Origin of the sequence: Pseudomonas sp. SHLD1 (assembly GCF_028640935.1) — a bacterium.
GTDB classification, from domain to species: Bacteria; Pseudomonadota; Gammaproteobacteria; order Pseudomonadales; family Pseudomonadaceae; genus Chryseomonas; species Chryseomonas aestiva.
In genome coordinates, this window is sequence record NZ_JAQZAD010000031.1 from 54,254 (window position 1) to 109,763 (window position 55,510).

A 55,510-nucleotide genomic window follows, 5' to 3' on the forward strand; every position below is an offset into this window, starting at 1 on the left:
ACACCGAAGCGAACATGCCCAGGAGGCGAGCCGATTCCAGACAGCGGTGGATTCAGGCTCTCAAGGTGCGCCGATGTTAAAAGGTCTAGCTTTCAAAACGTATACAGCCGGGGCCGGGCAGTTTGGTTATTGCGCAAACGGTCATGCCTGTAGCACGAGCGGCAGGGCGGCCACGAAACCTTGTCAGGCAGACGGGGTATTGCCCACCCTCTACACTGGCCACTTTCGCGAGGTCCTGCCATGCCACCCCGTATCTATCTTGCTGGTCCCGAGGTCTTCCGGCCCGATGCCGTCGCCCAGGGCGAGGCGCTCAAGGCGCTGTGCGCCCGGCACGGCTGCACGGGCCTGTTTCCGCTGGACAACGCCGTTCCCCCGGCGCTGACCGAGCCACGCGAGCAGGCGGCCTGGATCTATCGGGCGAATCTGGCGCTGATCGAGCAGGCGAATGGCGTCCTGGCCAGCCTGGACTTCTTTCGCGGCGCCGAGCCTGACAGCGGCACCTGCTTCGAGGTGGGCTACGCGGTGGCCCTGGGCAAGCCGGTGGTGGGCTATGTGCCGGAGACGGGCAGCCTGGCTGAACGGATTCGCGCGCGCCATCCCGAGTGGGTAGGGGCGGGGCTGCTGGATAAGGACGGCTGGACGCTGGAGGAATTCGGCCTGCCGCTGAACCTGATGCTGGCGGTACCTGCCAGCATCGTCGTCGGTGGGCCGGAGGTGGCCCTGGCGGTATTGCGCGAACGGCTGGGCTAGCGAGGTGGGCGTGCGACCCTCACCCCGGCCCTCTCCCAAGGGGAGAAGGGGTGGTTGGCCAGGACGGTGGAAAAGGCTGCGCCGTTTTCCACGCTACGGGGCCTTGACCCGGGAAGGGGGGCGGGGTCAGCCGCGCGCCAGGGCCGCCAGTTCGTCCAGTCCGCTGTGGCCATCGGCATAGGCCGCGCGGAAGCTGTCGCGCTGTTGCCAGCGCGCCCAGAAGGCCGCCAGGTGCTCGAAGCGCTCGTCCAGCGGCGTCTGGTTGGTGGGGAACTTGGAGAAGGCGATGGCGGTGCACAGGGTGATGTCGGCGAAGGTCGGCGCCGCGCCGCCCAGCAGCCACTCGCGCCCATCGGCCAGGTGCCGATCCACCAGCGCCGCGTGCATCAGTGCTTCCTTGCGGCAATGTTCGCCCCATTGCGGATTGTGGGTCAGCTCCAGCTTGTGGCCGAGGCCTTCGTGCTGCACATGGAACATGGTCACGATGCGATAGAGCACATGGACGAAGATGCGGTCGTTCCACATGGCGTCCTGGCCCTGTTCCAGCGGCGTCTCGCCCATTACCTTGCGTCCGGGATAGCTGTTGTCCAGATAGCGGGCGATGGCCGCGCTCTCGGCCAGGTAACCACCCTCGGCGAATTCCAGGGTCGGGGTCTCGCCCCAGGGATTGCGCTTGAGGTGCTGCCACTGGCGTTGCTCGCCTTCGGGCGCCATCTTCAGGATGACCTCCTCGAATTGATCGGCGATGCCCTTTTCATGGATGAACAGCCGCAGCCGTTGCGGGTTGGGAAAGGCGGACGGCGAGGTGAAGAGGCGTAGCTTGGCCATGGAGGCTCCGGAAGGGACGGTGACGAAGCATGCGACTGCGGCCAGTCGTGCCGCGTTCGTACGAGGTGACCAAGGATGCCGGGCCAGGGCAGGGGCGAACAGCCAAGCCGCTGTATGCCCTCCATGCAGAGAGTCGATTGGTCAGGCCGGCGTTCAGCTCATGAGGCTGGCGACGATCCGTTCGCGCAGCCAGGCGTGGGCTGGATCGCGGTGCAGGCGTTCGGGCCAGAGCAGCAGCATGTCGAAGCCCGGGATGGCCAGGGGTGGCGGCTGGACCTGGAGGCCGGGATGGTTCAGCGCGATCTGGGCGGGCAGCAGGGCCACCAGATCGCTGACCAGCAGGGCACTGGCCAGGGTAGCGAAGTGGGGCACCGACAGCACCACCCGCCGTTCGCGGCCCTGTTCCGCCAGCAACCGGTCAGTGACGCTGGCGAAGCCGCCACCGCTCGGCGAGACCAGCGCCTGATCCAGTTGGCAGAAGGTTTCCAGGGACACGGGTTGCTGCAGCGCCGGATGGCCGCGCCGGCCCGCCAGCAGATAGTGTTCGGTGAACAGCAGGCGCTGGCGCAGACCCGCTGCGGCGGTATCGGCCACGTCCAGCGCCAGGTCCAGGCGATCCCCCTCCAGTTGTTCGGCGAGCAACGCCGGCGTCTTGTCCAGCAGCGCCAGGCGGATACCGGGCGCCTGCTGGCGCAGGTCAGCCAGCAGCGGGGTGAGCAGGGTGGTGGCACTGTGGTCGCTGGCGGCGATGCGCCAGGTTCGCTCGGCGCGAGCCGGTTCGAAGGGGGCGGCCGGTGCCAGGGCCTCGTCCAGGGCGGCCAGCGCCTGGCGCAAGGGCTCACGCAGCGCAGTAGCGCGCGCCGTGGGTCGCATGCCGCGCGGCCCGGGTAGCAGGAGGGGATCGTCCAGCAGGTGGCGCAGCCGGCCCAGCTGCAGGCTGACGGTGGGCTGCGCCAGATTCAGGCGGCGCGCGGCGCGGGTGACGTTGAGTTCCACCAGCAGGGCGTCGAGAGTCACCAGCAGATTGAGATCGAGGCGGCGCAAGCTATTGTGCATGGCAATGGCTACTGTTTCAGTAATTCATTTCCAGCATAGCTCTGCCGTCACCTAGCCTGGCCACCTTTCATTCGAGAGGTACGTGCAATGAAGGTCCTGCTGGTCTACGCCCATCCCGAACCCCGATCGCTCAACGGTGCGCTGCGCGACTTCGCCGTGGCCCATCTGCAGGCGGCCGGCCATGAGGTCCAGGTCTCCGATCTCTATGCCCTGCACTGGAAGGCCACCCTGGATGCGGCGGACGCGCCGCACCTGGCGCCTGGGGCGCGCTTCGATGCGGTCCTGGATTCCCGGCAGGCCTATGCCGCCGGCCAGCAACCGGCGGATATCGCCGCCGAGCAGGCCAAGTTGCTGTGGGCCGATGTGCTGATCCTGCAATTCCCGCTGTGGTGGTTTTCCTTGCCGGCCATCCTCAAGGGCTGGGTGGAACGCGTCTATGCCTGCGGCTTCGCCTATGGCGTCGGCGAGCACAGCGACACTCACTGGGGTGACCGTTATGGCGAAGGCACCCTGGCCGGCAAGCGCGCCATGCTGGTGGTGACCTGTGGCGGTTGGGCGTCGCATTACAGCGAGCGCGGCATCAATGGCGCGCTGGATGACATCCTCTTTCCCATCCAGCACGGCATCCTCTTCTATCCCGGTTTCAGCGTGCTACCGCCGTTCCCGGTCTATCGCACGAGCAAGGTGGACGCCGCCGGCTTCGAGCGACTGTGCCAGGCCTATGGGGCGCGGCTGGATGGACTGGCCACGGACATGCCCCTGGCGTTCCGGCGGCAGAATGGCGGGGATTACGAGATTCCGGCTCTGACCCTGAAGCCCGAACTGGCGCCGGGGCGGACAGATCTGGGGATTCATCGGCGAGAGGCGTGAGGGCTGGCGCGGCCTGGCTTCCATGGCTCGAGCTCATGCCGAGGTTGGCGCTGCGCGTAGCGAAGCCCAACAGCGGGGTTGGGCCTTGGGCAATGTTGGGCTTCGCTGGCGCTCAACCCAACCTACGAAAACCGTGCCCCGCGCCGTAGGTTGGTGCTGAGCGTAGCGAAGCCCGACAGCGGGGTTGGGCCTTGGGCAATGTTGGGCTTCGCTGGCGCTCAACCCAACCTACGAAAACCGTGCCCCGCGCCGTAGGTTGGTGCTGAGCGTAGCGAAGCCCAACAGGCGGGACTGGGCGGCGGGCAATGTCGGGCTTCGCTGGCGCTCAACCCGACCTACGCAAGCCAGGCTTCGGCCAACGGCGGGAGCGAGGCCCGGGCAAGCCGGGCACGAGCGATTTCAATTGGCTCTCTTGCTGTCCACCTGGTCCAGGCGGCCGCCGCGAAAGGTGAGGAAATACAGCATGCCGTTCCAGGGACCGTAGGCCCATTCCTCGACGAATTCCACCTGGCGATAGCCGTAGCCGTCGGTGACCTGGCGTTCGCCCAGGGGTGTGACGGTCAGCGGATCGCCGCACTTGCCGCGAACCTCGTGGGTGGTGGAGCCGGTCGAGACCAGGGCGCTGCCGCAACGCAGCGACGCGGCCTGGCTGGTGCCGGTGGCGAGCAGGAGCAGCAACAGCAGTACGCGCTGATTCATTGGCGCTGGAACTCGATGCGAGTGAGGCGGTTGGCTTCGAAGGTGAGGATGTAGTTGGCGCCGTTCTTCGGGCCGTAGACCCATTCCTCGATCACCGCCTCACGGCGTTCGTTGCGGCCCAGTTCGTAGCCCACCAGGTCGCGGTGGGCGGGTTCGCCGCATTTCTGCAGCACTTCGAAGGCGCGATCGCCCCGGCTGACCAGGGCGTTGCCGCACCTCATGGAATCGGCGGCGGCGCTGGTGGCGACCAGCAGGGTGAGGGCGGCGAGCAGGCAACGCATGGGGGTCTCCTGACCGGTCAGAGCACCCCGAGCTGCAACTGCGCGGCCGTGGGCGATTTACCGGATTGGGCTTGAGTGCTGACGTCCAGCAGATAGACCCGCTGGGCATCCAGTTTCGCCGTGTCCACCAGATAGGTCTTGATGGCACCCGCGCGCTGCTGGGCCAGGCTGCGCAGGAGGCCGTCGTTGCCGCTCCAGGCTTCGAGCACCGCCTGGCGCAGGCGCGCCGTGCGGGTGGCATCGTCAAGACTATCCCATTCCTGCGGGGGTTGCGCCTGCAGTCGCAGGCGGTACAGGCCTTCCAGCAGGGGCGCGCGCATGGCATCGGGCACCTGGAGCTGGCTGGGATCGGCCGGGACCTTGTCGCCGCGACGCTGCAGCAGGTTGAAGTACTGGGTCTGGAAGTCCTTTTCCAGCTGGCTGGCGGCCAGGGCGCGACCATCGCTGGCGGCGCCGGCGTGTCCCCTGACCTCCACCGTCAGCTGCGGGCGCTGGCGCAGGGCCGCGGCCAGCTTGTCCAGCTCGCCGCGGGCCTGGGTCGAGAGCGTGGTGCTGCCGGCGGCGAAGTCGATGGCGCTGAGATCCGCCTCGTGCCCGCCGACCAGTCCCGCCAGCATGCGGAAGGGCGCCTGGACGGCGCGGCTGAGCACATTGCGCAGGGTCTGCCAGACCACCGGCATGACGCTGAAGTTGGGATCGGCGAGATTGCCCGCCACCGGCAGGCGCAGGTCGATGCGACCGTGGCTGTCCTTGAGCAGGGCCACGGCCAGGCGCACCGGCAGGTCCACGGCGTCCTTGCTGTCCACCCGCTCGCCCAGTTCCAGCTGGTCGAGCACCACGTGGTTCTGCGCCTGCAGCTTGCCGTCGTCGATGCGGTATTGCAGGTCCAGGTCGAGTCGCCCCTTGCGCACCGCGTAGCCGGCGAACTTGCCGGTGTAGGGCGACAGGGTGGTGAGTTCGACCTGGCGGAAGTAGGCGGTCACGTCCAGCTGCTGCAAGGGATCGAGAGGGTCGAGGCGGCCCTTGATCTCCACCGGGGCGAAGCGATCGACCTTGCCGGCGAGGTGGATGTCGGCCGGCTTGGAGGCGGCGGTGTCCAGGGTGCCGATGCCGCCTTCCAGCGACTGGATGTTGGTGGCGAAGCCGGGCTTCAGGCTGTTGTCGGCGAAGTCGGCGCTGCCGTCCTTGATGCTCACGCCGCCGATGCGGATCTGCAGCGGTGGCGAGCTGTCCTTCGACGCGGTTTTCGGCTGGGGCACCAGCAGGGCGCTGAAGTTGTTGCTCAGGTCTTCGTTGATCACCAGGGTGCCATAGGGCTTTTCCAGGTCGATCCTGTCGATCACCAGCCGCTTGCCCAGTTCGAAGGCGATGCCCTGCACGTCCAGCCGCTGCCAGCGCATGAAATCCTGCTGGTGCAGGGTGTCGAGCACATGCACCTGGGTGACCTGGGCCGCGCCGCTGACGGTAAGGCCCAGGGGTTCGCCCGGGGCCAGGGCCACCTTGAGGTGGCTGGCCAGCTGGCCGCTGCGGATCTCCAGGCGCACATAGGGGCTGAGATAGGGCTGGGCCTGGCGCAGGTTGAGTTCGTCGATGCCGACGTCGAAGCTGCCCTGCAGGGGCGCCAGCGCCAGCTGGCCGCTGGCGGTGATGCGGCCGCGATCGCCCAGGGTGGTCTTGAGCTCCAGGCCAAAGGGCTTGCCGCTGGCGGTATCGAAGCCCTTGAGCGCCAGGTCCAGGCCGCTGAAATAGAGACTGGCCGGCTCCTGGGGCACGCGGTCCACCAGGTGCAGCTGGTTGTCGCTGAGCTCGGCGTCGTCGAGCTTCACGCGCCAGGCCGGACCACTGCTGGGGGCATCGCTGGTGGGGAAGAGCTTCTGCCAGTCGAGCGTGCCGTCCTGCTCGCGATTGCCCCAGGCATCCAGGCCGTTGCCGCGCAGGCGGGCGATGCTGACTTCGCGCTTTTGCAGATCCAGACCGATACCCTCGGCGGCCAGGCGCTTGAAGCTGGCCTTGGGTTCGGCATCCACCGCCTGCACGGCGACGTCGTCCAGCGCCAGGCGGCCCTGGCTGAGTTGCAGTTGCAGGGTCTTGCTCAGGTCCAGGCGGTAGTGGGCACTGGCTTCCAGGCGTCCCTTGCCCAGCGCCAGCGGCAACTGGTTGCGCACATAGGGCCACCAGGGTGTGAGGCTGACGCCCTTGAGGGTCAGGTCGCCTTCGCTGCGCAGCGGCAGGAGATCCAGGCTGCCCTTCCAGGTGAGTTGGCCGCCCTGGGCGGTGGTGGCGGTCATTGCCAGTTGGCCCGGGGTGTCGCCGCTACGGGTGCGAAAATCCTGCAGGGTGGCATCCAGGGGGGTGAAGGTGGCCTCCACCGGCTGGGCGCCCTGGGCATCGAGGAAATGCAGGCGGCCACCGACCAGGGCAATGCGCTCGATGTGCACCGGGAAGGGCTGGCCCGGCTCCGCATCCGCCGGTGTCGGCGAGGCGGTGGTGGGGTCGCTGCGCCAGAGCTTGGCCAGATTGACCTGGCCACCCTTGGCGATGCGCAGATCGACCTGGGGCTGGTCGAGGCGCACTTCGGTCAGGTGCAGGGTCCGTCGCCAGAGGCTGTCCCACTGCACATCGGCCGAGAAGCCTTCGGCAGCCACCACGGGGTGCTCCGCCGGACCGATCAGCAGCTTTTCGGCGTGCAACTGCAGGGTGAAGGGATTGAAGCTCAGGGCCTGCAGGCTGGCGGGCTGGGTGAGGCGCTCGGCCAGCGTCTGGTTGAGGTAGTGCAGGGCGAGGCGCGGTCCGGCCAGGAATCCGAGCAGACTGTAGAGGGCCAAGAGCACGAGCAGCACGAGGCTCGCTTTCACAATTCTGGGCATGCAGGCATCTAGGACGGCGAAGGTGCCCGGATTATGGCACGGCACCTTCGCCAACGAGGGCGCTGGCCGTCCCAAAAGCACTGCTGGCTAGGCGAGTCGTCAGGGACACGACTACAGGATCGGCAGCAGGATCGATCACATTTTCGCCAACCCGGACGAGCGGAGCGGGCGCACGACCGATCAGTGGTCAGGTGGACGGGAAGGCTTCTGGTAGAGGCGTCGAGGCCTTTGCCGAAGGCTCTACCACGGCACTTTGCCATGATCCATCCGTCGCCCCGGATTAAGTTTGACTTAAGGACCGCCGACTAGTCTCGCGAACAGGTTGCATTCTCAGGGAGGGGGCGGCGACGGGCTGAGCGGCTCGTGGCGTGACGACAGGACGGCAGCGGCAACCGTGAATCGAGAATCCGCGTCGCCGGGAGTAGCAGATGTCCAGTCCGATCCAGCTCCGTTCCATCCAGAAGAAGATCCAGTTCCTGCGCACCACCTTCAGCTATGTCGGCTGGTCGCTGTTCGGTCTGCTGCTGTGGGACGTGGCGGTCACGGTGGACGCCATGCTGTTCGTCGACGAGCGCTTCGACCTGCCGCTCACGCCCCTGACCCTGCTGTGCTCGGCGCTGGTGGTGCTGATCAGCTTTCGCAACAGCAGCGCCTATGCCCGCTGGTGGGAGGCCCGTACCCTGTGGGGCGCCATGGTCAACAGCTCGCGCAGCTTCGGTCGCCAGGTGCTGACCCTGATCGACGACCAGGGCAAGGCGCAGAACCGGGTCAAGGCGGTGCTGCTGCGTCGGCACATGGGCTATCTGCACGCCCTGCGCGCCCAGCTCAAGCGCCAGGACCCGGCCGCGGCGGCGGCGCCCTATCTGGCCCGCCACGAGCTGGCGCTGGCCGACGGCAGCCTCAACTTCGCCAACGACATCCTCGCCGGCACCGCCGAGCTGATCGCCAGCGAATACCGCCAGGGCCGGCTGGACAGCATCCGCCTGGCGCGGCTGGAAGAGACCCTGGTGGACATGTCCAACTGGCAGGGTGGCATGGAGCGCATCGCCAACACCCCCTTGCCCTATCCCTACGTCTGCTTTCCGCAGCTGTTCAGCTTCCTGTTCTGCATCGCCATGCCGCTGGGCCTGGTCTCGACCCTCGGCTGGTTCACCCCGTTGGTGTCGACCGTGGTCGGCTTCATGCTGCTGGCGCTGGAGCGCATCGGCAGCGATCTGCAGGCGCCCTTCGCCGACAGCCAGCACCAGATCACCATGGACAAGCTGTGCGCCACCATCGAGGCCAACCTGCTGTCGATGCTGCGGCCACGCAGCGAAGAGGGCAGCGCGGTGGCCCTGGCCCAGCCCGAGGTCGAAGTCGCGCCGAGCCGACGGGTGGCCTGACCGGCGGCGTTCCCCAGGGGCGGCGGGTCACCAGGCTGGAAAACGTGCGGAAAGTCCCGCGCCAGAGGCATTTCTTTGCTGAGGATACGGCACTAGCGCCGCTTCGCTCCGGTCACATTTTGCAATCTCCCCTGGCAGCGGTGGTTGGCTGGGACCCGGCGGTCATTCCCTGGGTCGCTGGCGGGCCGGGGCGAGAGGTGCCGTGGGGCCTGCGTCCCGCGACCTATATCTCGCTACGGATGCCCGCTCATGTCCGAAACCCGTTCCTCGACCGCCGGGGCCAGCGCCGAACCCTCTCGCCGCGCGCGCCATGCCCTGGATGCCCTGAATTTCACCCTGGCCGACGTCCGCGACGGCCTGGGGCCCTATCTCGCCATCTACCTGATCGCCGTGCGCGGTCCGGGGGAGGGCTGGAACGAGGCCACCGCCGGTTTCATCATGACCCTGGCCGGCATCGCCGGGCTGATCGCCCAGACGCCCGCCGGCGCCCTGATCGACCGCACCCGCCACAAGCGCCTCATGGTCGGCATCGCCGCCCTGGTGGTGACCGTCTGCAGCGTGCTGCTGCCCTTCGTCTCCAACTTCTATGTGGTGGCGGCCACCCAGTCGCTGGCCCATGCCGCGGCGGCCCTCTTCGCCCCGGCGCTGGCGGCCATCACCCTGGGCATCGTCGGCCCCAAGGCCTTCACCCGGCACATCGGTCGCAACGAAGGCTTCAACCACGCCGGCAACGCCGTCTCGGCGGCGCTGGCCGGTGGCCTGGCCTATTTCTTCGGCCCCACCGTGGTGTTCTGGCTGATGGCGCTGCTGGCGGCGGCCTCCATCGTCGCCATCGTCCGGGTGCCCCAGGACGAGATCGACGATGACCTGGCCCAGGGCCTTGGCGACGAAGTCGGCGCCCGCGATGCCAAGCCGGTATCGGCCTGGCAGGCGCTGCTGGCCAATCGCAAGTTGCAACTGCTGGCGCTGCTGGCTGCGATCTTCCACCTGGCCAATGCCGCCATGCTGACCTCGGTCGGCCAGCAGCTGACCCATATCGTCGGCAAGGACAGCGCCACCTCGCTGGTGGCCGTCTGCATCGTCGCCGCCCAGTGCGTGATGGTGCCGGTAGCCATCCTGGTGGGGCGCAAGGCCGACGTCTTCGGACGCAAGCCGATCTTTCTCTTCGCCTTCGCCGTGCTGGCGATCCGCGGCGTGCTCTACACCTTTTCCGACAGCCCCTACTACCTGGTGGCGGTGCAGCTGCTCGACGGCATCGGGGCCGGCATCTATGGCGCCCTGATGCCGGTGATCGTCGCCGACCTCACCCGCGGCAGCGGGCGCTTCAACGTCAGCCAGGGCGCCATCGCCACCGCCCAGGGCCTGGGCGCGGCGATCAGTGCCACCATCGCCGGGATCATCATCGTCCGCTTCGGCTACTCAGCGGCCTTCACCACCCTGGCGGCCATCGCCGCGGTGGGCTTCGTGCTCTATCTGCTGCTGATGCCGGAGACCCGCGACGAGCATGTCGCCGGGGACACGGCGCGTTCGAGCGGTTCGGTGGTGGGAGGCTGAAATGGCACGCCAGGATGAGTTCCTCGCCTTCGCCCACCTCGGCGATCTGCACCTGACCACCGCCGAGGCGGACAATGCCCGGGACCTGCGGACCCTCCTGCAGCGCCTGCGCGGGCGCACCGAACTGGATTTCGTCTATCTGCCCGGGGACAACGCCGACAACGGCACCGCGGAGCAGTACCGGTTGCTCAGGCGGTTGCTGGACGACTTTCCGCTGCCGGTAACGGTGATCACCGGCGACCACGACATGGAAGGTGGCGATCTCGGCCCCTTCTACGCCGAGCTGCAGGTGCCCCAGCTGCCTTATTCCAGGGAGGTCGGCGGGGTCCGTTGCCTGTTCCTGGACATGTGCGGACCGGGCACCGGCGGGCCGGATTTTCGTCTTGGCAGCGAACAGTTGCAGTGGCTGGAGCGGGAGCTGCACGAGGCGACCCGGCTGGAGCAGCGCTGCGTGGTCTTCATGCACAGCTATCCGGCGGACCTGCAGGGGCCCGGCGAGGCCGAGCGGGTGGCGCGGCTGCTGCACGAAGGCCCGGTGCGCCTGGTGGAGATCGGCCATACCCACTACAACGAACTGGCCCACGACGGCGGCGTGCTCTATGCCGCCTGCAGATCCACCGGCCAGATCGAGGAAGGCGGTGTAGGATTCGCGCTGGTCACCCTGGACGGTCCGGCGGTGAGCTGGCGCTTTCGCGAATTGCCCGACGGCTGGCCCTGGGTGCAGATCACCGCGCCCGGTGATGCCCGTCTCAACGGCGCCGGCGTGGCCGAGGTCCGCGAGTGCCGGGTCCTGGTGCTGGCCGAGAGCGAGATCAGGATCTGCGAGTGGCAGTGCGACGACGGTCCCTGGTGGCCCCTGCAGCCGCTGGGCGAGGGCCGCTATCGGGGGGACCGACCCGTGCCGGAGGGCGTCCGCCGGCTGCAGGTCCGGGTCCGGGATGCGCAAGGCGGCGAAGACCGTGACGAGATCGAGCTGAGCGGTCATCTGTGCCCCATCGCCGCCCCCGCCGACTGGGGCTCGGATCGCACCCGGCTGGGTGAATGGCAGGCCAGGGGCGTCCTGGGTACCCAGCTGGGGCCCAATCGCAATGGCCGCAAATGGTGAGGTCGGCCAGGCCGGTTTCGCGAATCGACTAGAAGGAACAGCGCTTTCATGGGGTCCATCATCACCACTCCCCACGTCCTGACGTGGGTCATCGCCGCCCTGGCCACCCTCGGGGTGGTCTCGCGGCCCTTCGGTCTGCCGGAGGCCCTGTTCGCCGTCGCCGGCGCCGCGCTGCTGGCGCTGTTCGGCCTGCTGCCGCTGGACGGTGTCTGGCACGGCGTCGCCAAGGGTACCGACGTCTATCTGTTCCTTATCGGCATGATGCTGCTGGCCGAGATCGCTCGAAAGGAAGGACTCTTCGACTGGGTCGCCGGCCATGCGGTGCGCGCGGCCAAGGGGTCGGCGCTGCGGCTGTTCGCGCTGGTCTATGGCGTCGGCATCCTGGTCACGGTGTTCCTTTCCAACGACGCCTGCGCCGTGGTGCTGACCCCGGCGGTCTACTACGCCACCCGCGCGGCGAAGGTGAAGAATCCGCTGCCCTATCTGTTCTCCTGCGCCTTCATCGCCAACGCGGCGAGCTTCGTGCTGCCGATCTCCAACCCGGCCAACCTGGTGGTCTTCGCCGAGCACATGCCCGAGCTGAGCCGCTGGCTGGCGCTGTTCACGGTGCCGTCGATCCTGGCCATCGCCGCGACCTTCCTCACCCTCTGGGCGACCCAGGCCGAGGTCCTGCGTGCCGAGCGGCTGTCCGAGGGGGGCGCGGTGGAGGCGCTGCCCACCACCGGACGCATCGCCGGCTGCGGCCTGATCCTGACCATCCTGGTCTTGCTCGGCGCCTCGGCGCTGGATCTGGAGCTGGGTCTGCCGACCTTTCTCGCCGGCTTCGCCACCTTTCTGGTGGTGGTGGCCTGCAAGCGTGGCGGCGGCCTGGAGTTGCTCAAGCACATTTCCTGGGGCGTGCTGCCGCTGGTGGCCGGGCTGTTCGTGCTGGTGGAAGCCCTGGAGACCACCGGGGTGCTGCAGGCGCTGGCCAATCAGCTGCAGGCCGCCGCCCAGGCGACGCCGGAGCGCGCCGCCTGGGGCGCCGGACTGCTGGTGGCCTTTGGCAGCAACCTGGTCAACAACCTGCCGGCCGGTCTGCTGGCCGGGGCGGCGGTGCAGACCGCCCATGTCTCGGAAAAGATCGCCGGCGCCGTGCTGATCGGCATCGACCTCGGGCCGAACCTGTCCATCACCGGCTCCCTGGCGACCCTGCTGTGGCTGGCCGCGCTGCGCCGTGAAGGGCTGTCGGTGAGCTTCTGGCAATTCCTCAAGCTGGGCGCCGTGGTGATGATTCCGGCGCTGCTGCTGGCGCTGGCTGCCCTGATCCATCTCTGACGGACGGTCTCCCGGCGTAGCGGCATTGTCGCTGCGCCTGGGGCACTATCGGGGTTCGTCCGCTACGGAGCATCGCCCATGGCCATCGGCCGCTACACCGGCTTCGCCCAGGCCCTGCACTGGCTGACCGTCGCCTTGCTGTGCCTGCTGTTGCCTTTCGTCTGGGTGGCGGAAAACTTTCCGCCCGGACCCGTGCGCACCCTCTGGTATCTGCTGCACGAATCCACCGGGATCTCGGTCTTCCTGCTGATCCTGATCCGTCTGACCTGGCGCTGGCGGCATCCGGCGCCGCCGGCCCATCCTCGTGACGGTCGTCTGCTGCAGCTGCTCGCCGCGCTTAACCATGGCCTGCTCTATGCCGTGCTGCTGCTGATGCCGGTGACCGGCTACCTGATGGCCGGGCAGGGACAGCCGGTACCGGTGTTCGGACTGTTTTCCCTGCCGGGTTTTCCCCGTCATGAAGCCCTCGGCATCCTCGCCAATCGCATCCATGTGGCGGGCCAGTTCGCCGTCTACGGGTTGGTGATCCTGCATGTGGCGGCGGTGGTCTGGCATGTGGCGATCCGCCGCGATGGCACCCTGGAGCGGATGTTGCCCGAGCAACGGCCTTAACGCCTCAGCTCCCTTCCACCCGCAGCCGATCACGCTCCAGCAGGGCCGGCAGGGTCTCGCGCAGGTGGTCCACCAGGGTGCGGATCTTGGCATCGAGAAAGCGCCGCGAGGGATAGAGCGCATGGATGTCCAGGGCATAGAGCCGATGCCCGGGCAGCACCCGCTGCAGGCGGCCACTGGCGAGACCGGCGACCGCGGCGTACAGCGGCAGGGCGCCGATGCCCAGGCCGCTGGCCACGGCTTCGGCCAGGGCATCGGCGGTGTTGACCTGGAAGGGCGGTCGATCCACCGCCACCTCGGCGCTTCCCTCCGGCCCTTCCAGCAACCAGCGATCCGGCGCCATGGCGCGATTGACCAGCCGCAGGCAGCGATGCCCGACCAGCTGTGCCGGAGTGGTCGGCCGGCCCTGGCGCTCCAGGTAGGCGGGCGCCGCGCAAAGTACGCTGTGGGTGCTGCCCAGATGCGCCGAATGGAAGGCCGAGTCCGGCAGACCGTCGGCCAGGATCAGCGACAGGTCGTAGCCTTCCTTGAGGATGTCGGTGAAGGTGTTGGTCAGTTGCAGATCCAGGTCGACCTCGGGATAGCGCTCGCCGTAGCTGGCCAGGCTCTGGATCAGATAGTGCTGGCCGAGGCCGGTCATGGTGTGGATGCGCAGCCGGCCACGCGGCACGGCCAGGGCGTGACGGGCCTCGGCATCGGCTTCGTCGAGGTCGGCGAGGATGCGCCGGCAGCGCACCAGGTAGCGTTCGCCGGCTTCCGTCAGGCGCAACTGGCGTGTGGTGCGGTGCAGCAGCCGGGTCTGCAGGTGCTGCTCCAGCTGGCTGACCGCCCGGGATACATAGGCGGTGGTGAGTTCCAGCTGGCGCGCGGCGGCGGTGAAGCTGCCGGTCTGGGCCACGCAGGCGAAGGCGCGCAGATTGAAGAGATGATCCATGGACGGGGCAGGGCCGGACAAAGGGCCATTGTGGGCCATTACCCGCTCGTTGGTTAAGGCTGTTTGCCGCCATGCCCGGCTTAATCCGGGCGGGCGGAGCTTTCTAGAATGGCCACCGAAACGCTGCGTCTCGCCCCTTCCGATCGCTCTCGTTGGCCAGCATGCCTCTCGCCTCACCGCCGCTCGCGCGGTCCGCCGCTGCCTTTTCCCGCACCCGCTGGCCGAGCCGCAACGCCTGGCGCCGCGCCGCTCGCGAATGGGACCGTACCGATGGCCAGACCTGGGCCTTCATCGCCAAGGCGCTGTTGGCCGCGGCCCTGGCCCTATGGCTGGCCTATCGCCTGGAACTGCCGCAACCGAGCACGGTGCTGGTCACCGTGTTCATCGTTCTGCAGCCGCAGAGTGGCCAGGTGCTGGCCAAGAGTTTCTATCGCATCCTGGGCAGTCTCTCCGGGCTCACCTTCACCGTCGCCGCCATTGCCCTGTTCGCCCAGGAGCGGGTGCTGCTGCTCGGCGCCCTGGTACTGTGGATCGGCTACTGCACCCGCGGCGCGGCGCGCTATCGCGACTTTCGCAGCTATGCCTTCCTGCTGGCCGGCTACACCGCCTGTCTGGTCGGGCTGCCGGCGGTGGCCCAGCCCCAGGGCGCCTTTCTGCAGGCGGTGTGGCGCCTGCTGGAGATCGCCCTGGGCATCTGCTGCGCCGGGGTGGTGAGCGTGGCGATCCTGCCGCAGACCACCCGTGGCGTCTTGCGCCGCACCCTGGCGCAGCGCCTGCGCGACTTCCTCGCCATGGCCCATGACGGCCTGCTCGGCCGTCTCGACGCCGAACGCTTCGTCGCGCTCAGTGCGCGTTTCGCCGCCGACTCCGTGGGCTTCGAGAGCCTGCGCAGCGCCAGTGTCTTCGAGGAGCCCTATCTGCGCCGACGCAGCGGACGCCTGGCCGCCCTGGGCAATCGCCTCATGCTGCTCAACACCCGCTTCCATGCCCTCCATCAACTGCTCGAACGCCTGGCCGCTCGGCCACCGGCCGTGCGCCAGGCGCTGGTGCCCGCGCTAGGGTTGATCGCCGCCGCCTTGGCGCCAGGCCTGGGCCGCCTGCCGGAAGAGCGTGACCTGCGCCGCCTCAGTGAGCGCCTGGCCGCGGAGCGCAAGACGCTGATGGTCGCGATCCGCAGTGGCCGCCAGCAGCTGATCCGGACCGCACCCGCCACCCAGGCCGACCGGCTCGACTACGACACCGCCGCCGAACTGCTCTATCGCTTCGCCGAGGATCTGCACCTGCTGCTTGGCGCCCAGCTGGCACTTGAGGCGCCGGCGAGCACGACACCCGCGCCCCGGGAAACCTTCACGCCCCTGGCCAGCCGCGCGGTGGCCTGGATGGCCGGGCTGCGTAGCGCCCTGGTGGTGCTGGGCGTGGGGCTGTTCTGGATCGAGACCGCCTGGCCGAGTGGTGCGGCCTGCACCCTGGCGGCGGCGCTGATCTCGGCGCTGGCCTCCACCTCGGCCGATCCGCGCCGCTATTGCCTGCAACTGGCCGGTGGCACCCTGGTCGGGGCGCTGGCCGGTGGCCTGCTGCACGTCCAGGTGCTGCCCTGGATCGATGGCTTCGCGCTGTTGCTGCTGGTCCTCGCGCCGGTGTTCGCCGCCGGTGCCTGGCTGATCACCCGACCACGCCTGGCCGGCTATGGCACCGGGCTGATGGTCTGGTTCTGTTCGGCGGCGCTGCCGGGCAATCTGCCGCGCTATGACGCCGACCTCTTCTGCAACACCTACCTGGCCTATCTGCTGGCCTGTGGCGTGGCGGTGGTGGCCGTCAGCGTCCTGCTGCCGCCGAGCCAGCCCTGGGTCTGGCGCCGGCTGGAGGATGCCCTGCGCGAGCGCCTGGTCCACGCCATAGGCGCGCCCCTGAGCGGCCTGAGTGGTCGCTTCGATTCCGGCCTGCGCGATCTGCTCAACCAGGTGCAGGTGCTCACCGTGGGCCAGCCGGTGGTGCAGCGGCAGCTGCTGCGCTGGACCTTTCTCAGTCTGGAGCTGGGCCACGCCGTCATCGAGCTGCGCCTCGAGCAGGCCGCGCTACCGCCCTTGCCCTGGTATCGCGAACAGCGCGCCTGGCGCCTGGCGATCCGCGCCCTAGGTCGGGCGCTGGTGCGACTGTTCCGCCAGCCCGGTGCCGCCAACCTGGCCCGCGCCCTGACCGCCGTGGACCACGCCATCACCCTCGCGCACCAGGCCCAGCGCCACCTGGAGCCCACGCCGGGCGACTTCGATCGCTCGCCGCTGCGGCGCATCGCCAGCTACCTGCACGTCATCCGCACCTCGCTGCTGGCGCCGGATTCGCCCCTGGCCGGGTACCTGCCGCCGGCCCGGCCACCGGCGCGTGACGAAGGCTAGGCAGCAGCCCGCCAAAATCCGACTAGGCTTACGGACGGGGAGGGCCACAGGCCCTCTGCCATGCGACTTTCGGCACAACCAGAACAAGGCCCGCCTGCCCATGCCCGTCCGCTTCGTCCGTCCGCTGCTCTGTTCCGCCAGTTTTCTCCTGACGCCCCTGGCGTCTGCCCTGGAAGCCCCCGGTGCCCCCGGCGCCGCACCCTTCTGGTCCTATTCCGGCAAGACCGGCATCGGCACCAGCTACGAAGCCTATCGCGACGGCGCCTACAGCGACCAGGCCAGCACCGGCCGCGTCTCGCGGGTGTGGTTTTCCCTGGCCCAGGGGGTGGTCACCGAGACCATGCAGGGACTCATCCACGAGGCGCAACTGCGCGAGATGCAGCTGGTGATCCGCGGGCCCGACTTCACCCATCTCGAGCGCGACGACACCGACAGCCGCATCGAATACCTCGCCACCGATGCCGCCGGCCGGCCCACCTCGCTGGCCTACCGGATCGTCAACCGCGACCGCCAGGGTCGCTACGAGATCGAAAAGCACGTCTTCACCGACCCGGACCAGGACACCCTGGTCATGCGCGTCATCTTTCGCAGCCAGGACCCGCGCATCCAGCCCTATCTCTATGTCGATCCGGCGCTGGCCAACAGTGGCAGCCACGACCGCGCCGCGGTGAAGGGCGGGGTGCTCTATGCCAGCGAAGGCGAGCACGCCCTGGTGGTCAAGGCCAGCCAGCCGCTGCAGACCCCCACCGTGGGTTTCGTCGGCAGCTCCGACGGCCTCGACGACCTGCGCCGCAACGGCAAGCTGACCCAGACCTACAGCAGCACCGGCGACCAGGCCGGCAACGTCGCCATGCTGGCCAGGCTGCCGCTCAAGGGCGCCGAGACCACCCTGGACGTGGTGGTGGGCTTCGGCGCCAATCCGCGCCAGGCCGAGGCGGCGGCGGATGCCACCCTGGCCCGCGGTTATCAAAAGGTGCTGGCCCACTACAACGGCGAGGGCGACGCCATCGGCTGGCAGGACTACCTGGCCAGCCTCGACCAGCTACCGCGTCTGCAGGCCCAGGCCGGCGACGGCGGCAAGCTGGTCAACGCCAGCGCCCTGGTGCTCAAGGCCCAGGAGGACAAGACCCACGCCGGCGCCCTGATCGCCTCGCTGTCCAATCCCTGGGGTGAAACGGTGCCGGCTGGCAAGGGCACCACCGGCTACAAGGCGGTCTGGCCACGGGACTTCTACCAGTGCGCCATGGCGCTGCTGGCGCTGGGTGACCGGCAGACGCCCAAGGTCGCCTTCAGCTACCTCAAGCAGGTGCAGGTGGATGCCAATACCGCGCACAAGCCGGCCGACAGCTCCGCCTTCATCCATCAGCAGAAACAGGGCGACGAGGTGCGGGCACCGGGCGCCACCGGCTGGTTCCTGCAGAAGACCCACGTCGACGGCACCATCGAGTGGGTCGGCGTGCAACTGGACCAGACCGCCATGCCGATCATGCTCGGCTATCGCCTCTGGCAGGGCGGCCTGCTGGGCGACGCCGAGATCGACCGCTGGTACCGCGAGATGCTCAGGCCCGCGGCGGACTTCCTCGCCCGCGACAGCCAGGTCAACCTGGGCTGGAACACCTGGCAGGTCAAGCCGCCGCAGACCCAGCAGGAACGCTGGGAGGAGCAGTGGGGCTATTCGCCATCCATCACCGCGGCGGTGATCGCCGGTCTCGCCACCGCCAGCGAACTGGCGCGCCATGCCGGCGACGAGGCCAATGCCAGCCGTTACCGCGAGACCGCCCGGCGCTATTCCGGCCAGGTGGAAAAGACCATGGCCACCACCCAGGGCAGCCTGGGCGCCGGCAACTACTACCTGCGCATCACCCAGAACGACGATCCCAACGACAAGGGCAAGCTGGTGGACAACAACAGTCGCCCGGGCCTGCCGGAGGACCAGGTGCTGGACGCCGGCTTCCTCGAACTGGTGCGCTACGGCGTGCGGCCGGCGAGCGATCCGCTGGTACAGAAGAGCCTGGCGGTGCTGGACGACGAAGGCCTGCCGGAGAATCTGCGGGTCAAGTACAGCTTCCAGTACCCCGGCATCACCGGCACCTTCCCCGGCTGGCGGCGCTACGGCAACGACGGCTATGGCGAGAGCGAAAGCTCCGGCATCAATTTCCCGGCCACCGAGCAGCCGGTAGCCAATTCCGGATTGCGCGGCCGGGTCTGGCCGATCTTCACCGGCGAACGCGGCCATTACGAGCTGGCGCGCCTGGTCCTGCAGGGCAAGCCGGACCCGGCGGCGCTGGGCAAGCTGCGTGACACCTACGTCCGCGGCCTGGAGCTGTTCGCCAATGCCGGCCTGATGCTGCCCGAGCAGGTCTGGGACGGCGTGGGCGACAACCGGCGCCACGGCTACACCCAGGGGCAGGGCACCGATTCGGCGACGCCGCTGGCCTGGTCCCATGCCGAATACGTCAAGCTGCTGCGTTCCCTGGCGGATGGCCAGGTATGGGATCACTACCCGGTGGTGGCGCGGACGTTGGCGCCCTGAGCAAGGTGAATGGCCAGGTCGCCAGTATCGTCAGGGCTCGCGACCCGGTAGCAGGTCTGGTCGATTTCGCTCCAGCCAATGCATGACGTGCTGGAGCAGGACCTCGGCCTGCTGCAAGGCCTCCTGCGCCATCGACTCGCTGACCAGATCGCCCGAGTAGTCGATGACATTGCGTTGCTTGCGCAAGGTATCCAGTACCACCATCGCCGATGTATCAAGACCCATGGTCCGGGGTAGCGACTGGATCATGGTCTGATGGTGGCCGGGACGGCTGGTTAGGGTCCGATAGCCATTGGCTTGAAGCGCTGCGTTCGCGCCTTGCATGATCGCCTTGTAGGCCAGGTCGAAGCGGCTTTCGCTGCTCAACGTTGGCAGACGCGCATCGGTCAAACTGCGTTGCGCGGCCTCTAGCAGGCGCTGGATGCCCGCAGGGTCAGGTGTGATCGCCTCAAGACTTTTGCCTAGCAAATTATCCAAGGTCATCTGTCCATCCTTGTGACAGTTGCCCAGCGGTGCCTATGACGAACACCTTGGGCTTCTTCAGCAGATCCGTGATGAAGGCCCCCCCTTCCATCAACAGCTTCTGCCATTCCTCTCGTCGGTATACCTTGGGATTGATCTCTCGGCCAAGCGTTTCCTGACAGGGATAGAGGGCGGCCACTACCTCACCGAAGGTCACAGTACCCAGGATCATGAGGTCTATATCGCTTCCGCTGTTTGCCTTACCACTCGCCATAGAGCCGAAGACGAAAGCTGTTTCTATCCTGTCTGCAATGGGGCTCAACGCTTCGGCTAGGATGTCGGTAAGGCCGCTAGTCTTGCGCAGAATGCTCGCCAGCTCTTCGAAGATGGGGCAGTCCCGGTTAGCGCGGTAGTGCTGTTGATTACCCACGCGCGTTTTCACGGCCAGACCGGCCGCGACCAGCTTGACGAGTTCGCGACTCAGGGTACCGGACTGGGTCTCGGTCAAGCGCGCGATTTCGCGTTGGTGATAGCTGCTCTCAGGATGGAGTAGAAGAAGCGCTAGGACTTTGCGGCGATAGTCGGGAAAGAGAACGGAGGCGAGTGACATCAGAAGTCCAGGTGCTGCCTTTTAGGCTGCAATTGAAGCCTAAAAGGCAGCAATCCTCCAGTACTAGCGGGCCTGTGCTGATCAGTTGGATGCCGAACCGACAAGCGGTAGATCTCTCCTATGCCCAGTGCCAGAGCCTCTATCACCTTGCCTCCCTCAGGGAACGCCTGTAACAAGACTTGTCTGATGGGCGTTCTCGCGCTTTCCTGAGGCAGCGGATCCTTCCGCTCGCCGCTGTTCTCCTCTCTTTCCGGTCTCTCTGCCCTCGGTCGCGTACCGCGCGGTAGCGTGCCCGGCTGTCGCGCTTTTCTCTCGCTCGCTCCGGCGACCGCTCCGGCGGTCTGGGGGCGGGTCTTTGCCGGTTCCTGTCAAGAAGGTCACGGATATGACTGACGTCGCTCTCCCCATCGCCCTCTACCTGGGCACCCTGGTGCTGCTGGCTTTCGCCCTGCGCCGCAGCCCGCTGCTCACCGAGGAGACCCTGGCGCGCTCCTCGCCGCTGGATGCCTTGCGCGGCATCCTCGCCACCGCCGTGGTCTGCCTGCATTTCGTGCTGACCTATCACCTCAAGGCCGAGGGCCAGTGGCGCGAACCCGACAGCGACCTGCTCTACAACATGGGTGTGGTGCCGGTCTCGCTGTTCTTCATGATCACCGGCTACCTGTTCTTCGGAAAGGTCTATCGGCGTACGCCGGACTGGGGCGAGCTGCTCCGTTCGCGGGTGTTGCGGGTAATGCCGCTGTATCTCTGCGTGGTGGCCGTGGTGGTGCTCTTCACCCTGATCCGCACCCACTTCGTCATCGCCGACGGCCAGCACTTCATGCTCGAACTGCTCAGCTGGGAGCTGTTTTCCGGCTTCAGTCTCAACGGCCTGGAAGAGAGCGGCTGGATGACCGCCGGCGCCCACTGGACGCTGCGCTACGAGGCGCTGTTCTATCTGGCCCTGCCGATCATCGCCGCGCTGTTCAATCGCCGTGGCTTCGGCCTGCCACTGCTGGTCTCGGCGCTGCTGGTGGGTGGCCTGGTCGCCGCCGGTTATCACTATCACGTGCTGGGCGCGCGCTTCGGTCTGCTGTTCCTGCTGGGTTTCCTGCCGGTGTTCGTCAAGGTCCATCGACCGGCGCTGCTGGCACGCTTGCGCACGCCCCTGGTGGCGGCACTGTCGCTGGCGCTGGTGGCTTACGCCATGACCCAGCCGGACTACAACCTCAAGCAGATGCTGGCGCTGGCGTTGCCCTTCGCCGCCATGGCCGCCGGCAACGACCTCTTCGGCCTGCTGCGCAGTCGTGGTCTCAAGGTGCTGGGCGAGATCAGCTACAGCCTCTATCTCACCCACGGCCTGCTGCTCTACGGACTCTTCACCCTGCTCAACCTGGGCTCGGTGGAGACCCTGGGCACGCTCGGCTTCATGGCGCTGCTGCCGCCGGTGCTGGTGCTCGCCTGCCTGCTGTCGATGCTCAGCTACCGCTGGATCGAGCGTCCGCTGATGCACCTGGGAAGGGCGCCACGGCCTCGGCACGTGCCGGCGTAAGCGCCGGCGCCGTCCCGGGATACTCCAGCAGAAAGGCCAGTGCCTGGGCGCAGGAGGCTTCCACCTTGAGCGCCAGCAGGTCGTCCGCGCGGGTACGCCCATAGCCCAGGGCGGCGATGGGCAAGCCGGCGCGGGCCGCGGCCTGGGCGAAGCGAAAGCCCGAATAGACCATCAGCGACGAGCCCACCACCAGCAGCGCATCGGCGCGGCCCAGGTGGGCGAAGGCACGCTCCACCCGCGCGCCGGGCACGTGTTCGCCAAAGAACACCACGTCCGGCTTAAGCAGGGCGCCGCAGCGCGGGCAGTCGGGCACCCGGAAACTCATGAAGTCCACGCCTTCCAGATCGGCATCGCCATCCGGCGCGGTAGCCGCGTCCAGCGCTAGCCAGTCGCCATTGAGTTCGCCCAGCCACTGCTGGAATTCCTGGCGCGGCAGACGCAGCTCGCAGCCCAGGCAGCGGATCTGGTCGAGGCGGCCGTGCAGGTCGATCACCGCCTCGCTGCCGGCGGCCTGGTGCAGGCGATCGACGTTCTGGGTCAGCAGCATCTCCACCTGGCCGCGCCGCTCCAGGGCCGCCAGGGCCTGGTGGGTGGCATTGGGCCGCGCCTGGCAGAAGCGCGGCCAGCCGATCAGGCTGCGTGCCCAGTAGCGACGGCGCAAGAGCTCGTCGCCGACGAAGGCCTGCAGGGTGACCGGCTGCGGGCGCTTCCAGGCGCCCTCGCGGTCGCGGTAGTCGGGAATGCCGGAATCGGTGCTGCAACCGGCACCGGTGAGCAGAAAGATCCGCTCGTGCCGGGCGATAAAGGACTGGAGCTCGGGCAGGGACATCGGACACCTGGAGTTGCGGACGATACCCCCAGCTTGGAAAGGGTTATGCCGGGAGGCAAGCCGCAGCTGACGAACGTCCTGTCCGCCAGGCGGCGCTTCGCCTCCTAGTACACCGGCACATAGATATAGATCTGCGAATCCTGCGCATCCACCCCGGTGAAGGCCTCGGTGTAGTGCTCGAAGCAGGCGCCCGGACGGGGTTGCAGGCTGCGCGCCGGCAGCAGCTCGGCGAACAGTCGGCCGAGGCTCTTGGCCACGCTGGGCGCCGTGCCCAGGTGCACGTAGCGGGCGTAGCGGCCTTCCGGCAATTCCTGGCGCACCATGCCAGCGGGCAGGGGGGCGCCCGGTGCGGTGGCCACCGCGGCCAGGTAGTGCATGGCGCCGGCCTGACGCCAGCTCAGGCCATACCATTCGGCGTCGCCTTCGCGACCGGTGATTTCCCCGGCACGGTCGGCGAAGCGCCGCCAGAGGGCGGCGATGTCTTCGCCCTGGCCAGGCTCGAACAGCAGACCGGTCACTTCCAGGGCGGGGTGGTCGACGATTTCCAGCGACATGGGACAGACTCTCTCGAAGATGCGATGAAGGCGGCCACCTTACTCCAGCGGCGCGCGGCGGTCAGCCGGGACAGGACAGGAACCGGCGGGACCCAGGGTCGCAGCGTACCCGAGCTGCCATCCCGGTTCACCGGGTGTTCTCCTGGCGGCCGCGAACTCGGCGCGCGTCCCTGCTGCGCCATCCAGGTGCCCGGCCGGGGTTCAGCGGTCCGCGGCGAGCGCCTGGGTCAGCGCCAGGCCCGCCAGGCGCGCGCTGGCCAGCAGTCGCTCCAGGCTCTGGCCATGCCGCGCGCTGGCGGAGAGCCCGGCCATGGTGGTGATGACGAAGTCGGCCAGCTCTTCCGCTCGCTCTGGCTGGCAGGCGGCGATACGGGTGCGGATGAGCGTCTGGGCCGCCTGGTGGTGCCGGTCGGCTGCCGCGCGGGCCTGGGGGTCGTCGGAATGGGTGCCCTCCAGCACCAGGCAGCCGGTCGAGCTGGGGTCGGCTACATAGCTGCGCGCCGCCTCTTCCAGCACCTGGGTGAGCGCTACCGCCAGGGACTGTTCGCCGTCCAGGATGTACTGCAGCAGCACGGCGCCTGTCGAGATGTAGCGCTCAAGTACCCGCTGGTACAGCTCGAGCTTGCTGCCGAAGGCCGCATAGAAGCTCGGCGGCCTGATCCCGAGCGCCTGGGTCAGGTCGGCGACGCTCAACCCGTCGTAGCCCTTTTCATGGAACAGACGCTGCGCCTGGACGAGGGCCTCGTCCGGATCGAAGCGGCGGGGCCGCCCACGCGGTGCGGGTTTATTTGTAGTGCTCATTACAAAAATACTTTGACAGCGGCTGGGAGAGGCTTATTGTAGCACTCACTACATTAATCAGGAGGCAGATCCATGAGCAATTTCGCAGGCAAGCAGGTGTTGGTGCTGGGCGGCAGTCGCGGCATAGGCGCCGCCATCGTGCGGCGCTTCGCCGCCGAAGGCGCCCGGGTGACCTTCACCTATGCCAGTTCCGGGGACGCCGCCCGGGCACTGGCCGCGGAAACCGGTAGCAGCGCCGAGCTGACCGACAGCGCCGACCGCGACGCGGTGATCGCCCGGGTGCGCGCCTGTGGGCCGCTGGACGTGCTGGTGGTGAATTCCGGCGTGGCGCTGTTCGGCGATGCCCTGGAACAGGATCCGGACGCCATCGACCGAATGTTCAGTATCAACATCCAGGCGCCCTATCATGCGGCGGTCGAGGCCGCGCGGCAGATGCCGGCAGGCGGGCGGATCATCGTCATCGGTTCGGTGAATGGCGATCGCATGCCGTTGCCCGGTTTGGCGGCCTATGCCGTGAGCAAGTCGGCCCTGCAGGGGCTCGCCCGCGGTCTGGCACGGGACTTCGGTCCGCGTGGCATCACCGTCAACGTGGTGCAGCCGGGGCCCATCGATACCGAGATGAATCCGGCAGATGGCCCCATGAAGGACCTGATGTACAGCTTCATGGCGATCAAGCGCCACGGCAGTGCCGACGAGGTGGCCGGCATGGTCGCCTGGCTGTCCGGCCCCGAGGCCGGCTTCGTCACCGGTGCCATGCACACCATCGACGGCGCCTTCGGCGCCTGATCGCGGCACGCGCCCCTGTCGCCCAGGGCCCAGGCGACAAGGGCGACAACCGGCTGCCCCGCCCGCACGCCTAGTGCGCCGGCCCCAATACCTCTTCGGCGATATCCAGCAGCGCCCGCAGCCTGTCCATGTGGCGCAGGTCCTGGTGATAGCCCACCCAGATATCCCGCGACGGAGGGCTGCCGAAGCGCTCGATGAGCTGCAGTCCTGCCGTCGCATCGCCGAGCGGGCGGGGCAGCACGGCAACCCCCAGTCCCCGTCGGCACATCTGCGCCTGAACGGTTCGACTGGTACTGGTGAAGGCGCGTTGCGCTCCCGGCAGCCGGTCGAGCAACCAGGCGACATCGGGAAAGTGCGCTTGCGCGCTGTTCATGAGGATCAGCCCGACCGCCGCCGTATCCTCCTGCACCGCCAGCGCCGTCTCGGCGGCGCCATAGAGGCCATAGGGCATCCTCAGGAAACGGCGCTGCACGATATCCGGTTCGCCGAAGGGCACCAGGCGAAAGGCCACGTCCGCATCGCGGCGCGAGAGATCCAGCAGTCGATAGCTGGCAATGACCTCGGGTACCACGGCAGGGTGCCGCCGGGTGAGGTCGGCCAGGACCGGCGCCAGGACATAGCCGGCAAACCAGTCCGCCGAAGAGATCCGCAGGATGCCCTCCAGGCGCTGGTGGTTACCTGCCAGACGCCGCTCCATGGCCAGGGCGGAGGCTTCCATGGACTCGGCCAGGGCGAATACGGCATCTCCCGAATTCGTCAGGATCAGGCCCTCGCGTGTGCGCCGTAGCAGCGCCTGTCCGGCTTCATCCTCGAGCGTTTTGATCCGGCGACCTACCGTCGGGTGGCTGATTCCCAAGGCTCGCGCGGCCGAGCCATAGGATCCGCCGCGGGCAACGGCCAGAAAGATCCGTACATCGCTCCATTCCATGGCGAACCTGCGTTCAAAAATGAACATTCAATATGCAGGAAAGGCAGTCCCCAAACAATATCGTAAGGGAGACCATGGCGGCTCATGTCTACTTCAGAGACTTTGGATTCAGCCAGGGATGTTCGCACTGGCTCCATGTAGGTGAGCGGCTATGAGCAGATTGCTGGATAGGGTTGCGATTGTAACGGGCGCCTCCAAGGGCATCGGCGCGGGTATTGCCCGGCAACTGGCGGCGGATGGCGCCAAGGTCGTCATCAGCTATGCGTCCGGCCAGGACGGGGCGGACGCCGTCCTCGCCGACATCGAGACAGCAGGGGGTACGGCGATCGCGCTACGCGCCGATGTCCGCCAGCGGGCCGACATGGACGCCCTGGTGAAAGCGGCCCTCGAACACTTCGGTCGCCTGGATATCCTGGTGAACAATGCCGGCGTCTATCAGTTCGCCAGGATCGAAGACACCACGGTGGACCTGTATCGGCTGCAATTCGACGTCAATGTGCTCGGACCCTTGCAGCTCATAGGCGCCGCCAGTCCCTATCTGGGCGCCGGCAGCAGCATCATCAACATCAGCTCGAATGTCACCAGCGTCCTGCCGGCGGAAAGCGCCGTCTACAGCGGCACCAAGGGCGCGCTCGATGCGATCACGGGGGTGCTCGCCCGCGAGCTGGGCCCTCGTGGTATCCGCGTGAATGCCGTCAGTCCTGGACTCATCGAAACCGAGGGCACCCGGACCGCCGGCGCCCTGGGCGCGGAATTCCAGGCCTGGAACGAGGCCCGCACCCCGCTCGGCCGTATCGGCCAGGTACGGGATATCGCCCCCATCGTCGCCTTTCTGGCGTCCGACGAGGCCCGCTGGGTGAGCGGCGAATTCATCTTCGGCTCCGGCGGCATGCGCTAGGCCAGGCGCTTGCCTTCGCCGCGCGCGCCGATCGCTGTCGCCGCTTGCTGACGCCCCTGCCAGCGATAGCCGCGAATTTCGAGAAATCGCTGCACCTACAGGTCGCGGGCCGGCAACGCCTGCGCGGATCAGGATGCAGCCCGATTGACGGTAAACGTTCATGAACTCATCCCTTCCCATGGTCCAGCCCGACAGCCGTCGCTGGTTCGCGCTGGGCGTGCTGCTGATCGGTACGCTACTGCCACCGCTCGACTTCTTCATCGTCAATGTGGCGCTGCCGGTGATCCGTCGCGACTTCGCGACCACCTCGGATCTGGCGCAACTGGTGGTCTCCGTCTATGCGACGGCTTATGCGGTCACCCTGATCCTGGGCGGTCGTCTGGGTGACATGTTCGGCCGCAAGCGTGTCTACCTCGGCGGCATGCTGGGCTTCGGTATCGCCTCCGCGCTATGCGGGGTCGCGCCGACGCCAGCCATGCTGATTGCCGGACGACTGTTGCAGGGCGTAACGGCTGCCATCATGGCGCCGCAGTCCATGGCCCTGATCCATGCGACCTTCCCTGCGGAAGAGAAGAATCGGGCGCTCGGCCTGTACGGCGCGACCTTCGGACTCGCCGCCGTGCTGGGCCAGCTCTTGGGTGGGGTGCTGATAGAGGCCAATCCCTTCGGATTGGGCTGGCGCAGCATCTTCCTCATCAATCTTCCGGTCATTCTCTGCGCCCTGCCGACCGCGCTGGTCGTGCTGCGCGAGAGCCGGGCCCGGCAACCGGGCCGGCTGGATGTCATGGGCGCCGGCCTGCTCGCGGCTGGGCTGCTGGCGCTGGTGGTACCCCTGGTCGAGGGGCCACGACTGCACTGGCCCCGGTGGTCGCTCCCCCTGCTCATCGTCAGTGGCGGGTTGCTGATCACCTTCTGGCGCTACGAGCAACGCAAGGAAGCGGCCGGCGAGACGCCCCTGGTCCTGCCTTCCTTGCTCACCGCCTCCCGGCTCAGACGCACCCTCCTGGCGACCTTCCTGTTCTATGCCCTGGCGCCTTTCTTTCTCATCTTCGCCGTCTACCAGCAGGCCGGTCTGGGTCACGGAGCCCTGGCTGCGGGTTGGGCGATTCTGCCCCTGGGGATCGGCTTCCTCTGCGGGCCCCTGTGCAGTCCGCATCTTGCCCAACGACTGGGTGCGCGCACCGCCGCCTTTGGCATGGCCCTGGAGGTCCTGGGCCTGCTGTTGGCGGCCGCGCTGGCGGGCTTGCCCACCTGGCTGCCGGTGCCGCTGCTGTTGATCGGCCTGGGGCAGGGCATAGCGCTTCCGGCCCTGGTGAGAGTGAACGCGGATCAGGTGGCACCGAGCCTGGCCGGACTCGCCGCCGGCTTGATGAATGCCACCTTGCAGATCAGCGCCGCCCTGGCGGTAGCGCTCATCGGCGGCCTGTTTTTCGCCCTCGCCCCCGATGGCGCTGGCGCAAGAGAGGTACAGGTCGCCTTTGCCGTTGCCGCCCTGACGATGGGCGGTGCCTTGGCGCTAGCAGCCGTCTTGAGCTGGCCTAGCGCCCCGACGACCGCCGCACGCGGGGCCTGTGACGCAGAGTGAACAGCGCCTTTCACGGCGCGAGGAGAACAGCATGAGAAAGACCTGGCTTATTACCGGCTGCTCGAGCGGTCTTGGCGGCCATATCGCCGCAACGGCCGCTGCGCGTGGCGACAGAGTCGTGGCAACGGCTCGCGATCCTGCCGTACTGCAACCCCTGGCCCGGCAATTTCCGGAGAACCTGAGGGTCGTGCAGCTGGATGTCACCGACCCTGCCTCGGTGGCTGCCGCGATTGCCTGTGCAGAGCGGGAGTTCGGTGGTCTGGATGTCCTGGTGAACAACGCCGGGATAGGCTTCATCGGCGCCGTGGAGGAGGCCGAGCCCAGCGAATACCGGCCGGTGTTCGACGTGAATGTGTTCGGTCTGATCGAAACGACCCGCCTGGCGTTGCCTGTCCTGCGTCGGCGCGGCGGCGGCCGGATCGTCAACCTGTCATCCGGGGCAGGGCTCTCGGGAGGACCGGGCTCCGGCTACTACAGCGCGAGCAAGTTCGCGGTCGAGGGATTTTCCGAGTCGCTGGCCAGGGAAGTGGCACCCTTCGGAATCCGCGTGACCATCGTCGAGCCCGGGCCGTTTCGCACCGACTTTCTCGGACGCTCCATCGCCATGGCGGCGCGGGTGATCCCGGCCTATGCCGACACCGCGGGGCGACGGCGCGCCTACCGGGACAGCAATCACGGCAAGCAGGCGGGAGATCCGCGCAAGGCTGCCGCGGTGATAGTGCAGGCCGTCATGGCGACCGAGCCGCCCTTGCATCTGCCGCTCGGACCGGTCGCCTACGACATCGCGGAACGCAAGTCGCAGGCGCTGCGCGCTGACATGGCGGCCTGGCGCGATATCGCCCTGCATACCGACTTCGACTGATCGATCCTGGCGGGGCTGCGGTGCCCGTGGCCCCGGCCCTTCCACCCGCCTCGCGGATCATCTCGATCCCTATGCCCGACCCGCTTGAGCGGCACGCTCAGCGCAGTGAGATGCCAGGGTCGTTTTGCCTGGTGAGTGGATTCCGTTCTCGGCAAGCGTCCTTGCCGTTCCGTACATGAACACCGCTGGAGTGCTCCATGAGTCATACCTTCCCGGATTCGACTGCCGGCCACTGGCTGCAACGCTACTATTTCATCAGGGCTGCGGTTTCGCTGCTGTGGATCGCGCTGGCGCTCGCCATCGGCCACGAGCAGGGGTGGGTGGGGCCGCTGTTGCTCGTCCTCTACCCGGCCTGGGATGCCCTGGCGAACGTCCTCGATGCCCGCCAAAGCGGCGGACTGCGGCACAACGCTGCGCAACGGCTCAACGCCGTCGTCAGCCTGGGCGTCGCCGTGGCGATAGGGCTGGCATTGACGTTCGGCCTAGGCGCCGCGATCGGGGTGTTCGGGGTCTGGGCCTTGGCCGCTGGGCTTTTCCAGCTGGTCGTGGCGGTACGGCGCTGGCGAACGTCCGCTGGCCAGTGGGCGATGATCCTGAGTGGCGCTCAATCCGCCCTGGCGGGTGGCTTCTTCGTGAAGCAGGCGAATGACGGAGTCCCGCTGGATGTTTCCAGCGTGACGCCCTATGTGGCTTTCGGTGCCTGCTACTTCCTGGTCTCGGCGGCTTGGCTGGCGGTAGCGAAATGGCGGCGGAGCGCGGCCGGCAAGCGAGCCTGAGGTGGAGCCGACGCCCTGGTAGGCGCCGACCCGGTGGCGAAGGACTCAGCCGTAGCGCTTGAACGCCTCGATGGCCAGGCCGTTGCCGATGTTGCCGAAGCGGTCACCGTCCACCAGGCGGGCGCCGGGGAAGCGTCTGGCCAGGGCCTGGCGCAGCGCCGGGATGCCGCTGGAGCCGCCGGTGAAGAACAGGCTGTCGACCCGTGCGGGATCGAGGTCGGCGCGGGCCAGCAGGTCGTCCACGCCGCGGCTCAGGCGTTCCAGTTGCAGGGCGATGGCGGCGTCGAACAGCGGTCGCTCCAGATCCGCGGCCAGGCCGGTCTCGATGCGATCCAGGCGCAGGGTGCGGCGCCAGTCGTCGGTCAGGGCGATCTTGGCGTCTTCCACCTGGATCGCCAGCCAGTGGCCGGCGCGCTGTTCGATCAGCTTGAACAGCCGATCCATGCAGCGGGTGTCCTGGGCGTCGTATCTCATGTCGCGCAGGCCCAGCACGCTCTTCTTGGCGTAGACGGCGTTGATGGTGTGCCAGGTCGCCAGGTTGATGTAGTGGCTGGTGGGCATGGTGGCGCCACTCTTCATGGCGCTGCCGTAGCCCAGCAGCGGCATCACCCCTTCCAGACTCAACTGGCGGTCGAAGTCGGTACCGCCGACGTGCACGCCGCCAGTGGCGAGGATGTCACCGGCGCGGTCGGCCAGGTTGCGGCGCTCCGGCGCCAGGCGCACCAGGGAGAAGTCCGAGGTACCGCCGCCGATGTCGACGATCAGCACCAGCTCTTCGCGCTCGATGCTGCGCTCGTAGTCGAAGGCGGCGGCAAGGGGTTCGAACTGGAAGGAGATGTCGCTGAAGCCCACCTGGCGCGCCACCGCGGCCAGGGTGTTCTCGGCCTCCTGGTCGGCGACCGGGTCGTCATCGACGAAATGCACCGGACGGCCCAGCACCACGGCGTCGAAGGAGCGATCGGCCTGCTGTTCGGCGCGCTGCTTGAGGGTGCCGAGGAAGAGGCCGAGTACCTCGGTGAAGGGCAGGGCGCTGCCGAGGATGCTGGTCTCGCCCTTGAGCAGATTGGAGCCGAGCAGGCTCTTGAGCGAGCGCAGCAGGCGCCCCTCGTAGCCTTCCAGGTATTCGTGCAGCGCCTGGCGGCCATAGGCCGGGCGGCGCTCCTCGGCGTTGAAGAAGATCACCGAGGGCAGGGTGGCCTTGCCTTCTTCGAGGGCCAGCAGGACCTCGCCCGAGGGCCTGAGCCAGCCGGCGGTGGAGTTGGAGGTACCGAAGTCGAGGCCCAGGGCGCGGGCGGGTAGAGCAGCAGACATGTCAGGATCCGTAACGCGAGCAGCCGCGCAGTTTAGCCGAGACGCGCGTGCAGGCGAACCCTGGCCGGATGCCAGCAGGATCGACCCGCGCCGCTGCAGGCCTGAAGCGATGGCAGGCGAGCGGAGGTGTCAGCCCTTGCGCGAGCGGTCGCGCGGCTCTTCCAGTGTGCAGACCTCATCCTGGCAACGCCGACTGCCCTCTGGATGCGGCAGCCAGGTCAGGCCTGGGCGCAGCTTCAGGAAGAGCCGATAGCCCAGCTCCAGAACGGGGCGCAACGGCCGCCAGGCCAGCGGCCGCGCCCAGTTGCCGAGGCCGGCGGTGCGCCAGCTCCAGTAAGTGGCGTCCAGGCCCTTGAACCAGCAGCCGTCGGCATCCCGGGCGTGCAGCAGGTCGAGCATGGCCTGGCGCGGCGGGGCATCGGCCGGCGCCTGCGTGGGGTAGTCCGGCGCGGCCAGGTCCACCAGCTGCAGCTGGCTGGGGTCGGCATGGCGGCGCAGCCAGGCGATCTCGCGGGCGCACAGCGGACAGGCGCCGTCGTGAAAGAGGGTCAGGGGCAGGCGAGGTGTGTGCATCGTGATCTTCCCAGGGGTCTTGCCTATCTGGACCGGCAGGCAGGGCGGCCGTTGCGCTTTCCGCCGAACGGTAAGCGCAACGGCCTCTCGTGGCGAGTCGGAATCAGAGACGCCGGATCACGGCATGGTAAGCAATCTGATAGCGAGGTCGGTATGGATCTGGGAATCAAGGGGCGCGTCGCCCTCATCACGGGTGCCAGCGGTGGCATGGGTCTGGCCACGGCGAAGCTGCTGGCCGAGGAGGGCGTCAGGCTGGTGCTTTCCGATCTGGAGCAGGGCAAGCTGGAAGAGGCGGCCAAGGGCCTGCCGGGCGATACGCTGCTGATCGCCGCCGACATGACCGACCAGGCCGCGGTGGACCAGCTGGTGGAGCAGGGCGAAGCCCGCTTCGGCCAGATCGACATCGTGGTGCACACCGCCGGTGTCACCGGCGCCAAGGGCGATCCCCTGGAACTGGCCGATGCCGACTACGAGGAAGCTTGGGCCACCGACTTCTTTTCCGCCGTGCGCGTCGGCCGCGCCGCCATTCCGCGCATGCGCAAGCGCGGCTGGGGTCGCTTCGTCTGCATCACCTCGGAAAACGCCGTCCAGCCCTATTGGGAAGAGGCCGTCTACAACGTGGCCAAGGCGGCCCTGGCCGCCTTCATCAAGAACCTGTCGTACAAGGAAGCGGCCCACGGCGTGCTGTGCAATACCGTGTCGCCGGCCTTCATCGAGACCGGCATGACCGACGGCATGATGGAAAAGCGCGCCAAGGAAAAGGGCGTCTCCTTCGAGGAAGCCATCGAAAGCTTCCTCGACGAAGAGCGGCCCGGCATCGTGCAGAAGCGCCGCGGCACGGTGGAAGAGGTGGCCGCGGCCATCGCTCTGCTGGTGTCCGAGCGCGCCTCCTTCATCAACGGCAGCAACCTGCGCGTGGATGGGGGTTCGGTCCAGGCGGTGCAGAACTAAGGTTAAAAAGTGCCTGCGCTCGGTGATGCTGCGTTAAAAACCAGCTGGATCGCCAGTCCGATCGGAATGCTCATTTACTATTTGTAAACTCGTTCGCGAGCCCGGTCCGCTTCCTCGCTGGTTTTTGCCTTGCCTGACCTTCGCTAGGCGACTTTTTAGCAAAGCCTTATCGAGGCTGGCGGGGCGGCTCCTCGGCCGTCCCGTTTTCCTGCTGGCGGCGCACGGCTTCTTCCAGGGGAATGAATTCCACCTGGCGATCCTTGACCACCGGCGGCAGGGTGATGCCCATGGAGACATAGATGCTGGTGAACATGTCGATGCCCATGTCCGCCGGTTTCACCCAGTCTACCGGCACATAGAGCAGCCCGCCACCCACGGGTACCGGCGCCGAGGGCACCAGCACGGCGTGGTAGTGGCGACCCTCGATGTCGATCACCGCCGGATTGGGCAGTAGCGCCAGCACCGCCACACCCTTGCCCCCGAAGAAGCACCACACCGGACTCATGGCGCGGATGTCCGCCCCACCTTCCTTGCGGTCGAGCAACTCGACGAAGCGCTCGGCCAGGCCATAGAGCTTGCCCACCACCGGAATGCGGCGAAAGGTCAGGTCGGCGAACCAGCCCAGTGGCCGGCGCAGTCCCAGCTTGACCGCCAGGCCCAGCGGATAGAGCAGCACCAGCAGCAGCAGGGTACCGAGGCCATAGGCCGCCAGGGAATTGCCGACGAAGGGATGACCGACCGCCACGAACAGGCGGCCCAGGGTGGTGTTGGGTCCGATCAGGCCATTGAGGAAACTGACGATCCAGCCGATCAGCGCCAGGGTCAGCACCAGCGGCAGGAGCAGCAGCAGACCGGCCAGCCAGGTGGACACGATGCTTTCGATACCGCGACGAACGAAGGGCATGCAAGAACTCGACGGCTAAAGCGCCATTCTATACGGGCCAGGCGCGCTCGGCGTCGGCGCGGGCCGACTTTCTGGGCGCGCCCTCCTCACAGCCAGCGGCGATAGAAGGCGGCTTCCTGTTCCAGGGCATCCGCCTGGTTGTCCGCCCGGCGAAAGCCATGGCCTTCGTCGGGATAACGCCTGACCACCACCGGTATGCCGCGCGCTTCCAGCGCCGCGGCCATGGTATCGGTCTGCGCCGGGACCACCACGGCATCCTTGAGGCCCTGCAGGAAGATCACCGGCGCCTGGATACCGTCGGCATGCAGCAGCGGCGTCCGCGCCTCGTAGCGCGCACGATCGGCCTCGGGATCGCCGATCAGCCAGTCCAGGTAGTCGGCTTCGAACTTGTGAGTAGCCTTGGCCAGCGCCAGGGGATCGCTGACGCCATAGAGGCTGGCGCCGGCGCGGAAGACGTCGCGGAAGGCCAGGGCGCAGAGCACCGTGTAGCCGCCCGCGCTGCCGCCGCGGATAAAGGCCCGCGCCGGGTCCACCAGGCCCTGGGCGCCCAGGTAGTCGACCACCGCGCAGGCATCCTCGACGTCCACCTCGCCCCAGCGCAGGTGCAGTGCCTGGCGGTAGGCCCTACCGTGGCCGCTGCTGCCGCAATAGTTGAGATCGGCTACGGCGAAGCCCTGACGCACCCAGAATTGGATGCGGGCATCGAACACCGGATAGGTGCAGGAGGTGGGACCGCCATGGATGCTGACCAGCAGGGGCGGCGGACCCTCGCCGTGCCGTTCCGGCAGATAGAGAAAGCCCCGGGCCTGGCTGTCGCCGCTGGGATAGCTCAGCGACCGGGGCGCGACGATGGCGCTGTCGCGGAAGGGCGCGACGCCGCCGGTGACGATCTCCACCGCGCCGCTCCAGCGGTCGATGGCCAGCACCGCCGAGGGGCGTGTGGGGGACGCGGCGATGCAATAGCAGTGGCTGTCGTCCAGCGCCAAGCCACGGAAGCGGCTGAAGTCCGCGGCCAGGCGGCAGGTCTCGCCATTCGTCCGGTGCTCGCCGAGCAGGCCGAAGCCATCTTCCTGCCAGGTCGCCAGCCAGCCTTCCGCGGTCGGCAGCCAGCTGCTACCGCCCAGTTGCCAGGGCGCCGCCGCATGATCCGCCGCGGATGCCTCCTGGGGGGCGAAGCCCGCCGCGGACTCGCACCAGGGCTGCCACCAGCCCTGGCGATCGCTCAGCGCCCAGAGCCGCTGCTCGCTGTCGAACTGCGGTTGTTGCAGCGACTCCTCGGGATCGGCCGACACGATGGTGGGCGCACCGGGCCGTCCTGCGGTATCCAGCGGCGCAGTCAGCAGCCGGGTGCGGGTCCAGGACTGGTGGGGCCGGTCCCACTCGATCCAGGCCAGGCGGCGGCCGTCGGCGCTGGTGCGCGGTGCGGCGTAGAAATCCGCGCCTTCGGCCAGCACCTGGCGCGCGCCGCCCGCACGCAGGGCGACCAGGCGATGCCGCGGCGGCTGCTCGCGGCGATCCTCCTCGACCGCCAACACCTGCTGCCGGACGCCATCCCAGTGCAGATCGCCATAGCGCCAGGCCTCGCCACCGGCCAGCCATTCGGGCGCGCCGCCCTCTCGCGGCTGGCGATAGACCGCCTGGTCGGCTTCGTTGACGAACAGCGGTCCCTGGTCACCCAGGCAAAGGGCGCCGCCGCCGTATTCGTAGACCTTGCTGCGCAGGCTGAAGCCCGCCGGCGTGAGACAACGCGGCGCGGCGCCGGCCTCGCGGACCCACAGCCGGGTGGCGCCGTCGGCGGGATCGTACTGACTCCAGTAGAGGCCGCTGGCATCGACCTTGAGTTCGGCGAAATCGATACCGGCGGCAACGGCCTGGGCCGGCGTGAGCGGGATAGGGGCGGTCATGGCGACTCCAGAGGTGAGCACAGCCGTCTAGCCTAGCAGCTGGGTACGGAGGGCTGGGTGAGGGATGCCACGCTGTTGGGCTTCGCTACGCTCAACCCAACCTACGGGGCGCGCCTCGTTTTGCCCCTCTCCCTGTGGGGGAGGGTTGGGGTGAGGGTGGCTGTATCGTTGGGCTTCGCTGCGCTCAACCCAACCTGCGGGGGCTGCGTTGCTTTTCCCCCTCTCCTGTGGGAGAGGGTCGGGGTGAGGGTGGCTGTATCGTTGGGCTTCGCTACGCTCAACCCAACCTACGGGGCTGCGTTGCTTTTCCCCTCTCCCTGTGGGGGAGGGTTGGGGTGAGGGTGGCTGTATCGTTGGGCTTCGCTACGCTCGACCCAACCTACGGGGCTGCGTTGTTTTTCCCCTCTCCCGGTGGGAGAGGGTTGGGGTGAGGGGGCAGTCCGTTCGGCGCCGGTGCTAGAACAACCCCAGCTGCTCCCCCGGCGGGGCGAACTGGCTGCAATCCAGGCCCTCGCCCGCGCGGCGCTCCAGGCCGAAGCGGCGGCGTGCCAGGCGAAAGCGCTGGGCCAGCAGGTCGGCGAACTGGCCTTCGCCCTTCATGCGGATGCCGAAGCGACTGTCGTAGTTCTTCCCGCCGCGCGACTGGCGGATCAGGCTCATCACATGGGCGGCGCGGTCGGGGAAGTGCGTCTGCAGCCATTCCTCGAACAACTCGACGATTTCCAGTGGCAGCCGCAACAGCGTATAGCCGGCCGAGCGGGCGCCGTGGTCGCGGGCCGCCTCCAGCAGGGCTTCCAGTTCATGGTCGTTGATCATGGGAATCATCGGCGCCAGCAGGGCACTCACCGGCACGCCGTGCTCGTGCAGGGTGCGCATGGCGCGCAGCCGGGCCTGGGGCGCCGCGGTGCGCGGTTCGAGGATGCGCTTGAGGTCATCGTCCAGCGTGGTCAGGCTGAAGGCGACGCGCACCAGATTGCGCTCGGCGAGCTGCACGAAGAGATCCAGGTCGCGCAGGATCAGCGCGCTCTTGGTGATGATCGTCACCGGGTGGCGATAGCGCAGCAGGATCTCCAGCGCCTGGCGGGTCAGCTGGTATTGCCGCTCGATAGGCTGGTAGCCGTCGGTATTGATGCCCAGGGCGATGGGCTGCGGCTGATAGCCCGGCTTGCTCAGCTCCGCCTCCAGCCGCTCGGCCAGATTGGTCTTGGCGATCAGCTGGGTCTCGAAGTCGATACCGGGCGAGAGGTCCCAGTAGGCATGGGAGGGGCGGGCGAAACAGTAGATGCAGCCATGCTCGCAGCCGCGATAGGGATTCACCGAGCGATCGAAGCCGACGTCCGGCGACTGGTTGCGGCTGATCACCGTCTTGGCCGTTTCCCGGCGCACGCTGGTGGTGAAGGTCAGCGGGGTAGCTTCCTCGTACCAGCCGTCGTGCTCGGCCTCGCTGCGGGTCGCGGCAAAGCGATTGTGCGGATTGCTGGCGGTGCCACGACCCCGTGGCGGGCGTTGGGGCTGGGTCATGAGCAGACCTCGATGGCTGTATTTTTATACAGTATAAGGTCTGGTCGATCCGGGCAAGGGTGCGGCTGCCACCCCGACAGCCGCACCCGCGTTTCCTACAACACCGAGATCGGATAGTTGAGGATGATGCGGTTCTCGTCGAAGGAGCCGCTGGCACTGTAGTCGCGTCTCATGCTGGAGTTGCGCCAGCGGATCAGCAGCTTCTTCAGCGGCCCGCTCTGCACCTCGTATTGCACCTCGGATTCGCGACCCCACTCCTTGCCGTCGGTGATGCTGCCGGTGTGCACGTTGTCGCCGCTGAGGTAGCGGTTCATCAGGGTCAGGCCCGGCACGCCGAAGGCGGCAAAGTTGTGGTCGTAGCGCACCTGCCAGGAGCGCTCCCGGGCGTTGTCGTAGCTGGAGTTGTAGCTGTCGTTGGCCAGGGTGCCGCCGCTGGTGCCGTTGACCCTCATCCAGGCGCTGTCGCCGCTGACGCGCTGCAGGCCGACATAGAAGGTGCCGCCGCCCTGCTTGGCCGAGAGCAGCGCATAGGCGGTGCGGTTGTCCAGGGCACCGGCGCGGGCCGAGCCATCATCGTCGCCGATGAAGTAGCCGAGGTTGGCGCCCAGGGTCCAGCTGCCCACCGGCTGGTAGTGGATCAGGTTGATGAACTTCTGGTTGTAGATGTCTTCGAGCTGGGCGTACCAGAGGCCGATCTGGGTGCGCTTCTCGTTGAACTTGTATTCGCCGCCGACGAAGTTGAAGCGGTCGGAGGTGGCATTGGCGCGGCCCTGCATGAACATGTCTTCCATGCTGGCGTCGTTGCGCGGGCTGTTCTGCCGCATCTGGCCGCCCCAGAGTTCCAGGTTCTGGATCTCGGTGGAGTGGATCTGCGCGCCCTGGAAGGTCTGCGGCAGCGAGCGACCGTCGTCGGATCTGAGGATCGGCAGCACGGCGAACCACTCGCCGACCTTGATATCGGTCTTGGACACCTTGGCCTTGGCGGCCACCGCCAGGCGCCCGAAATCCTTGGCCGGTTCGTTGCCGGCATGGGTCGGCAGCAGCTGGGTGCCGTAGGTGCCGGCGCCACCGTCGAGCTTGACCGAATAGAGCCCCAGGGCATCGATGCCGAAGCCCACCGGTCCCTGGGTGTAGCCGGAGGTCAGGCCGAAGATGAAGCTCTGGGTCCATTCCTCGGCCTTGTTCTGCGCGGTGTAGGCCGGATCGACGAAGTTGCGATTGAAGTAGAAGTTGCGCAGGTTGAGCGTGGCCTTGGTGCCTTCGATGAAGCCGTCCGCGGCCCACAGCGGCGTGGTGCTGGCGAGGGCGGCGAAGGCGGCGCAGGCACGGGCGAGCCGGCCGGAAGCGAGTCGAGTGCTCATGGTGTTCCTTGTTCTTGTAGGTAAGGGGTGCCCTGCCGGCGCGGGGGCGGCATCTGACGAAGGCGGGTAGGGCGGTGGCGCGAGGTACGGCTAGGAGGGTGCAGGCGACATGAGGGATTCCTTTCTTATTTGAATTATCGGAAAGCAGCGGCCGAGGCGTTCGGCCAAGCAGTTATATGACAACGTATGTCTTACGGCAAGACTACCAAGGTAGCAGGACGGAGCCCTCGCTAGGCGAGGGCTCGCGAGGGGTCAGACGCTGGCCTTGAGGCTGTCCTGGCGGGCCGTGTCATAGGCGTGCTTGTCCATCTGCACGGCGCCCGGCTTGCCCAGGTCGCTCATGGGTACCCGGTAGGTTTCCGGCGACAGGTAGGCCGCCAGGGCCGACAGGCAGGTCACGCCGAAGGCCAGGCCACCGACCACCAGCCAGATGTTGTCGGTGCCGGGCGGGGCGACCAGGGCGAACAGTGCCGGCAGCAGGGCGGTGAGCATGGTGCCGATGTTCTGGGCGATGGCCATGGCCGAGACGCGGTAGCGGGTCTGGAACTGCTCCGGGTAGAAGCTGGGGAAGACCGCGTTGTAGCCCTGGTAGACCACGCCCCACATCAGCAGCGACATGAGGAAGGCCAGCGGCAGGTTGTGGATGCTGATGGCATAGAGGTAACCGAAGGCCAGCAGACCCGAACCCAGGGCGCCACCGATCATGGTCGGCCGGCGACCGATGCGGTCGGAGAGGTTGCCGACGAAGGGGATCACCAGCACGGCGACGATGTTGCCCACCACCGGTATCCACAGGTAGACGCTCTTGTCGAAGCCGATGCCGTAGGCCGGCTGCACCGCGTAGGCGGCGCCGAAGATGGTGGCTACCACCGGGATGACGTTCATCAGCGCCATCAGCGCGACCAGGACCATGGCCTTCCAGCTGGTGGTCAGGGCTTCGCCGATGGGCGAGCGTCTGGCCACTGTGGCGGTGCCGGTCTTGGCTTCTTCCTTGACGAACGCGGGCGTCTCATGGACTTCCCTCCGGATGATGAATCCGGCCAGGAGGACGAAGGCGCTGAGCAGGAAGGGAATGCGCCAGCCCCAGCTGTTGAAGGCATCGGCGGGCATGAAGTAGGCCAGCGGCAGGAACACCGCGGCGGCCATCACCTGGCCGGCCTGCACCCCCTGCAGGGTAAAGCTCGCATAGTAGCCACGTCGGCCGAAGGGCGCGTGTTCGAGCACCATGGAACTGGCCCCGGAGATCTCGCCGGCCACGGCGAAGCCCTGGATCAGGCGCAGCACCACCAGCAGGATGGGCGCGAGGATGCCGATCTGGTGGTAGGTGGGCAGCAGGCCCACGGCCATGGTGGCGATGCCCATGAGGAACATGCACAGCAGCAGGACGTTCTTGCGGCCGCGGGTATCGCCCCAGTGACCGAGTACGAAGGCGCCGACCGGTCGCGCCAGATAGCCCACGCCATAGGTGGCGAGGGAGGCGACGATGGCCATCTTGGGATCGCTGGAGGGGAAGAAGATCTGCGGAAAGATCAGCGCCGCCGCCTGGGCGTAGATGAAGAAGTCATAGTATTCCAGCGCCGAGCCGATCCAGCCGCTCGCGGTGGCTTTCTTGGCTTGGGAGCCAGGGGTGGGGGAGGCGGTAGTGGCCATGGTTGTCTCCGGAATTTTATTGTCAGGCCAGGAGGGTTTCAGCGCCGCGCACGAACTCGCTCGGGCCGCGGGAGCCGAAGATGGAAAGGACGAGAGGACCTAGCCTGGCCGTCGCCGACTGAGCGCGGTGGGGCTGCAGACGAGACGGGGGACGCAGGATAACGTGGATAGCTGAGGCATGGACGCACACTCTTGTTTGTCTTGTTATGGTCGACGCGGCGGAAGCGACGAGCGCTGGGCTCTGCGATCCATAGTGCGAGGCGCTGCCGGGCCTGGTCAATTCGCCGGACGACCAAATGTTCGATCAGCGAACAGAAACTAACCGGTTCGTACATAATCCATTGTTGGGCCCCGGGGTGCCACGAATAATCGGTGCCAGACCCGACGAATCCGCGCCACCCCGCCCGCCATGTCCGGCAGCGTGGCCGTCCAACACAGGAGCACCGGCATGCAGCGTTCCATCGCGACCGTATCCATCAGCGGCACCCTGACCGAAAAGCTCGAGGCCATCGCCGCAGCGGGCTTCGACGGTGTGGAGATCTTCGAGAACGACCTGCTGTATTCCGGGGCCAGTCCGCGCGAGATCCGCCAGCGCGCCCAGGACCTGGGGCTGGCCATTACCCTGTTCCAGCCGTTCCGCGACTTCGAGGGCAATCGCCGCGAGCGTCTGCAGCGCAATCTCGACCGCGCCGAGCGCAAGTTCGACCTCATGCAGGAGCTGGGCACCGATCTCATCCTGGTGTGCAGCAACACCGCCGCCGACAGCCTCGGCGACGAGCGCCTGATCGCCGATGACCTGCAGCTGCTGGCCGAGCGCGCCGCGCCGCGCGAATTGCGCATCGGCTACGAGGCCCTGGCCTGGGGCCGCCACGTCAACACCTGGCAGCAGGTCTGGCGCCTGGTGAAGGCGGTCGATCATCCCAATCTCGGCGTGTTGCTCGACAGCTTCCACACCCTGTCCATCGGTGGCGATCCGGCGGCCATCGCGCAGATCCCGGGGGACAAGATCTTTTTCGTGCAGATGGCCGATGCGCCGCTGCTGCAGATGGACGTATTGGAGTGGAGTCGGCATTTCCGCTGCTTCCCGGGGCAGGGCGAATTCGACCTGGCCGGTTTCCTCGCGCCCATCCTGCAGACCGGCTACCAGGGGCCGCTGTCGCTGGAGATCTTCAACGACGGTTTCCGCGCCGCCCAGACCCGCGCCACCGCCGCCGATGGCCTAAGATCCCTGCTATACCTGGAGGAGCAGACCGCCGCGCGGCTGCAGCGCGAGGAGACCCCGGTGGCGGCGCCGCTGTTCGCCCCGCCCGAGGCGCCGCGTCTGGAAGGCACCGAATTCCTCGAATTCGCCGTGGACGACGGCCATGGCGCCGAACTGGCGCGCTGGCTGGGCAAGCTGGGCTTCGCCCAGGCCGGCCGCCATCGCTCGAAGAACGTCACCCTGCTGCGCCAGGGCGAGATCAACCTGGTGCTCAACGCCGAACCCTATTCCTTCGGCCACAACTTCTTCGAGGCCCACGGCCCCTCGCTGTGCGCCATGGCCCTGCGCGTGCCGGACAGCCAGGCCGCCCTGGAGCGCGCCCAGCAGTACCGTGCGCAGCCCTATCGCGGCCTGGTTGGCCCCAACGAGCGGGAGATCCCGGCGGTACGGGCACCGGACGGCAGCCTGATCTATCTCGCCGATCGCGACGTGGATGGCCGCAGTCTCTACGACACCGACTTCGATGTCAGCGCCGGTGCCAGCGGGGGCCTCGGGCTGACCCATGTCGATCACGTGGCCATCGCCCTGCCGGCCGATGCCCTGGACAGCTGGGTGCTGTTCTACAAGAGCCTGTTCGACTTCAGCGCCGACGACGAGGTGGTGGTCCCGGACCCCTATGGCCTGGTCAAGAGTCGCGCGCTGAAGAATCGCGAGAGCAGCGTGCGCCTGGCGCTGAACATCTCGGAGAATCGCAACACCGCCATCGCCCGGGCGCTGTCCAGCTATCGCGGGTCGGGGGTGCATCACATCGCCTTCGCCTGCCAGGACATCTTCCTGGCCGTGGAGCAGGCCAAGGCCGCCGGGGTGCCCCTGCTGGAGATCCCGATGAACTACTACGACGACCTGGGGGCGCGCTTCGATTTCGACGACGACTTCCTCAGTCGGCTGGCCTACTACAACGTCCTCTACGACCGTGACGCCCAGGGTGGCGAGCTGTTTCACGTCTACACCGAGTCCTTCGCCGACCGATTCTTCTTCGAGATCCTCCAGCGCAAGGATTACAGTGGCTACGGCGCGGCCAACAGCCCGGTCCGCCTGGCGGCCATGCTGCAGGCCCGCCAGGGCCGCCCGGCACCCCTGGAATTCTGAGCCAGGCGGGCACCTGCGGGTGCCCGCGCCTCTCCTCCGACAAGAGTCAGCCCGATGCAGGACACCCCGGCGCTCGCGCCCACGCTCCGTACCCCGCGCAAGAACAATCCCGAGAAGACCCGCCAGGCCATCCTTGCCGCCGCCGTGGCCGAGTTCGCCGACCTGGGGCTGAGCGGGGCGCGGGTGGACGCCATCGCCGAGCGCACCCATACCTCCAAGCGGATGATCTACTACTACTTCGGCAGCAAGGAGCAGCTCTACCTGACGGTGCTGGAAAAGCTCTACAGCGACGTGCGCGGCAACGAGGCCGAATTGCCACTGGACCGCCTGCCGCCGCTGGAGGCGATCCGCACCCTGGCGGAATTCCTCTTCGAGCACCATCGCAGCCACGACGACTTCATCCGCGTGGTGAGCATCGAGAACATCCACCGCGGTCGTCACCTGGCGCAGTCCGAGACCATTTCCAGCCTCAACTCCTCGGCGCTGGAGGCCCTGCGCCGCATTCTGGCGCGCGGCGAAGCCAGCGGCGAGATCCGCAGCGGGCTGGACGCGGTGGATGTGCACCTGCTGATGTGCTCATTCTGCTTCTACCGCGTCTCCAACCGGCACACCTTTGGCCACATCCACGACATCGACATGGAGGAGCCGGCCGTGCTGCGCCGGCACAAGACCATGATCGGCGATGCGATGGTGCGCTACCTGCAGCCGTAGGACCTCCGGACGACCCTCTCCCAGGGGAGAGGGAGCGTTTGGCCGATGCGGCCAGTCGCCGGCATGGATTCGCAGGGCGGCAAACCACGCAGGTTGGGTTGAGACGGCTTCATCGTCGAAGCCCAACGCTGCTGGATGTCCCCGCGTTTGGCTTCGCTGCGCTCAATCCAGCCTACGGATCTACTTCCTCTCCCTCGGGGAGAGGACTGGGGTGAGGGCAAACCCCGCTTCATAGGTCAGAAGACGGCGTAGGTTGGGTTGAGACGGCTTCATTGTCGAAGCCCAACGCTCCTGGATGTCCACGCGTTGGGGCTTCGCTGCGCTCAATCCAGCCTACGGATCTACCCCCTCTCCCTCGGGGAGAGGGCCGGGGTGAGGGCAAACCCCGGCACCCCAGTCAGAACCCTCAGAGCACCGGCATCCCGCCCGTCACCGGCAGCATGGCGCCGGAGATGTAGCTCGCTTCATCGGATGCCAGCAGCACATAGGCCGGCGCGAGTTCCGCCGGCTGGCCGGGACGACCCAGCGGCGTGCTGCTACCGAATTGCTCCGGTTCGTCCGGCTTCATGGTGCTGACGATCAGCGGTGTCCAGATCGGGCCGGGAGCCACGCTGTTGGCGCGGATGCCCTTGTCGCCCAGCAGCTGCGCCAGACCCGCGGTGAAGTTGGCGATAGCACCCTTGGTGGCCGAATAGGCCAGCAGGGTCGGCGGAGCGATGTCGGCATTGATCGAGGCGGTGTTGATGATGGAGCCGCCGCGTGGCATGTGCTTCAGCGCCGCCTGGGTGATGCGGAACATCCCATGGATGTTCACGTTGAAGGTATGTACCCATTCCTCGTCAGGGATCTCGTCGAGGCTGTCGCGCACCTGTTGGAAGGCGGCGTTGTTGACCAGCACGTCGATGCGACCGAAGGCCTCGACGGTCTTCTGCACCACGTCCAGGCAGGTCTGGCGCTCGGCCAGATCGCCCGGCAGCAGCACGGCCTGGCGCCCGGCTTCGGTGACCAGGCGGGCGGTCTCCTGCGCATCCTCGTGCTCGTCCAGGTAGGCGATGGCGACATCGGCGCCCTCACGGGCGAAAGCGATGGCCACGGCGCGACCGATGCCGCTGTCGGCACCGGTGATCAGGGTCTTCTTGCCTGCCAGGCGACCCGAGCCGCGGTAGCTCGCGGCGCCGCTGTCGGGCTGGGGCTCCATGCGTGCTTCGGAGCCGGGAAAGGTCTGGGGTTGGGGTTTCAGCGGGGGTTTGGGATGGTCGCTCACGAGAGGGCTCCGAAGGCGGAAACAGAAGGGGCGACCCCGGCCTGTGCCGGGGTGCGGGGCGGGTCAGAGAATCGGCTTGCCGCCGGTGACGGCGATGCGCGCGCCCGAGGTGTAGCTGGATTCGTCCGACGCCAGCATCACGTAGACCGGCGCCAGTTCCACCGGCTGGCCAGGGCGACCGAGCGGGGTGTTGCCACCGAATTCCTTGACCTGCTCCGGCGGCATGGTGGCCGGGATCAGCGGGGTCCAGACGGGGCCAGGGGCCACGCTGTTGGCGCGGATGCCCTTCTCGCCGAGCAGCTGAGCCAGGCCGGCGGTGAAGTTGGCGATGGCGCCCTTGGTGGTGGCATAGGCCAGCAGCGTTGGCCGCGGCATGTCCGAGTTCACCGAGGTGGTGTTGATGATGGAGCCACCCTGGCCCATGTGCTTTATCGCGGCCTGGGTGATGCGAAACATGGCGGTGATGTTTACATCGAAGGTGTAGACCCACTCGTCGTCGGGAATCTCTTCGAGGGTCTCGTGGGTCATCTGGAAGGCGGCGTTGTTGACCAGCACATCGATACGGCCGAAGGCGGCCACGGTCTTGTCCACCACTGCCAGGCACTGCTCGCGCTTGGACAGGCAACCCGGCAGCAGCAGCGCCTCGCGGCCGGCTTCACGCACCAGGCGGGCGGTGTCCTCGGCGTCTTCGTGCTCGTTCAGGTAGCTGATGGCGACATCGGCGCCCTCACGGGCGAAGGCGATGGCCACGGCGCGGCCGATGCCGCTGTCGCCACCGGTGATCAGCGCCTTCTTGCCGGCCAGACGGCCAGAACCCTTGTAGCTTTGCTCGCCGCAATCCGGTACCGGATTCATGCGCGATTGCAGGCCGGGAACGGCCTGCTGCTGTTCTGGCATCGGGGCTTTGGGGAAATCGGTCATGGGAGAATCCTCGTCGCGGTAACTTTTGCGGGCCTGTCAGTACCGACAGGCCACAAGCGGCGAGGGTTCGAGATCCGGGACGGGCGGTGTACCGGCGCTAGCGGGGTGCCGATTCGGCCCAGCGCGGCGGCACCGTGGGTTGCCAGGCGGCGAGGGCGTCTAGCAGGGCCGTTGGTGAAGCTTCCACCTGCAGCATGGCGCGGTGCGGTGCGGCGACGAAGCCCTGGGCGACCAGGTGATCGAGGAAGCCCTCCAGCTGGGCATAGAAGCCGTCGACCTCCAGGAGGCCCATGGGCTTGGCGTGATAGCCGAGCTGACCCCAGGTCCAGACCTCGAAGAGTTCTTCCAGGGTGCCCAGGCCGCCGGGGAGGGCGATAAAGGCATCGGCCAGTTCCGCCATCCGCGCCTTGCGCGCATGCATGCCGTCGACCACTTCCAGGCGGGTGCAGCCCGTATGGCCCAGCTCGGCGGTCTTGAGACTCTGGGGAATGATGCCGATGACTTCGCCACCAGCCGCCAGGGCGGCATCGGCGACTACCCCCATCAGGCCGACCTTGCCGCCCCCATAGACCAGGGTGAGGCCGCGCTCGGCGAGGGTACGCCCCAGGTGCGCGGCGGCTTCGGCGAAGACAGGCGAGGCACCGGGCTTGGCGCCACAGAAGACACAGACGGTTTTCAGCGACATGAGGACTCCTAGGCAGGCAAAGCGCCTAGCCTAGCCTAGCCGCCCGCTCCGCCGGAGCAAAGCACCCTCATCGCGCGAGGAAAGCCGCTTCCGGCGCATTGCCGCTGGCGGCCTGGGCATAGTTGGCGAACAACTCGTGCAGCAGGGCGGTAAGGGTCATGGCGGGCGTCCTTGGCTGGCGGATGATGGAGGGATAGTACCCAGAGGTAAGGCCCGGCGACCTGGCAAAGGTTTCGATGGAGGCGATAGAGCGAAGCCGTTCCCTTGCCACGGCCGCTGGAACACGCCACCCTCGCATCGGTCTGACTGGCGACTTTCACGCATCCGGAGGGTTCATGAAATCCACGTTTTTCGCCGCCGCACTGTTCGCCCTGGGAAGTACCGGCACCTGGGCCGCCGACAACTGTACCACCCAGATCGAAGCCGGCGACCAGATGACCTACAGCCGCGCCTCGATCCAGGTCCCGGCCTCGTGCAAGACCTTTACCGTCGAACTGATCCACAACGGCAGCCTGCCCAAGAACGTCATGGGCCATAACTGGGTGCTGACCCGTTCCACCGATGCCTCGGCCGTCGACGCCGCCGGCATGAACGCGGGTGAAGACAAGGGCTACCTGCCGGAGGGCGACGAACGCATCATCGCCCATACCCGCATGCTGGGTGGTGGCGAAAAGGACGCGGTGACCTTCGATACCGGGGCCCTGGAAGCGGGCAAGGAATACAGCTTCTTCTGTTCCTTTCCGGGGCACTTCGGGTCCATGCGCGGGGTGTTGCAGCGGGGGTAGACCTGCTGTCATAGCACTGATCGCGCAAGGCTCCAGGCACTTGCCGTAGGTTGGGCTAAGCGTCAGCGAAGCCCAACGTTGCAGCGCTTGCCGCGTCGACTTGATCTGTTTGGCGCCCTGGCTGCCTAGCGCGTTGGAAGTGTTGGGCTTCGCTGAAGCTCAACCCAACCTACGAATCAGGTCGCGCCTCGCCATGTACCGGCAGGGGGGCTTCAACCCTTCGCCAATTCCGCCTCGATGGCCGCCACCAACCGCGGATCATCCGCCGTCACATCCGGCGCGAAGCGCCCCACCACCTCGCCGTCCCGCCCGATCAGGAATTTCTCGAAATTCCACAGCACCTCCGGCTTGGGATTGGGAGTGCCACCACGACTCAGCATGCGCTCGCGGAAGGGGCCGTCGCCGGTCGTCTCGGGTTGCGCCTGGGTCAGTTCGGCATAGAGCGGATGCTTGTCTTCACCCACCACGCTGAGCTTGGCGAACAGCGGGAATTGCACGCGATAGGTGAGGGTGCAGAATTCCTTGATCTCGGCGTCGCTGCCGGGTTCCTGCTGCTTGAAGTCGTTGGCGGGAAAGCCGAGCACTTCCAGGCCGCGCTCGCGCTGGGCCTCATAGAGGCGTTCCAGGCCTTCGTACTGGCTGGTAAGGCCGCACTTGGAGGCGACGTTCACCACCAGCAGCACCTTGCCCAGGTAGCGCTCCAGGGTCAGGGTTTCGCCGTCGATGGATTGCAGCGGGAGTTTCATCAGGGTCGCGGTCATGGTCGGCTTCCTCGGGGAGAAGCGACCAGCCTAGCGCAAAAACGCCGCCTCGATGGGCGGCGTCGGTCGGTCTGGCGGGGTTCAGCGCTTGAGCTTGACCACGTCGCCGGAAACGGTGGTGGTGAAACCGCTCAGGACATAGGCCCAGAACCAGTTTTCCTGTACCTGGGCGTTGATCAGGGCATCGCCGCCACGGGATTTGATGGCGGCCTGCTGGGCGCGCACGAAGCGGTCGTTCTGCTGGACCGGGATGAAGCCCAGGATCATGAGGCCGGTCGCCTTGCCTTCGCCATGACCGACGACGGTGTACTGCGACGGATCCAGGTTCTGCGTCTTCATCGCGGTGCCGGTGCAGCCGGCGACGGCGGCGGCGAGGGCGAAGGAAGCGGCGAGCTTGGCAAAACGTTGCATGGAATCACTCCTTTTGGGTTGGCATTGCCGGGCATCTTTTCCCGGCAGCACGAACTCTAGCAGCGCCCATCCAGGGGCGGGCGCCGTTCACCCCGGCGATAGGACCGCTCCTCCCGTTATCAGGTGATAGCACCTCGATCTAAGCCGAGTCGGCCCGAGCTGCTACCATCGCCGCCTTTTCGTCCGGCGGTCGTGTCGGGCGCCGTTCTGGAGACCTCGTGTGAATCTGCCTCTCGTTCTCAACCTCGTCGCCTTCGCCGTGCTGCTCGGCCTGCTGGCGCGTACCCGCAATACCGGCTGGAGCCTGGCCGTGCGCGTCTTCATCGGCCTCGCCCTGGGCGTGGCCTTCGGCCTGGTGCTGCAATTCGTCTACGGGCATGACGCCCCGGTGCTCAAGACTTCCATCGGCTGGTTCAATCTGGTCGGCAACGGCTATGTGCAGCTGCTGCAGATGAGCATCATGCCGCTGGTGTTCGCCTCCATCCTGGCGGCCGTGGCGCGGCTGCGCGAGGCCTCGTCCATGGGCCGCATCAGCCTGCTGACTCTGGGCACCCTGCTGTTCACCACCGCCATCGCCGCCCTGGTCGGGGTGCTGGTCACCTGGCTGTTCGGCCTGAGCGCCGAGGGCCTGGTGCAGGGCGCCCAGGAGACCGCGCGCCTGACCACCCTGCAGAACAGCTATGTCGGCAAGGTGGCGGATCTGTCGGTGCCGCAGCTGCTGCTGTCCTTCATTCCGAAGAATCCCTTCGCCGATCTCACGGGTGCCAATCCCACCTCCATCATCAGTGTGGTGATCTTCGCCGCCTTCCTCGGCGTCGCCGCCCTGCGCCTGCAGCGCGACGATCCGGTGCGTGGCGAGAAGGTGCTGGCCGGCATCGACGTGCTCCAGGCCTGGGTGATGAAGCTGGTGCGCCTGCTGCTGCAGCTCACCCCCTACGGCGTGCTGGCGCTGATGACCAAGATGGTCGCCACCGCCAGTCCCCAGGACGTGCTCAAGCTGGGCACCTTCCTGATCGCCTCCTACCTGGGCCTGGGCATCCTCTTTGGCGTGCATGCGCTGCTGCTGACCCTGAGCGGCCTGTCGCCCGCGCGCTTCTTTCCCAAGGTCTGGCCGGTGCTGAGCTTCGCCTTCACCAGCCGTTCCAGCGCGGCGACCATCCCGCTGAGCATCGAGGCCCAGACCGAGCGCCTTGGCGTGCCGCCGGCCATCGCCAGCTTCGCCGCCTCCTTTGGCGCCACCATCGGCCAGAACGGTTGCGCCGGTCTCTATCCCGCCATGCTGGCGGTGATGATCGCGCCCACCATGGGCATCAATCCGTTCGATCCGCTGTGGATCGCCACGCTCGTGGGTATCGTCACCCTGAGTTCGGCCGGCGTGGCGGGCGTGGGCGGCGGTGCTACCTTCGCCGCCCTGATCGTGTTGCCGGCCCTGGGCCTGCCGGTCACCCTGGTGGCGCTGCTGGTGTCCATCGAGCCGCTGATCGACATGGGCCGTACCGCCCTCAACGTCAACGGCTCCATGACCGCCGGCACCCTGACCGCACGCTGGATGGGCCAGCTGGACAAGGCCACCTACGACCGCAACGACCGCGCCGAAGCCCCGGCCGCGCCGGTCAGTCGCGGCTGAACGGCGTCGGGCTTCGTGTAGGTTGGGTTGAGCGAAAGCGAAGCCCAACGGCGTCCACGCCTGCTACGGTGTGTTGGGCTTCGGCGGTGGAGCTGCCTCAACCCAACCTACGAAACGCGCAACGTGGGTTGGGTTGGGTTGGGTTGGGTTGGGTTGGGTTGAGCGTAGCGAAGCCCAACATTCCCTGGGCCTGGTTAGAACAGGCCTCTTTAGAAAAGAAAGTAGCGCTGCGCCATCGGCAGCACGTCCGCCGGTTCGCACCAGAGCAGCTGGCCGTCGGCCTTGACCTGGTAGTTCTGCGGATCGACCTCGATGGTCGGCAGGTAACCGTTGTGGATGAGGTCGCTCTTCTGCGCGGTGCGGCAGCCCTTCACCACGCCGATGCGCTTCTTCAGCCCCAGTTGCTCCGGCACCCCTGCCTCGAAGGCGGCCTGGCTGATGAAGGTCAGGCTGGTGTCGTGGAGCATGCCGGCGTAGCTGCCGAACATCGGGCGGTAGTGCACCGGTTGCGGGGTGGGGATGGAGGCGTTGGCGTCGCCCATCAGACTGGCCGCGATGGCGCCGCCCTTGAGGATCAGCGTCGGCTTGACGCCGAAGAAGGCCGGGCGCCAGAGCACCAGGTCGGCGAACTTGCCCACCTCGATGGAGCCCACCTCGTGGCTGATGCCATGGGTGATCGCCGGGTTGATGGTGTACTTGGCGATGTAGCGCTTGACCCGGAAGTTGTCGTTGCCGGCGCCGTCCTCGGGCAGCGGGCCGCGCTGCTTCTTCATCTTGTCGGCCGTCTGCCAGGTGCGGGTGATGACCTCGCCGACGCGGCCCATGGCCTGGCTGTCGGAGCTGATCATGGCGAAGGCGCCGAGGTCGTGGAGGATATCCTCGGCGGCGATGGTCTCGCGGCGGATGCGGCTCTCGGCGAAGGCCACGTCCTCGGCGATGCTCGGGTCCAGGTGGTGGCAGACCATGAGCATGTCCAGGTGCTCGTCGATGGTGTTCCTGGTAAAGGGCCGCGTCGGGTTGGTGGAGCTGGGCAGCACATTGGGGAAGCCGCAGGCCTTGATGATGTCCGGCGCGTGGCCGCCACCGGCGCCCTCGGTGTGGTAGGTGTGGATGGTGCGCCCCTTGAAGGCGCCGAGGGTGGTCTCGACGAATCCGGACTCGTTGAGAGTGTCGGTGTGGATGGCCACCTGGATGTCGAAGCGATCGGCCACCGCCAGGCAGTTGTCGATGGCGGCGGGGGTGGTGCCCCAGTCTTCGTGCAATTTCAGGCCGATGGCGCCGGCGCGCACCTGTTCCTCCAGCGGCCCGGGCAGGCTGGCGTTGCCCTTGCCGGTGAAGCCGATGTTCATGGGAAAGGCGTCGGCGGCCTTGAGCATCTGCGCCATGTGCCAGGGGCCGGGGGTCACGGTGGTGGCATAGGTGCCGGTGGCCGGGCCGGTGCCGCCGCCGATCATGGTGGTGGTGCCACTCATGAGCGCCTCTTCGATCTGCTGCGGGCAGATGAAGTGGATGTGGGAGTCGATGCCGCCCGCGGTGAGGATCATGCCCTCGCCGGCGATGACCTCGGTAGCCGCGCCGATGGGCACGCTGACGCCGGGCTGGATATCCGGGTTGCCGGCCTTGCCGATGGCGTGGATGCGGCCCTGCTTGAGGCCGACGTCGGCCTTGACGATGCCCCAGTGGTCGACGATCAGCGCATTGGTGATGACGGTGTCGACCACCTCGGCCGCCAGCAGCTGGCTCTGGCCCATGCCGTCGCGGATGACCTTGCCGCCGCCGAATTTCACTTCTTCGCCGTAGACGGTGTGGTCTTCTTCGACCTCGATCCAGAGCTCGGTATCGGCCAGGCGCACCCGGTCGCCGGTGGTGGGGCCGAACATGTCGGCATAGGCTTGGCGGGAGATTTTCATAGGCGTTGGTCCCGAATAAAGGTGGTCCGGTTTGCCCTCACCCCGACCCTCTCCCGGCGGGAGAGGGGGAAGGGCGGGAGCTCGGTGTCTGCTCTTAGCCCCCTCTCCCTGAGGGAGAGGGTTGGGGTGAGGGGGCTTGCCCCTACAACTTGCCCATCACCCGCCCGGCGAAGCCGTAGACGGTGCGCAGGCCGGCCAGCTCGACCAGCTCCACCTCGCGGCTCTGGCCCGGTTCGAAGCGCACGGCGGTGCCGGCGGCGATGTTCAGGCGCATGCCGCGGGCCAGGGCGCGATCGAACAGCAGGGCGTCGTTGGTCTCGTGGAAGTGGTAGTGCGAGCCCACCTGGATCGGCCGGTCGCCGCTGTTGGCGACGGTGAGGCTCAAGGTGCGGCGGCCGGCGTTGAGTTCGATGTCGCCGTCCTGGATCTGGTATTCGCCGGGGATCATGGGCGCTGCTCCAGCATCAGTTGCATGAAGGTGAGGTCCAGCCAGCGACCGAACTTGGTGCCGACCTGGGGCATCTGCCCGGTGGTGATGAAGCCCAGTCGCTCGTGCAGGCGGATGGAGGCCTGGTTGCCGCTCTCGATGGCGGCCACCATGACGTGCTTGTCGCAGGCGCGGGCGCGTTCGATGAGCACCGTCATCAGCCGCGGCCCGATGCCCTGGCCGCGCTGGTCGGGGTGGATGTAGACCGAGTGCTCGACGGTGTGGCGAAAGCCCTCGAAGGGGCGCCAGTCGCCAAAGGAGGCATAGCCCACCACCGTGCCCTCGGCATTCTCGGCGACCAGGATGGGGTAGCCCTGGGTGGCGCGCAGGTCGAACCAGGCCTGGCGGTTGGCCAGGTCGACGGGGGTCTCGTTCCAGATCGCCGTGGTGTTGCTGACGGCGTCGTTGTAGATGTGCAGCACGGCCGGCAGGTCGGCAGGGAGGGCGTCGCGGACGATCAGGCTCATGGCGGTCTCCCTAGGCGATCGGCTGGTGGACGGTGACCAGCTTGGTCCCGTCGGGGAAGGTGGCTTCCACCTGGATCTCCGGGATCATCTCCGGAACGCCTTCCATCACCTGGTCGCGAGTCAGCAGGGTGGTGCCGTAGTGCATCAGCTCGGCCACGGTGCGACCGTCACGGGCGCCTTCGAGCAGGGCGGCGGAGATCAGCGCCATGGCTTCCGGGTAGTTGAGCTTCACCCCACGCGCCAGGCGGCGCTCGGCCACCAGGCCGGCGGTGAAGATGAGCAGCTTGTCTTTTTCGCGGGGCGTCAGGTCCATGGGTGTTCTCTTTGGCGAAGGGCATCGCAGCCATGGGCCGCTCCTACAAGATGCCGCTGGAGCCTGTAGGAGCGGCCCTTGGCCGCGATTAAACGGGAATTCAGAGCGGCTATCGCTACTATCACGAAGATATCAGGTACTCCAGATCCGCGGCGGCGTGGCCACGCGGCCGAGCAGGGCCGGGCGCAGCAGGCGCCAGACCTCGATCAGCCAGGCGCGGGCCTGCAGCGATTCGGCGGCCAGGCAGCGGGCGACCACCAGGCCGGGCAGCTGGGTCAGGTCGCCGCGGACCGGCAGGGCGAGGTCGCGGCAGCGCGCCAGGGTATCGGCGTCCAGGGTGCCGGTGATCAGCAGGGTGGCGAACACCGGCTGACCGGCGAGGCCGATGGGCGAGTCGAGCAAGCGATCCGCCCCGACCAAGCGCTGGCGCTCGTGCCACAGCGGGGTGCCATCGCGACGGATGTCCAGGTGCGCCTGGAACAGCCCCTCGGCGAAGCGCTCGGCACTGGCCGGACGCCCCAGGGCGACGATGTCCCAGTAGCAGAGGCGGGCGTCGCCTGCCAGCTCGATGCGGGTGGCGAGATGGGCCTGGGCGCCGGAGAAGACGATGGTCTCCTGGGGCAGCCACTCCAGGGTGGCGCCAGCGGCCACGCGTAGCTCGATCTGCTGATGGGCCGCGCTGTCGGCGCGATACCACTTGGCCGCCCCGGGGCTGGTGAGCTGGGCCCAGGCGGTCTCGCCGACGCTGACGTCGATGTCCAGCCGATCGCCCCCGGCGATGCCACCTGGTGGATGGACGATGATGTGCTGGCAGACCTCGGGACCTTCGGCGTGCAGGTGTTTCTGCACCCGTAACGGACCGAGATGGCGGCGGGTGGTAGGCCGGGTCCAGTCGCCCTGGCGGGCATAGGCCAGCTCCAGTCGCGCCAGCCAGGCGGGGGTGAAGAGGGCAGGGGGCAGGGCAGAGGTCATCGGGGTGGTCGTTGTTCTGGTTGAGCTGTTTGGGGAGGGCCTTGCAAGAATCTGACCGGGTGGGTGGTATTTGTGAAGCGGGGGCGCTATGGAGGGCGTCGGGATAGGTGCCCGGGCTATTTGCTGAGTTTTGTATGTGGTTCCTGTTTCGCCTGGCCGGCGACTTACTTTTCTTTGCTTGTGCAAAGAAAAGTAAGCAAAAGAAAGCACACCCCACGTTTCGGCCCTCCGCTGCGCTCCGGGTCCCCTCGCTCCGGCGCCGCTCCGGGGGCACGGCACGAAGGGGCTTCCTGCCCCTCGCGCCTTGCTCGGCGTCCTGCCTCGCATCCCCCTCCGCAACACCTACACTCGGCCTCACTGACGGGGACGGGGCGCCAGCCTGGGGCTGCGGTATTTACAGGTAGAGCCAAAGCGATTCGTAGCGTGGAAAACCGCGCAGCGTTTTCCACTGGAGGGTACCGACACTATCAGTGGACAAGGCTTCGCCGTTGTCCACGCTACGGCTATTCAACCCGAACGGCGCTGGCGTGAGCGCAACGTAGCGCAGCGAAGTAACAGCCGCAGGCTGGCCCGAAGGGTGAGCGCAGCGAATCACCCGAAGCGCAGCGTAGGGCCGGATGGTGGGGCAAGCGTTTTTGGTTACTTTTGTCCGGGACGCGTAGTCCGGGGCGCGCAGCCGCGATTGGCAAAAGTGACTCGCCCGGGTGGGCGAAACAAAAAGCCTCAGCAGACTTCAGTAATCGGCTGGGTACCGATGAGCACAGGTGCTTTGGGCTTCGCTGCGCTCAGCGCCAACCTACGTCAGCCGGCCTTCGGCGCGCCGACCCTTCCCTAGGAAATCCCCCGCCACTGCCGCGGACTCACCTGAAACCACCGCCGAAACGCCCGCGAAAAGGCGCTCGTCTCCGAATAGCCCAGCAGCGGCGCCAGGTCGGTGACCGGTAGCCGCTGCCGCAGGTAGTGCTGCGCCAGGTCGCGGCGAACGCCCTCGACCAGCGCCGAGAAGCTCGCGCCCTGGTCGCGCAGACGCCGTTGCAGCTGGCTGGTGGAAAGGTCCAGGCGCTGGGCGATGGACTCCAGGCTGGGCTCGCCCAGGGGCAGGGCCAGGCGCACCGAGGCGCGGACTTCTTCGAGCAGCTCCATCTGTGGCAGGCGCTGACCGAGTTGGCGGATGGCGTCCTGCACCACCAGCAGGAGCAGCGGATCGTGCTCGGGCATGGCGCGGCCACGCAGGTCGGCCTTGGGCACCAGCATGGCGTTGCAGGGCTGTCCAAAGCTGACCGGGGCGTCGAACAGCCGGCGGTGCTCGTGCCAGCCCTCGGGGCGCGGGTGTTCGAATTGCACCGCGCGCGGCGCCCAGGTGGGCCCGAGCACATGGCGCAGCAGGTTGAGCAGCATGCCCAGGGTCAGCTCGGCGTCCTGGCGGCGGGCGACGATGGCGCCGTGGCGTACCTGGTAGTCGAAGCGCCAGCAGTCGCCGGCGTCCACCAGCTGGATCAGGGTGCTGTGCTGGTGGAAGGGAAAGGCGGCGGCGAAGTTCTGCAGCGCTGCCTCGGCAGTGGGCGAGCAGAGTCCCACGTAGCCCAGCAGGCCGAGCCTCTGCGGCTTGAATTGCCCGCCGTAGTGCAGGCCGAAATTGTCGCAGCCGGATTGGGCGGCGGCCTCTTCCAGGACCCGGCAGTAGTTGCCCAGGCCGAGGCTCAGGGTGGGATGCTGCAGCTGTTCGGGATCGATGCCGGCGGTGCCGAAGATGCGATCGACGTCGCCGCCGTGGCTGGTGATGACGGTGTCCAGGCCGCTGGCGGCGGCGGAGAGCACGCCGAGGTTGCGCGACGGTGAGGTCAGGGCGGCTAAGCCGGAGGCGGCCA

50 protein-coding genes (1 of these 50 only partly in view) are annotated in these 55,510 nt (G+C 67.4%); 20 read left to right on the forward strand and 30 right to left on the reverse strand.

The window, feature by feature from the left end:
• Window positions 1-240 precede the first annotated feature (240 nt).
• Window positions 241-750 (forward strand): nucleoside 2-deoxyribosyltransferase, encoded by a 510-nt coding sequence (locus tag PVZ77_RS20435; RefSeq protein ID WP_273808978.1) that lies wholly within the window; start codon window positions 241-243, stop codon window positions 748-750.
• A 126-nt stretch (window positions 751-876) separates the two neighbouring features.
• On the opposite strand, the gene PVZ77_RS20440 is transcribed toward PVZ77_RS20435, so the two are convergent.
• Window positions 877-1,578, reverse strand: a complete 702-nt coding sequence (locus PVZ77_RS20440; protein ID WP_273808979.1) for a glutathione S-transferase family protein — start codon at window positions 1,576-1,578, stop codon at window positions 877-879.
• 153 nt (window positions 1,579-1,731) lie between these two features.
• Window positions 1,732-2,634 carry a LysR family transcriptional regulator gene (locus PVZ77_RS20445; protein WP_273808980.1) on the reverse strand — a complete coding sequence of 301 codons (903 nt, stop codon included), beginning with the start codon at window positions 2,632-2,634 and terminating at the stop codon, window positions 1,732-1,734.
• Window positions 2,635-2,721: 87 nt separating this feature from the next.
• On the opposite strand from PVZ77_RS20445, the gene PVZ77_RS20450 reads away from it, so the two are divergent.
• A complete protein-coding gene (locus PVZ77_RS20450) occupies window positions 2,722-3,504 on the forward strand; it encodes an NAD(P)H-dependent oxidoreductase (RefSeq protein WP_273808981.1) in 783 nt (260 codons plus the stop codon).
• 399 nt (window positions 3,505-3,903) lie between these two features.
• Here PVZ77_RS20450 and PVZ77_RS20455 read toward each other — a convergent pair whose 3' ends face one another.
• Genes PVZ77_RS20455 through PVZ77_RS20465 form a run of 3 tightly spaced genes read right to left on the reverse strand, consistent with a single transcriptional unit; the run spans window position 3,904 to window position 7,351 of the window.
• Complete coding sequence (locus tag PVZ77_RS20455; RefSeq protein ID WP_273808982.1) at window positions 3,904-4,203, reverse strand: DUF2845 domain-containing protein; 300 nt, start codon at window positions 4,201-4,203, stop codon at window positions 3,904-3,906.
• Window positions 4,200-4,484 carry a DUF2845 domain-containing protein gene (locus tag PVZ77_RS20460; protein WP_273808983.1) on the reverse strand — a complete coding sequence of 95 codons (285 nt, stop codon included), beginning with the start codon at window positions 4,482-4,484 and terminating at the stop codon, window positions 4,200-4,202. Before PVZ77_RS20460 ends, PVZ77_RS20455 begins: the two co-directional genes overlap by 4 nt.
• A gap of 17 nt (window positions 4,485-4,501) precedes the next feature.
• Entirely contained in the window at window positions 4,502-7,351 is a 2,850-nt protein-coding gene (locus PVZ77_RS20465; protein ID WP_443218065.1) for a DUF748 domain-containing protein, read from the reverse strand.
• 428 nt (window positions 7,352-7,779) lie between these two features.
• Here PVZ77_RS20465 and PVZ77_RS20470 point away from each other — a divergent pair, with 428 nt between their 5' ends.
• The 5 genes from PVZ77_RS20470 (at window position 7,780) to PVZ77_RS20490 (ending at window position 13,321) form a co-directional block, all read left to right on the forward strand.
• Window positions 7,780-8,733, forward strand: a complete 954-nt coding sequence (locus tag PVZ77_RS20470) for a bestrophin family protein (protein ID WP_273808985.1) — start codon at window positions 7,780-7,782, stop codon at window positions 8,731-8,733.
• Window positions 8,734-8,982: 249 nt separating this feature from the next.
• Window positions 8,983-10,287: an MFS transporter gene (locus tag PVZ77_RS20475; protein WP_273808986.1), complete on the forward strand. Its 1,305-nt coding sequence runs from the start codon at window positions 8,983-8,985 to the stop codon at window positions 10,285-10,287.
• Window position 10,288: 1 nt separating this feature from the next.
• Window positions 10,289-11,392: a metallophosphoesterase family protein gene (locus PVZ77_RS20480; RefSeq protein ID WP_273808987.1), complete on the forward strand. Its 1,104-nt coding sequence runs from the start codon at window positions 10,289-10,291 to the stop codon at window positions 11,390-11,392.
• Window positions 11,393-11,440: 48 nt separating this feature from the next.
• Window positions 11,441-12,709, forward strand: a complete 1,269-nt coding sequence (locus PVZ77_RS20485) for an arsenic transporter (RefSeq protein WP_273808988.1) — start codon at window positions 11,441-11,443, stop codon at window positions 12,707-12,709.
• A gap of 78 nt (window positions 12,710-12,787) precedes the next feature.
• Complete coding sequence (locus PVZ77_RS20490) at window positions 12,788-13,321, forward strand: cytochrome b (protein ID WP_273808989.1); 534 nt, start codon at window positions 12,788-12,790, stop codon at window positions 13,319-13,321.
• Window positions 13,322-13,325: 4 nt separating this feature from the next.
• Here PVZ77_RS20490 and PVZ77_RS20495 read toward each other — a convergent pair whose 3' ends face one another.
• On the reverse strand, window positions 13,326-14,255 hold the full coding sequence (locus PVZ77_RS20495) for a LysR family transcriptional regulator (RefSeq protein ID WP_273808990.1): 930 nt from the start codon (window positions 14,253-14,255) through the stop codon (window positions 13,326-13,328).
• 161 nt (window positions 14,256-14,416) lie between these two features.
• Here PVZ77_RS20495 and PVZ77_RS20500 point away from each other — a divergent pair, with 161 nt between their 5' ends.
• The gene (locus PVZ77_RS20500; protein WP_273808991.1) at window positions 14,417-16,648 is read left to right on the forward strand and encodes an FUSC family protein; all 2,232 of its coding nucleotides are present in this window, start codon (window positions 14,417-14,419) and stop codon (window positions 16,646-16,648) included.
• Window positions 16,649-16,748: 100 nt separating this feature from the next.
• The gene (locus PVZ77_RS20505; protein ID WP_273808992.1) at window positions 16,749-19,181 is read left to right on the forward strand and encodes a glucan 1,4-alpha-glucosidase; all 2,433 of its coding nucleotides are present in this window, start codon (window positions 16,749-16,751) and stop codon (window positions 19,179-19,181) included.
• A 30-nt stretch (window positions 19,182-19,211) separates the two neighbouring features.
• Here the strand turns inward: PVZ77_RS20505 and PVZ77_RS20510 are convergent, their stop codons facing one another.
• Together PVZ77_RS20510 and PVZ77_RS20515 are read right to left on the reverse strand one after the other, a co-directional pair.
• On the reverse strand, window positions 19,212-19,664 hold the full coding sequence (locus PVZ77_RS20510; RefSeq protein WP_273808993.1) for a DNA-binding protein: 453 nt from the start codon (window positions 19,662-19,664) through the stop codon (window positions 19,212-19,214).
• Window positions 19,651-20,253, reverse strand: a complete 603-nt coding sequence (locus PVZ77_RS20515; protein WP_273808994.1) for a nucleotidyltransferase domain-containing protein — start codon at window positions 20,251-20,253, stop codon at window positions 19,651-19,653. Before PVZ77_RS20515 ends, PVZ77_RS20510 begins: the two co-directional genes overlap by 14 nt.
• A gap of 385 nt (window positions 20,254-20,638) precedes the next feature.
• Here PVZ77_RS20515 and PVZ77_RS20520 point away from each other — a divergent pair, with 385 nt between their 5' ends.
• Window positions 20,639-21,784 (forward strand): acyltransferase family protein, encoded by a 1,146-nt coding sequence (locus PVZ77_RS20520; protein WP_273808995.1) that lies wholly within the window; start codon window positions 20,639-20,641, stop codon window positions 21,782-21,784.
• Here PVZ77_RS20520 and PVZ77_RS20525 read toward each other — a convergent pair.
• The 3 genes from PVZ77_RS20525 to PVZ77_RS20535 all read right to left on the reverse strand — a co-directional run bounded on the left by PVZ77_RS20525 (window position 21,711) and on the right by PVZ77_RS20535 (window position 23,968).
• Window positions 21,711-22,613, reverse strand: coding sequence for an NAD-dependent protein deacetylase (locus PVZ77_RS20525; RefSeq protein WP_273808996.1), 903 nt, complete (start codon window positions 22,611-22,613; stop codon window positions 21,711-21,713). The genes PVZ77_RS20520 and PVZ77_RS20525 overlap by 74 nt on opposite strands.
• 104 nt (window positions 22,614-22,717) lie before the next feature.
• A complete protein-coding gene (locus tag PVZ77_RS20530; RefSeq protein WP_273808997.1) occupies window positions 22,718-23,167 on the reverse strand; it encodes a GyrI-like domain-containing protein in 450 nt (149 codons plus the stop codon).
• Between the two features lie 201 nt (window positions 23,168-23,368).
• Window positions 23,369-23,968, reverse strand: coding sequence for a TetR/AcrR family transcriptional regulator (locus tag PVZ77_RS20535; RefSeq protein WP_273808998.1), 600 nt, complete (start codon window positions 23,966-23,968; stop codon window positions 23,369-23,371).
• Window positions 23,969-24,040: 72 nt separating this feature from the next.
• Between PVZ77_RS20535 and bdcA the strand changes: the two genes are divergently transcribed.
• The gene (gene bdcA / locus PVZ77_RS20540; protein ID WP_273808999.1) at window positions 24,041-24,754 is read left to right on the forward strand and encodes an SDR family oxidoreductase; all 714 of its coding nucleotides are present in this window, start codon (window positions 24,041-24,043) and stop codon (window positions 24,752-24,754) included.
• 70 nt (window positions 24,755-24,824) lie between these two features.
• On the opposite strand, the gene PVZ77_RS20545 is transcribed toward bdcA, so the two are convergent.
• Complete coding sequence (locus PVZ77_RS20545; RefSeq protein WP_273809000.1) at window positions 24,825-25,682, reverse strand: LysR family transcriptional regulator; 858 nt, start codon at window positions 25,680-25,682, stop codon at window positions 24,825-24,827.
• A gap of 151 nt (window positions 25,683-25,833) precedes the next feature.
• Here PVZ77_RS20545 and PVZ77_RS20550 point away from each other — a divergent pair, with 151 nt between their 5' ends.
• From PVZ77_RS20550 to PVZ77_RS20565, 4 genes are all read left to right on the forward strand, one after another.
• On the forward strand, window positions 25,834-26,580 hold the full coding sequence (locus tag PVZ77_RS20550) for an SDR family NAD(P)-dependent oxidoreductase (RefSeq protein WP_273809001.1): 747 nt from the start codon (window positions 25,834-25,836) through the stop codon (window positions 26,578-26,580).
• Between the two features lie 160 nt (window positions 26,581-26,740).
• Window positions 26,741-28,165, forward strand: a complete 1,425-nt coding sequence (locus PVZ77_RS20555) for an MFS transporter (protein WP_273809002.1) — start codon at window positions 26,741-26,743, stop codon at window positions 28,163-28,165.
• Window positions 28,166-28,196: 31 nt separating this feature from the next.
• A complete protein-coding gene (locus PVZ77_RS20560; protein WP_273809003.1) occupies window positions 28,197-29,027 on the forward strand; it encodes an oxidoreductase in 831 nt (276 codons plus the stop codon).
• A gap of 197 nt (window positions 29,028-29,224) precedes the next feature.
• Complete coding sequence (locus PVZ77_RS20565) at window positions 29,225-29,803, forward strand: DUF308 domain-containing protein (protein WP_273809004.1); 579 nt, start codon at window positions 29,225-29,227, stop codon at window positions 29,801-29,803.
• Window positions 29,804-29,848: 45 nt separating this feature from the next.
• Here the strand turns inward: PVZ77_RS20565 and PVZ77_RS20570 are convergent, their stop codons facing one another.
• The gene (locus tag PVZ77_RS20570) at window positions 29,849-31,114 is read right to left on the reverse strand and encodes an Hsp70 family protein (protein WP_273809005.1); all 1,266 of its coding nucleotides are present in this window, start codon (window positions 31,112-31,114) and stop codon (window positions 29,849-29,851) included.
• Between the two features lie 129 nt (window positions 31,115-31,243).
• Window positions 31,244-31,687 (reverse strand): thiol-disulfide oxidoreductase DCC family protein, encoded by a 444-nt coding sequence (locus tag PVZ77_RS20575; protein ID WP_273809006.1) that lies wholly within the window; start codon window positions 31,685-31,687, stop codon window positions 31,244-31,246.
• A 153-nt stretch (window positions 31,688-31,840) separates the two neighbouring features.
• Between PVZ77_RS20575 and PVZ77_RS20580 the strand changes: the two genes are divergently transcribed.
• Window positions 31,841-32,638 carry an SDR family NAD(P)-dependent oxidoreductase gene (locus tag PVZ77_RS20580; RefSeq protein WP_273809007.1) on the forward strand — a complete coding sequence of 266 codons (798 nt, stop codon included), beginning with the start codon at window positions 31,841-31,843 and terminating at the stop codon, window positions 32,636-32,638.
• A gap of 166 nt (window positions 32,639-32,804) precedes the next feature.
• On the opposite strand, the gene PVZ77_RS20585 is transcribed toward PVZ77_RS20580, so the two are convergent.
• From PVZ77_RS20585 to PVZ77_RS20605, 5 genes are all read right to left on the reverse strand, one after another.
• Entirely contained in the window at window positions 32,805-33,542 is a 738-nt protein-coding gene (locus PVZ77_RS20585) for a DUF502 domain-containing protein (protein WP_273809008.1), read from the reverse strand.
• 86 nt (window positions 33,543-33,628) lie between these two features.
• The gene (locus PVZ77_RS20590; RefSeq protein WP_273809009.1) at window positions 33,629-35,446 is read right to left on the reverse strand and encodes an alpha/beta hydrolase family protein; all 1,818 of its coding nucleotides are present in this window, start codon (window positions 35,444-35,446) and stop codon (window positions 33,629-33,631) included.
• 456 nt (window positions 35,447-35,902) lie between these two features.
• Window positions 35,903-36,967, reverse strand: a complete 1,065-nt coding sequence (locus PVZ77_RS20595; protein WP_273809010.1) for a PA0069 family radical SAM protein — start codon at window positions 36,965-36,967, stop codon at window positions 35,903-35,905.
• Between the two features lie 95 nt (window positions 36,968-37,062).
• Window positions 37,063-38,328, reverse strand: coding sequence for an OprD family porin (locus PVZ77_RS20600; RefSeq protein ID WP_273809011.1), 1,266 nt, complete (start codon window positions 38,326-38,328; stop codon window positions 37,063-37,065).
• Between the two features lie 252 nt (window positions 38,329-38,580).
• A complete protein-coding gene (locus tag PVZ77_RS20605) occupies window positions 38,581-39,978 on the reverse strand; it encodes an MFS transporter (RefSeq protein ID WP_273809012.1) in 1,398 nt (465 codons plus the stop codon).
• A gap of 448 nt (window positions 39,979-40,426) precedes the next feature.
• On the opposite strand from PVZ77_RS20605, the gene quiC reads away from it, so the two are divergent.
• A complete protein-coding gene (gene quiC / locus PVZ77_RS20610) occupies window positions 40,427-42,328 on the forward strand; it encodes a 3-dehydroshikimate dehydratase QuiC (protein ID WP_273809013.1) in 1,902 nt (633 codons plus the stop codon).
• Between the two features lie 54 nt (window positions 42,329-42,382).
• Complete coding sequence (locus tag PVZ77_RS20615) at window positions 42,383-43,039, forward strand: TetR/AcrR family transcriptional regulator (protein ID WP_158896317.1); 657 nt, start codon at window positions 42,383-42,385, stop codon at window positions 43,037-43,039.
• Window positions 43,040-43,445: 406 nt separating this feature from the next.
• On the opposite strand, the gene PVZ77_RS20620 is transcribed toward PVZ77_RS20615, so the two are convergent.
• The 3 genes from PVZ77_RS20620 to PVZ77_RS20630 form a co-directional block, all read right to left on the reverse strand.
• Window positions 43,446-44,303, reverse strand: a complete 858-nt coding sequence (locus PVZ77_RS20620) for a glucose 1-dehydrogenase (RefSeq protein WP_273809014.1) — start codon at window positions 44,301-44,303, stop codon at window positions 43,446-43,448.
• Window positions 44,304-44,366: 63 nt separating this feature from the next.
• On the reverse strand, window positions 44,367-45,224 hold the full coding sequence (locus PVZ77_RS20625; RefSeq protein ID WP_273809015.1) for an SDR family oxidoreductase: 858 nt from the start codon (window positions 45,222-45,224) through the stop codon (window positions 44,367-44,369).
• A gap of 97 nt (window positions 45,225-45,321) precedes the next feature.
• Window positions 45,322-45,909, reverse strand: coding sequence for a TIGR00730 family Rossman fold protein (locus tag PVZ77_RS20630; protein WP_273809016.1), 588 nt, complete (start codon window positions 45,907-45,909; stop codon window positions 45,322-45,324).
• 335 nt (window positions 45,910-46,244) lie between these two features.
• On the opposite strand from PVZ77_RS20630, the gene azu reads away from it, so the two are divergent.
• The gene (azu, locus tag PVZ77_RS20635; protein WP_273809017.1) at window positions 46,245-46,694 is read left to right on the forward strand and encodes an azurin; all 450 of its coding nucleotides are present in this window, start codon (window positions 46,245-46,247) and stop codon (window positions 46,692-46,694) included.
• Between the two features lie 212 nt (window positions 46,695-46,906).
• Here the strand turns inward: azu and PVZ77_RS20640 are convergent, their stop codons facing one another.
• A complete protein-coding gene (locus tag PVZ77_RS20640; protein ID WP_273809018.1) occupies window positions 46,907-47,455 on the reverse strand; it encodes a glutathione peroxidase in 549 nt (182 codons plus the stop codon).
• Window positions 47,456-47,536: 81 nt separating this feature from the next.
• Window positions 47,537-47,866: a hypothetical protein gene (locus PVZ77_RS20645; RefSeq protein ID WP_133862181.1), complete on the reverse strand. Its 330-nt coding sequence runs from the start codon at window positions 47,864-47,866 to the stop codon at window positions 47,537-47,539.
• Between the two features lie 220 nt (window positions 47,867-48,086).
• On the opposite strand from PVZ77_RS20645, the gene PVZ77_RS20650 reads away from it, so the two are divergent.
• Window positions 48,087-49,493 carry an L-cystine transporter gene (locus tag PVZ77_RS20650; protein ID WP_273809019.1) on the forward strand — a complete coding sequence of 469 codons (1,407 nt, stop codon included), beginning with the start codon at window positions 48,087-48,089 and terminating at the stop codon, window positions 49,491-49,493.
• Window positions 49,494-49,702: 209 nt separating this feature from the next.
• Here the strand turns inward: PVZ77_RS20650 and ureC are convergent, their stop codons facing one another.
• The 6 genes from ureC to qhpR all read right to left on the reverse strand — a co-directional run.
• Window positions 49,703-51,403: an urease subunit alpha gene (gene ureC / locus PVZ77_RS20655; RefSeq protein WP_273809020.1), complete on the reverse strand. Its 1,701-nt coding sequence runs from the start codon at window positions 51,401-51,403 to the stop codon at window positions 49,703-49,705.
• Window positions 51,404-51,545: 142 nt separating this feature from the next.
• The gene (locus PVZ77_RS20660) at window positions 51,546-51,851 is read right to left on the reverse strand and encodes an urease subunit beta (RefSeq protein ID WP_064307547.1); all 306 of its coding nucleotides are present in this window, start codon (window positions 51,849-51,851) and stop codon (window positions 51,546-51,548) included.
• Window positions 51,848-52,357, reverse strand: coding sequence for a GNAT family N-acetyltransferase (locus PVZ77_RS20665; RefSeq protein ID WP_273809021.1), 510 nt, complete (start codon window positions 52,355-52,357; stop codon window positions 51,848-51,850). The genes PVZ77_RS20660 and PVZ77_RS20665 overlap by 4 nt, the downstream gene beginning before the upstream one ends.
• 10 nt (window positions 52,358-52,367) lie before the next feature.
• Window positions 52,368-52,670, reverse strand: a complete 303-nt coding sequence (gene ureA, locus PVZ77_RS20670) for an urease subunit gamma (RefSeq protein ID WP_007162996.1) — start codon at window positions 52,668-52,670, stop codon at window positions 52,368-52,370.
• A gap of 132 nt (window positions 52,671-52,802) precedes the next feature.
• On the reverse strand, window positions 52,803-53,642 hold the full coding sequence (locus PVZ77_RS20675; protein WP_273809022.1) for an urease accessory protein UreD: 840 nt from the start codon (window positions 53,640-53,642) through the stop codon (window positions 52,803-52,805).
• 831 nt (window positions 53,643-54,473) lie between these two features.
• Window positions 54,474-55,510, reverse strand: partial view of an AraC-like transcriptional regulator QhpR gene (qhpR, locus tag PVZ77_RS20680; protein WP_273809023.1) — the 3' portion only. The gene runs 7 nt beyond the window's last position; the window shows 1,037 of its 1,044 coding nt (coding positions 8-1,044); the start codon falls outside the window, past its right edge — the gene reads right to left on this strand; its stop codon occupies window positions 54,474-54,476.

Coding starts and splice junctions, on each gene's coding strand:
- PVZ77_RS20460 (WP_273808983.1), bottom strand. CDS start 4,484: ATGCGTTGCCTGCTCGCCGCCCTCACCCTGCTGGTCGCCACCAGCGCC.
- PVZ77_RS20505 (WP_273808992.1), top strand. CDS start 16,749: ATGCCCGTCCGCTTCGTCCGTCCGCTGCTCTGTTCCGCCAGTTTTCTC.
- PVZ77_RS20550 (WP_273809001.1), top strand. CDS start 25,834: ATGAGCAGATTGCTGGATAGGGTTGCGATTGTAACGGGCGCCTCCAAG.
- PVZ77_RS20640 (WP_273809018.1), bottom strand. CDS start 47,455: ATGACCGCGACCCTGATGAAACTCCCGCTGCAATCCATCGACGGCGAA.
- ureC (WP_273809020.1), bottom strand. CDS start 51,403: ATGAAAATCTCCCGCCAAGCCTATGCCGACATGTTCGGCCCCACCACC.
- PVZ77_RS20445 (WP_273808980.1), bottom strand. CDS start 2,634: ATGCACAATAGCTTGCGCCGCCTCGATCTCAATCTGCTGGTGACTCTC.
- ureA (WP_007162996.1), bottom strand. CDS start 52,670: ATGGACCTGACGCCCCGCGAAAAAGACAAGCTGCTCATCTTCACCGCC.
- PVZ77_RS20530 (WP_273808997.1), bottom strand. CDS start 23,167: ATGTCGCTGGAAATCGTCGACCACCCCGCCCTGGAAGTGACCGGTCTG.
- bdcA (WP_273808999.1), top strand. CDS start 24,041: ATGAGCAATTTCGCAGGCAAGCAGGTGTTGGTGCTGGGCGGCAGTCGC.
- PVZ77_RS20470 (WP_273808985.1), top strand. CDS start 7,780: ATGTCCAGTCCGATCCAGCTCCGTTCCATCCAGAAGAAGATCCAGTTC.
- PVZ77_RS20495 (WP_273808990.1), bottom strand. CDS start 14,255: ATGGATCATCTCTTCAATCTGCGCGCCTTCGCCTGCGTGGCCCAGACC.
- PVZ77_RS20585 (WP_273809008.1), bottom strand. CDS start 33,542: ATGCCCTTCGTTCGTCGCGGTATCGAAAGCATCGTGTCCACCTGGCTG.
- PVZ77_RS20520 (WP_273808995.1), top strand. CDS start 20,639: ATGACTGACGTCGCTCTCCCCATCGCCCTCTACCTGGGCACCCTGGTG.
- PVZ77_RS20500 (WP_273808991.1), top strand. CDS start 14,417: ATGCCTCTCGCCTCACCGCCGCTCGCGCGGTCCGCCGCTGCCTTTTCC.
- PVZ77_RS20625 (WP_273809015.1), bottom strand. CDS start 45,224: ATGACCGATTTCCCCAAAGCCCCGATGCCAGAACAGCAGCAGGCCGTT.
- PVZ77_RS20480 (WP_273808987.1), top strand. CDS start 10,289: ATGGCACGCCAGGATGAGTTCCTCGCCTTCGCCCACCTCGGCGATCTG.
- PVZ77_RS20485 (WP_273808988.1), top strand. CDS start 11,441: ATGGGGTCCATCATCACCACTCCCCACGTCCTGACGTGGGTCATCGCC.
- PVZ77_RS20645 (WP_133862181.1), bottom strand. CDS start 47,866: ATGCAACGTTTTGCCAAGCTCGCCGCTTCCTTCGCCCTCGCCGCCGCC.
- PVZ77_RS20580 (WP_273809007.1), top strand. CDS start 31,841: ATGGATCTGGGAATCAAGGGGCGCGTCGCCCTCATCACGGGTGCCAGC.
- PVZ77_RS20595 (WP_273809010.1), bottom strand. CDS start 36,967: ATGACCCAGCCCCAACGCCCGCCACGGGGTCGTGGCACCGCCAGCAAT.
- quiC (WP_273809013.1), top strand. CDS start 40,427: ATGCAGCGTTCCATCGCGACCGTATCCATCAGCGGCACCCTGACCGAA.
- PVZ77_RS20440 (WP_273808979.1), bottom strand. CDS start 1,578: ATGGCCAAGCTACGCCTCTTCACCTCGCCGTCCGCCTTTCCCAACCCG.
- PVZ77_RS20490 (WP_273808989.1), top strand. CDS start 12,788: ATGGCCATCGGCCGCTACACCGGCTTCGCCCAGGCCCTGCACTGGCTG.
- PVZ77_RS20600 (WP_273809011.1), bottom strand. CDS start 38,328: ATGAGCACTCGACTCGCTTCCGGCCGGCTCGCCCGTGCCTGCGCCGCC.
- PVZ77_RS20450 (WP_273808981.1), top strand. CDS start 2,722: ATGAAGGTCCTGCTGGTCTACGCCCATCCCGAACCCCGATCGCTCAAC.
- PVZ77_RS20615 (WP_158896317.1), top strand. CDS start 42,383: ATGCAGGACACCCCGGCGCTCGCGCCCACGCTCCGTACCCCGCGCAAG.
- PVZ77_RS20455 (WP_273808982.1), bottom strand. CDS start 4,203: ATGAATCAGCGCGTACTGCTGTTGCTGCTCCTGCTCGCCACCGGCACC.
- PVZ77_RS20565 (WP_273809004.1), top strand. CDS start 29,225: ATGAGTCATACCTTCCCGGATTCGACTGCCGGCCACTGGCTGCAACGC.
- PVZ77_RS20475 (WP_273808986.1), top strand. CDS start 8,983: ATGTCCGAAACCCGTTCCTCGACCGCCGGGGCCAGCGCCGAACCCTCT.
- PVZ77_RS20510 (WP_273808993.1), bottom strand. CDS start 19,664: ATGACCTTGGATAATTTGCTAGGCAAAAGTCTTGAGGCGATCACACCT.
- PVZ77_RS20465 (WP_443218065.1), bottom strand. CDS start 7,351: ATGCCCAGAATTGTGAAAGCGAGCCTCGTGCTGCTCGTGCTCTTGGCC.
- PVZ77_RS20605 (WP_273809012.1), bottom strand. CDS start 39,978: ATGGCCACTACCGCCTCCCCCACCCCTGGCTCCCAAGCCAAGAAAGCC.
- PVZ77_RS20555 (WP_273809002.1), top strand. CDS start 26,741: ATGAACTCATCCCTTCCCATGGTCCAGCCCGACAGCCGTCGCTGGTTC.
- PVZ77_RS20665 (WP_273809021.1), bottom strand. CDS start 52,357: ATGAGCCTGATCGTCCGCGACGCCCTCCCTGCCGACCTGCCGGCCGTG.
- PVZ77_RS20560 (WP_273809003.1), top strand. CDS start 28,197: ATGAGAAAGACCTGGCTTATTACCGGCTGCTCGAGCGGTCTTGGCGGC.
- PVZ77_RS20435 (WP_273808978.1), top strand. CDS start 241: ATGCCACCCCGTATCTATCTTGCTGGTCCCGAGGTCTTCCGGCCCGAT.
- PVZ77_RS20545 (WP_273809000.1), bottom strand. CDS start 25,682: ATGGAATGGAGCGATGTACGGATCTTTCTGGCCGTTGCCCGCGGCGGA.
- PVZ77_RS20525 (WP_273808996.1), bottom strand. CDS start 22,613: ATGTCCCTGCCCGAGCTCCAGTCCTTTATCGCCCGGCACGAGCGGATC.
- azu (WP_273809017.1), top strand. CDS start 46,245: ATGAAATCCACGTTTTTCGCCGCCGCACTGTTCGCCCTGGGAAGTACC.
- PVZ77_RS20570 (WP_273809005.1), bottom strand. CDS start 31,114: ATGTCTGCTGCTCTACCCGCCCGCGCCCTGGGCCTCGACTTCGGTACC.
- PVZ77_RS20575 (WP_273809006.1), bottom strand. CDS start 31,687: ATGCACACACCTCGCCTGCCCCTGACCCTCTTTCACGACGGCGCCTGT.
- PVZ77_RS20590 (WP_273809009.1), bottom strand. CDS start 35,446: ATGACCGCCCCTATCCCGCTCACGCCGGCCCAGGCCGTTGCCGCCGGT.
- PVZ77_RS20535 (WP_273808998.1), bottom strand. CDS start 23,968: ATGAGCACTACAAATAAACCCGCACCGCGTGGGCGGCCCCGCCGCTTC.
- PVZ77_RS20660 (WP_064307547.1), bottom strand. CDS start 51,851: ATGATCCCCGGCGAATACCAGATCCAGGACGGCGACATCGAACTCAAC.
- PVZ77_RS20515 (WP_273808994.1), bottom strand. CDS start 20,253: ATGTCACTCGCCTCCGTTCTCTTTCCCGACTATCGCCGCAAAGTCCTA.
- PVZ77_RS20630 (WP_273809016.1), bottom strand. CDS start 45,909: ATGTCGCTGAAAACCGTCTGTGTCTTCTGTGGCGCCAAGCCCGGTGCC.
- PVZ77_RS20675 (WP_273809022.1), bottom strand. CDS start 53,642: ATGACCTCTGCCCTGCCCCCTGCCCTCTTCACCCCCGCCTGGCTGGCG.